Origin of the sequence: Mucilaginibacter psychrotolerans, assembly GCF_004519315.1 — a bacterium.
GTDB lineage: Bacteria > Bacteroidota > Bacteroidia > Sphingobacteriales > Sphingobacteriaceae > Mucilaginibacter > Mucilaginibacter psychrotolerans.
Genome location: NZ_SOZE01000040.1, coordinates 1 through 49247 on the forward strand (window position 1 = coordinate 1; position 49247 = coordinate 49247).

General features: G+C 44.4%; 48 protein-coding genes. 8 read left to right on the forward strand and 40 right to left on the reverse strand.

Annotated features, from left to right (window positions below; translation table 11 throughout):
* Positions 1 to 260: 260 nt before the first annotated feature.
* Positions 261 to 1547: a T9SS type A sorting domain-containing protein gene (locus E2R66_RS24595; protein ID WP_133236025.1), complete on the forward strand. Its 1287-nt coding sequence runs from the start codon at positions 261 to 263 to the stop codon at positions 1545 to 1547.
* A 239-nt stretch (positions 1548 to 1786) separates the two neighbouring features.
* Here the strand turns inward: E2R66_RS24595 and E2R66_RS24600 are convergent, their stop codons facing one another.
* The 31 genes from E2R66_RS24600 to E2R66_RS24755 all read right to left on the reverse strand — a co-directional run bounded on the left by E2R66_RS24600 (position 1787) and on the right by E2R66_RS24755 (position 32499).
* Positions 1787 to 3184, reverse strand: coding sequence for a RagB/SusD family nutrient uptake outer membrane protein (locus tag E2R66_RS24600; protein ID WP_133236023.1), 1398 nt, complete (start codon positions 3182 to 3184; stop codon positions 1787 to 1789).
* 14 nt (positions 3185 to 3198) lie between these two features.
* Positions 3199 to 6252: a SusC/RagA family TonB-linked outer membrane protein gene (locus E2R66_RS24605; RefSeq protein ID WP_133236021.1), complete on the reverse strand. Its 3054-nt coding sequence runs from the start codon at positions 6250 to 6252 to the stop codon at positions 3199 to 3201.
* Positions 6253 to 6382: 130 nt separating this feature from the next.
* On the reverse strand, positions 6383 to 6880 hold the full coding sequence (locus tag E2R66_RS24610) for an acetyl-CoA carboxylase biotin carboxyl carrier protein subunit (protein ID WP_133236019.1): 498 nt from the start codon (positions 6878 to 6880) through the stop codon (positions 6383 to 6385).
* 63 nt (positions 6881 to 6943) lie between these two features.
* Positions 6944 to 7606 carry a DUF4159 domain-containing protein gene (locus E2R66_RS24615; RefSeq protein ID WP_133236017.1) on the reverse strand — a complete coding sequence of 221 codons (663 nt, stop codon included), beginning with the start codon at positions 7604 to 7606 and terminating at the stop codon, positions 6944 to 6946.
* The gene (locus tag E2R66_RS24620) at positions 7603 to 8313 is read right to left on the reverse strand and encodes a 16S rRNA (uracil(1498)-N(3))-methyltransferase (RefSeq protein ID WP_133236015.1); all 711 of its coding nucleotides are present in this window, start codon (positions 8311 to 8313) and stop codon (positions 7603 to 7605) included. Before E2R66_RS24620 ends, E2R66_RS24615 begins: the two co-directional genes overlap by 4 nt.
* A 78-nt stretch (positions 8314 to 8391) precedes the next feature.
* Positions 8392 to 9732 (reverse strand): hemolysin family protein, encoded by a 1341-nt coding sequence (locus E2R66_RS24625; RefSeq protein WP_133236013.1) that lies wholly within the window; start codon positions 9730 to 9732, stop codon positions 8392 to 8394.
* A 7-nt stretch (positions 9733 to 9739) separates the two neighbouring features.
* Positions 9740 to 10285 (reverse strand): inorganic diphosphatase, encoded by a 546-nt coding sequence (locus tag E2R66_RS24630; RefSeq protein WP_133236011.1) that lies wholly within the window; start codon positions 10283 to 10285, stop codon positions 9740 to 9742.
* 15 nt (positions 10286 to 10300) lie between these two features.
* A complete protein-coding gene (locus tag E2R66_RS24635) occupies positions 10301 to 10948 on the reverse strand; it encodes a DedA family protein (protein ID WP_133236009.1) in 648 nt (215 codons plus the stop codon).
* A gap of 53 nt (positions 10949 to 11001) precedes the next feature.
* On the reverse strand, positions 11002 to 12381 hold the full coding sequence (locus E2R66_RS24640; protein WP_133236007.1) for an NADH-quinone oxidoreductase subunit N: 1380 nt from the start codon (positions 12379 to 12381) through the stop codon (positions 11002 to 11004).
* Positions 12382 to 12401: 20 nt separating this feature from the next.
* On the reverse strand, positions 12402 to 13868 hold the full coding sequence (locus E2R66_RS24645) for a complex I subunit 4 family protein (protein WP_133236005.1): 1467 nt from the start codon (positions 13866 to 13868) through the stop codon (positions 12402 to 12404).
* 24 nt (positions 13869 to 13892) lie between these two features.
* The gene (nuoL, locus tag E2R66_RS24650) at positions 13893 to 15797 is read right to left on the reverse strand and encodes an NADH-quinone oxidoreductase subunit L (RefSeq protein ID WP_133236003.1); all 1905 of its coding nucleotides are present in this window, start codon (positions 15795 to 15797) and stop codon (positions 13893 to 13895) included.
* Between the two features lie 65 nt (positions 15798 to 15862).
* Positions 15863 to 16192 carry an NADH-quinone oxidoreductase subunit NuoK gene (nuoK, locus tag E2R66_RS24655; protein WP_133236001.1) on the reverse strand — a complete coding sequence of 110 codons (330 nt, stop codon included), beginning with the start codon at positions 16190 to 16192 and terminating at the stop codon, positions 15863 to 15865.
* Positions 16192 to 16704, reverse strand: a complete 513-nt coding sequence (locus tag E2R66_RS24660) for an NADH-quinone oxidoreductase subunit J family protein (RefSeq protein WP_133235999.1) — start codon at positions 16702 to 16704, stop codon at positions 16192 to 16194. The genes nuoK and E2R66_RS24660 overlap by 1 nt, the downstream gene beginning before the upstream one ends.
* A 62-nt stretch (positions 16705 to 16766) precedes the next feature.
* Positions 16767 to 17264: a NuoI/complex I 23 kDa subunit family protein gene (locus E2R66_RS24665; RefSeq protein ID WP_133235997.1), complete on the reverse strand. Its 498-nt coding sequence runs from the start codon at positions 17262 to 17264 to the stop codon at positions 16767 to 16769.
* A gap of 17 nt (positions 17265 to 17281) precedes the next feature.
* Positions 17282 to 18310, reverse strand: coding sequence for an NADH-quinone oxidoreductase subunit NuoH (gene nuoH, locus E2R66_RS24670; RefSeq protein ID WP_133235995.1), 1029 nt, complete (start codon positions 18308 to 18310; stop codon positions 17282 to 17284).
* Complete coding sequence (locus E2R66_RS24675; protein ID WP_133235993.1) at positions 18310 to 19308, reverse strand: 2Fe-2S iron-sulfur cluster-binding protein; 999 nt, start codon at positions 19306 to 19308, stop codon at positions 18310 to 18312. Before E2R66_RS24675 ends, nuoH begins: the two co-directional genes overlap by 1 nt.
* Before the next feature lie 34 nt (positions 19309 to 19342).
* A complete protein-coding gene (locus E2R66_RS24680; RefSeq protein WP_133235991.1) occupies positions 19343 to 19948 on the reverse strand; it encodes a Uma2 family endonuclease in 606 nt (201 codons plus the stop codon).
* A 46-nt stretch (positions 19949 to 19994) separates the two neighbouring features.
* Positions 19995 to 21350, reverse strand: coding sequence for an NADH-quinone oxidoreductase subunit NuoF (gene nuoF, locus E2R66_RS24685; protein WP_133235989.1), 1356 nt, complete (start codon positions 21348 to 21350; stop codon positions 19995 to 19997).
* A gap of 187 nt (positions 21351 to 21537) precedes the next feature.
* Positions 21538 to 22062, reverse strand: coding sequence for an NADH-quinone oxidoreductase subunit NuoE family protein (locus E2R66_RS24690; RefSeq protein ID WP_133235987.1), 525 nt, complete (start codon positions 22060 to 22062; stop codon positions 21538 to 21540).
* Positions 22055 to 23266, reverse strand: coding sequence for an NADH-quinone oxidoreductase subunit D (locus E2R66_RS24695; protein ID WP_192902009.1), 1212 nt, complete (start codon positions 23264 to 23266; stop codon positions 22055 to 22057). The genes E2R66_RS24690 and E2R66_RS24695 overlap by 8 nt, the downstream gene beginning before the upstream one ends.
* Positions 23266 to 23769 carry an NADH-quinone oxidoreductase subunit C gene (locus E2R66_RS24700; RefSeq protein WP_133235983.1) on the reverse strand — a complete coding sequence of 168 codons (504 nt, stop codon included), beginning with the start codon at positions 23767 to 23769 and terminating at the stop codon, positions 23266 to 23268. The genes E2R66_RS24695 and E2R66_RS24700 overlap by 1 nt, the downstream gene beginning before the upstream one ends.
* The gene (locus E2R66_RS24705) at positions 23769 to 24311 is read right to left on the reverse strand and encodes an NADH-quinone oxidoreductase subunit B (protein WP_133235981.1); all 543 of its coding nucleotides are present in this window, start codon (positions 24309 to 24311) and stop codon (positions 23769 to 23771) included. Before E2R66_RS24705 ends, E2R66_RS24700 begins: the two co-directional genes overlap by 1 nt.
* Positions 24312 to 24425: 114 nt before the next feature.
* Entirely contained in the window at positions 24426 to 24797 is a 372-nt protein-coding gene (locus E2R66_RS24710; protein ID WP_133235979.1) for an NADH-quinone oxidoreductase subunit A, read from the reverse strand.
* 77 nt (positions 24798 to 24874) lie between these two features.
* Positions 24875 to 26584, reverse strand: coding sequence for a tetratricopeptide repeat protein (locus E2R66_RS24715; RefSeq protein WP_133235977.1), 1710 nt, complete (start codon positions 26582 to 26584; stop codon positions 24875 to 24877).
* Positions 26585 to 26615: 31 nt separating this feature from the next.
* A complete protein-coding gene (locus tag E2R66_RS24720; protein ID WP_133235975.1) occupies positions 26616 to 27536 on the reverse strand; it encodes a PstS family phosphate ABC transporter substrate-binding protein in 921 nt (306 codons plus the stop codon).
* Between the two features lie 227 nt (positions 27537 to 27763).
* Entirely contained in the window at positions 27764 to 28591 is an 828-nt protein-coding gene (locus E2R66_RS24730; RefSeq protein ID WP_133235971.1) for an energy transducer TonB, read from the reverse strand.
* Positions 28592 to 28614: 23 nt separating this feature from the next.
* Positions 28615 to 29148 (reverse strand): ExbD/TolR family protein, encoded by a 534-nt coding sequence (locus E2R66_RS24735; RefSeq protein ID WP_133235969.1) that lies wholly within the window; start codon positions 29146 to 29148, stop codon positions 28615 to 28617.
* 4 nt (positions 29149 to 29152) lie between these two features.
* Entirely contained in the window at positions 29153 to 29770 is a 618-nt protein-coding gene (locus E2R66_RS24740; RefSeq protein ID WP_133235967.1) for an ExbD/TolR family protein, read from the reverse strand.
* 88 nt (positions 29771 to 29858) lie between these two features.
* Positions 29859 to 30701: a MotA/TolQ/ExbB proton channel family protein gene (locus tag E2R66_RS24745; RefSeq protein WP_133235965.1), complete on the reverse strand. Its 843-nt coding sequence runs from the start codon at positions 30699 to 30701 to the stop codon at positions 29859 to 29861.
* Between the two features lie 567 nt (positions 30702 to 31268).
* Positions 31269 to 31604, reverse strand: coding sequence for a translation initiation factor (locus E2R66_RS24750; protein ID WP_133235963.1), 336 nt, complete (start codon positions 31602 to 31604; stop codon positions 31269 to 31271).
* A 4-nt stretch (positions 31605 to 31608) separates the two neighbouring features.
* A complete protein-coding gene (locus E2R66_RS24755; RefSeq protein ID WP_133235961.1) occupies positions 31609 to 32499 on the reverse strand; it encodes a diacylglycerol/lipid kinase family protein in 891 nt (296 codons plus the stop codon).
* Between the two features lie 211 nt (positions 32500 to 32710).
* Here E2R66_RS24755 and metK point away from each other — a divergent pair, with 211 nt between their 5' ends.
* From metK to E2R66_RS24775, 4 genes are all read left to right on the forward strand, one after another.
* Positions 32711 to 33961, forward strand: coding sequence for a methionine adenosyltransferase (gene metK, locus E2R66_RS24760; protein ID WP_133235959.1), 1251 nt, complete (start codon positions 32711 to 32713; stop codon positions 33959 to 33961).
* A 118-nt stretch (positions 33962 to 34079) separates the two neighbouring features.
* Complete coding sequence (locus E2R66_RS24765) at positions 34080 to 35015, forward strand: EamA family transporter (protein ID WP_133235957.1); 936 nt, start codon at positions 34080 to 34082, stop codon at positions 35013 to 35015.
* 41 nt (positions 35016 to 35056) lie between these two features.
* Positions 35057 to 35617, forward strand: a complete 561-nt coding sequence (locus E2R66_RS24770; protein WP_133235955.1) for an NUDIX domain-containing protein — start codon at positions 35057 to 35059, stop codon at positions 35615 to 35617.
* Between the two features lie 47 nt (positions 35618 to 35664).
* Complete coding sequence (locus E2R66_RS24775) at positions 35665 to 36396, forward strand: lysophospholipid acyltransferase family protein (protein ID WP_133235953.1); 732 nt, start codon at positions 35665 to 35667, stop codon at positions 36394 to 36396.
* A gap of 233 nt (positions 36397 to 36629) precedes the next feature.
* Here E2R66_RS24775 and infB read toward each other — a convergent pair whose 3' ends face one another.
* The 7 genes from infB to E2R66_RS24810 all read right to left on the reverse strand — a co-directional run bounded on the left by infB (position 36630) and on the right by E2R66_RS24810 (position 42987).
* Complete coding sequence (gene infB, locus E2R66_RS24780; RefSeq protein WP_133235952.1) at positions 36630 to 39671, reverse strand: translation initiation factor IF-2; 3042 nt, start codon at positions 39669 to 39671, stop codon at positions 36630 to 36632.
* Positions 39672 to 39732: 61 nt separating this feature from the next.
* A complete protein-coding gene (gene nusA, locus E2R66_RS24785) occupies positions 39733 to 40968 on the reverse strand; it encodes a transcription termination factor NusA (RefSeq protein ID WP_133235950.1) in 1236 nt (411 codons plus the stop codon).
* Positions 40969 to 40972: 4 nt separating this feature from the next.
* The gene (gene rimP, locus E2R66_RS24790; protein ID WP_133235948.1) at positions 40973 to 41437 is read right to left on the reverse strand and encodes a ribosome assembly cofactor RimP; all 465 of its coding nucleotides are present in this window, start codon (positions 41435 to 41437) and stop codon (positions 40973 to 40975) included.
* 116 nt (positions 41438 to 41553) lie between these two features.
* A complete protein-coding gene (locus E2R66_RS24795; RefSeq protein ID WP_133235946.1) occupies positions 41554 to 41973 on the reverse strand; it encodes a hypothetical protein in 420 nt (139 codons plus the stop codon).
* Positions 41970 to 42365, reverse strand: coding sequence for a type II toxin-antitoxin system VapC family toxin (locus E2R66_RS24800; RefSeq protein WP_158288502.1), 396 nt, complete (start codon positions 42363 to 42365; stop codon positions 41970 to 41972). The genes E2R66_RS24795 and E2R66_RS24800 overlap by 4 nt, the downstream gene beginning before the upstream one ends.
* Positions 42352 to 42576, reverse strand: coding sequence for a hypothetical protein (locus tag E2R66_RS24805; protein ID WP_133235942.1), 225 nt, complete (start codon positions 42574 to 42576; stop codon positions 42352 to 42354). Before E2R66_RS24805 ends, E2R66_RS24800 begins: the two co-directional genes overlap by 14 nt.
* Positions 42577 to 42795: 219 nt before the next feature.
* The gene (locus E2R66_RS24810) at positions 42796 to 42987 is read right to left on the reverse strand and encodes a hypothetical protein (RefSeq protein ID WP_133235940.1); all 192 of its coding nucleotides are present in this window, start codon (positions 42985 to 42987) and stop codon (positions 42796 to 42798) included.
* Positions 42988 to 43419: 432 nt separating this feature from the next.
* Here E2R66_RS24810 and E2R66_RS24815 point away from each other — a divergent pair, with 432 nt between their 5' ends.
* The 3 genes from E2R66_RS24815 to E2R66_RS24825 all read left to right on the forward strand — a co-directional run bounded on the left by E2R66_RS24815 (position 43420) and on the right by E2R66_RS24825 (position 47101).
* On the forward strand, positions 43420 to 44364 hold the full coding sequence (locus E2R66_RS24815) for a hypothetical protein (protein WP_133235938.1): 945 nt from the start codon (positions 43420 to 43422) through the stop codon (positions 44362 to 44364).
* Positions 44365 to 44448: 84 nt separating this feature from the next.
* Positions 44449 to 46278, forward strand: coding sequence for an ABC transporter ATP-binding protein (locus E2R66_RS24820; protein WP_133235936.1), 1830 nt, complete (start codon positions 44449 to 44451; stop codon positions 46276 to 46278).
* 13 nt (positions 46279 to 46291) lie between these two features.
* A complete protein-coding gene (locus E2R66_RS24825; protein WP_133235934.1) occupies positions 46292 to 47101 on the forward strand; it encodes a DUF5672 family protein in 810 nt (269 codons plus the stop codon).
* Between the two features lie 53 nt (positions 47102 to 47154).
* Here the strand turns inward: E2R66_RS24825 and E2R66_RS24830 are convergent, their stop codons facing one another.
* Together E2R66_RS24830 and E2R66_RS24835 are read right to left on the reverse strand one after the other, a co-directional pair.
* Positions 47155 to 48048, reverse strand: a complete 894-nt coding sequence (locus E2R66_RS24830; RefSeq protein ID WP_133235932.1) for a glycosyltransferase — start codon at positions 48046 to 48048, stop codon at positions 47155 to 47157.
* 144 nt (positions 48049 to 48192) lie between these two features.
* Positions 48193 to 48885, reverse strand: coding sequence for a porin family protein (locus E2R66_RS24835; RefSeq protein WP_133235930.1), 693 nt, complete (start codon positions 48883 to 48885; stop codon positions 48193 to 48195).
* Between the last annotated feature and the right edge of the window lie 362 nt (positions 48886 to 49247).

The window sequence follows — 49247 nt, forward strand, 5'->3', positions numbered from 1 at the left end:
TCCGTTTTAACAGAAGGGGGCATATGAACTCAATTTTTGATAAACTTATAACCAGAATGACCGAGGCTAAACCCGTAAATTACAAAATGATTAAATGCGAACTAAATACATAATCCTAAAATTATAATTATAGCGGCGGCAGCACCCCCATTGATGGATACGAGTGGACTATACCAACCGGCTGGAAGTACCCGGATGGTACAATCAGCAACGGAACAACTGTTAAAAACATTCCCGGTTTATATAATGGCTTAGTACTAATGCCTGATGGCTGCCACGCCGGTGCTGTTAAAGTACGCGGTTATACGTACACCGGTTCGGCTTATGTAAGTTACAGCAACCCTCAGCAAACCACCGTTGTACTTAACAACAATCTTTCTGTTTCGGGGCCTACTACTGTTGTATGCGGCAGCAGTGCACCCTTAGTATACACTTTGGTCAACGGCAGCTGCGCATCCGCCATAAGCTGGACATTGCCCCCTGGCTGGACAGGGACAAGCACCACCACCAGTATTACGGTTACGCCTACTGCAACCAACATAGGCCCAAAAACCGTAACAGCAAACGTTACGCTGTGCGGCGGTACCGTATTACACCCGGCTACAACCGTAACTCCACAATTGTTTGCACCGGGCTTAAAGCCCGCCATTTCCGGTGCGACTACCATCTGTACGGGAATAAATCAAACCTATAGCATCAGCAACCCGGCTTCCGGTACTATATTATGGACGGTGACCGGCAGCGGTGCAACTATCGTTGGCCCCAATAACGGGTCGAGTGTTACCCTGCAGTATGCCACAAACGGTGGCGCTACTTTAGGCGCAACCATCACCTCGCCCTGCCAGGATAACACCGGCAACAGCACCATAGTACTCGATAACTTTACTATATGTACCGGTGTGCCTTATCCCAACCCGTCAACAACTGCCGATGTAACCATTTGTACGCAAGGTTTAGCGGGCCATCTTGTGGTTATCCAAAATTCCTGTGCAACAAGTTATACGTGTTACTCAAACGATACCGATATAGAACCCTATCATGCCAACCCTGATTATAACTCTTCTATCCCGGTTTCTTCTGGTGATCACCGGGCTTATCAATACATAGTTGGCGGAGCCGGCGCAAGCAAGGTATTAACATCCGGCACCGGGCCGGGCACTTATCATTTGGCTTTATACGCTATCAATGCCTGTGGCTATAGCAGCCCAAGTAACGTTATAGTAGTTGTAAAAACATGCGGAGGAAAAGGAGGCCGCGCAAGCTTTGCTGTTTTCCCAAACCCTTCGTCGTCGCAACTTAATATTGCTTACACACCCGAAGAAACAGACACCGTACAGGCAAAGCAAACATCTTCCAAAACGGCATCAACTACGTTTAAAGGTTATTTTGTAGAGCTCTTGAACGGCTTAGGCAAAGTGGTAGCAAAAGGATATACCAATGCCGGGGGCAAACTGTCGTTGGATGTGAGCAAGCTGCCAAAAAACACCTATTATGTACATATACATCACGGCGATGAACTAATCAGGAAACAATTCATTGTAAATTAAGTGGATATAATTAAATACTAAGCCAGACAGGTTTCCGGTTTAGCATAAATGGTCAAACTGACCACAATGCATTTTTGAGCCAGCTCCTCTATAGGTTATTCAATACAAATTCTCGCTAAGGGTGCAACAGGGAATGGTGGAATAAGTGTCAAACAAAGCCTAGTTATCGGAATTGGCTACAAACAGAAAACCCCGAAGCTGATTGGCTCCGGGGTTTTCTGTTTGTATAGGATGGGTTACTACTGATACCCTTCGTTTTGTGTTAGTTGCGGGTTGGCATCACGCTCGCGTTTCGGTATCGGGAATATCAATTTTGGCGAGTTCCATGGGAAGGCATCAAGATGATTTCCATCGCCGTCTACCGAGTAAGTTGTGCCTTTGTAGCGCTTCAGGTCGAATAGTTGAAAGCCTTCAAAGGTAAGCTCGGCATGGCGTTCGTACTTTACGGCATCAAGCAATTCGGCTGCTGTGGCTGCGGTGGTATTATCAAGCAATGCCCTTTTGCGAACAACGTTGATGTCGGCCGCGGCACCTGCTAAATCAGGAGATGATTTAAATATCCTTGCCTCAGCCCTTATCAGATATATCTCTGCAAGGCGAATTACCACCACGTTGCCAAAGGCGTTGTTAAATTTAGATGTGAAAGAATCATCGGTAACTTCATTCACCCGGTCATCGCCCGCTTCAAAGCGATCAAAAAACTGGCCGAATAAGTAAGTTTCTTCGCGACCGGCGAAGGCCGAAGACGCGTAAACCTCATTAAGCGCATTGTAGCCCGATTGGTTGGAAATCTGTATAGCGAAGATATCCTCCGAAGTATTAAAAACGCGGGTAGCCTGTTCTTTCACCTGAAACTCATCACTAAAATGTTCTACAAGGCTATAAGTGCCGCTGCCAATTATCTTAGTTGCTTCAGCTTCTGCCAAATCGTATTTCTCTTGTGTAAGATATATCCTGGCCAATATGGCCGAAGCCGCTCCTGAACTTGCGTAAGTAGATTTATCCGTGGTAAGGTTAGTCTCGGCAACCTGTAAATCTGCAATAGCCTGTGCATAAACTTCTGCTACGGTATTGCGTTTCACGTTTTGAATATCGGCAATCGCCGTAGTTGGCGTAAGCACTATAGGTACGGCAAGGTTTGAAGCCGGTGCGCCATCGTTCCAGGCCTTTCCAAACACCCTGGCTAAATCGAAGTAAATCATACCACGCAGGAACTTAGCTTCGCCTTCAACCCTGGCTTTTTTAACCGGGTCTACCAGGTTTAAGTTTGCCAATACCGTATTACATACGCCAATAGCGTTATAGCCGGTGTTCCATACACCTTCAACAAAGCCGTTATTTATGGTTATCGCTTTGTTATTTAGTTCGGTATAATCAGAAAAGGTACCGAAGTAAGCAAAATCACCATCATCTGCTAAAAAATCGGTGGTGGATTGAAAACGCCCGCCGTAAAGGCCCCTTAGTGCTGCGGCAGTGTAAGCCCCAATAAGCACACCTTCCACATCTTTAGACGTTTTTAAGGCTACAGAAGATTCTACAGCGTTTTGTGGCTTTATATCCAGTTGTTTTTGGCATCCGGAGTTGTATAGCAAAGCAAATGTGCTTAATGCTAATATTAAATATTTTGTCTTTTTCATTTCCTTCAGCTTAATTAAAATCCAACGTTTATACCAAAAGTAATTGTCTTAGCCTGCGGAGCTGCGTAAAAGTCGTAGTTCTGGGTTATGTTACCAGAGAACGCATCCGAGTTAAGTTCCGGGTCCCAACCTGAGTATTTTGTCCAGGTAATCAAGTTGGTAGCCTGCGCGTACACCCTCAGGCTGCGCAGCTTAAGTTTGCTAAGCAATCCTTTAGAAAAGTTGTAACCTAAAATAATATTCTTTAAGCGCACGTATGAGCCACTTTCCAAATACCTTGAACTCGGGTTTACGCCATTACCGCCAAACAAGCGTGCCTGGGGGACATTCGTAATATCACCCGGGTTTTTCCAGGCTTTCAACTGATCGATGGTTTGGTTATCCGCACCGTTATTGAAACCTACAGACATGTACTGGCCGGCGCCGTTATAAATGTCGTCGCCATGTACCTGCTGTAGCAAAAAGCTAAAGTCGAAACCAGCGTAAGTAACAGTGTTATTTAAACCTGCTATAAAATCAGGATTGGGGTTGCCAACTACTACTGGTGTAGCCTGGTTGTAATCGTTGGTTGTGGTACGGTCGCGCTGGCCGTTGCCTAAATCAGTATTTTTGTAATATAAGGCATCCCCGTTGGCAGGGTCGGCACCGGCAAATTCCACAGTGTAGAATACGCCCAATGGCTGGCCTTCAACGGCACGGTTAACAGCATCGCCGCTACCGGTTATTACCTGGCCTTTCAGGTCGGTAATTTTGTTGCGGTTAACAGAGAAGTTTACGCTGGTGCTCCAGGTAACTTTACCCACCAGGTTTTTCGAATCGACCTGTATCTCCAAACCTTTGTTCTGTAGTTTGCCTAAGTTTTGGGTAATAGTTGTAAAGCCCGATGTGGCCGGAACCTGGACATTCAATAACAGATCTTTGGTTTTCTTGAGGTAAACATCAAACTGACCAGATAAGCGGCCACCGAAGAATCCGATATCTAAACCGATATCGCTGGTTGCCGAGGTTTCCCATTTAAGGTTGGGGTTAGGCAATTGCGTAGGCCTTGAACCGGCAACGCCCGCGTAGCCAAAAGCTGAGAACAAGCCACGCGAAGGGAAGTTACCTATCTCCGAGTTACCCGTGATACCGTAGCTGGCCCGCAGTTTCAATTCTGATATTAAGGTTTGGTTTTTCATGAAGTTTTCCTGGGAAACCACCCATCCCACAGAACCAGCAGGGAAGAAACCATAGCGGTTATTGGTACCAAAACGCGATGAACCATCTACACGGCCGCTTACTGATAACAAGTATTTATCGTCGAAAGCATAGTTGGCCCTCGCGAAATACGATAACAACGAGTAAGCGGTAGAAGTAGATGAAGCACCGGTAATATCAGCCGAGCTGATGAGTTTTTTATAAGCATCGCTTGGGAACTGATCGCCACTAATAGAGTTAAGATCGTTTTGCTGGCGCTGATAGCTCATACCACCCACAGCATTAATACTACTTTTGCCAAAATTTTGAATGTACTGCAAAAAGTTGTTGGTATTGAAGTTGGTTGCAGTTACCGAAGAATTGAAGCCAACACCGTTGCTTGTGCCCGAGTTACGCGCAGTTGCACTGCCTGCGTAGCTATCCTCGCTGGAATTCAATATATCTACCCCAACTTCTGAGCGGAAGCTTAATGAGTTAGAGAATTTAACCTGTGCAAATGCATTACCCAGGTTACGGAAATCAATGGTATTGTAATAAGCGTTCTGTGAGTTGATCAACGGGTTATAATAAACCGGGAAATTAGTATTGGGGTTGCCGGTTGAGGCATCTAACACACCACTTAATAAACCGGTGCGTGGATCTATTACGGGCGTAATAGGTGATAAGGCCACAATTTGCTCCGGCGTAGAGAACTGGTCATCATTAGATAAACGGAAGTTCTTTGTACGCGATACGCTGAGGTTGGCACCAATCTCCAGCCATTTATTAGCCTGGTTGCTAATATTGGTACGCAGGCTGTATTGGTTTAAGGCGTTACCAATAAGGTAGCCCTTTTGATCGTTATAGGTACCTGAGATGTAAAACTTGGTTTTATCAGTACCGCCCGATAGCACTAAATTATAGTTTTGTACCGGGGCATGCTGCGTTATCTCATTCTGCCAATCGGTATTTACATCATAGGTTTTATAATTATCACTACCCGCTGCATATCTTTTTAACCTTGCTTCAATTGAATTTGTAGAATAACCGCCTGCGGCTCCTGCTTCGCGGAGCAAAGTAACATACTGCTCAGAATTTAAGAACTTACGCTCGCCTGTAGGTTTGCTAAAACCGTAGTACTGGTTATAAGTTATCTTGGTGTCGCCGGCTTTACCTTTTTTAGTAGTTACCAAAACTACGCCATTAGAAGCCCTTGAACCATATATAGCAGCAGCCGACGCATCTTTCAATATGTCGATAGATTCGATATCGTTCTGGTTCAAATCTACCAATGGGTTGGTAGATGCTCCGTTGCTCGAAAAATCATCTACCGTAATGGGTAAACCATCTACAACGTACAAGGGCTGATTACCCGCCGATACCGACGAAGCACCACGGATACGTACTTGTATCCCCTGCCCTAGTTTACCGTTTTGCGCCTGAATGTAAACACCCGGGGAACGGCCCTGTATGGCCGACTCCAAACTTGGTACAGGGATATTTTCTATATCGCTACCTTTTATTTTAGATACCGAACCGGTAAGCGCACGTCTGCTTTGCGTACCGTAACCTACTACCACTACTTCGTTTAGCACTTTGGCATCTGTTTCCAATACCGCATTCAAAACGCTGCCTGTTACGGTTTGTTCCAGATCTTTGTAGCCGATGTATTTAAATACAAGCACTTTGCCTGTGGGTACAGACAAAGTGTACTTACCGTTAATATCGGTTTGTGTACCGATGGAGGGAGAACCTTTAACGGACACGGTTACTCCCGGTAACGCTGAGCCGTCCTTCTGATCTGTTACTTTACCTGTAACGGCAACATTTTGGCTAAATGCCAGCGTTACGCAGGTAAAAAACAGCAGGAATGAGAGTAGAAATTTCTTCATGCGAGATTAGTTAAGTGAATTGAAGAAGTAAGTTCACAAAAAAAAAGCATAAAAGCAACAAAAGGCACAAGTATTGGTGCCTTTTGTTAATATTTTATTAAAACAATGGAAGGTTTCGGGAAACTAAACGTTAAAATATCATTAATATCTGCCCTTTTTCTACTTTATCGCCGGGTTTGATTTTAATTGCTTTAACTACAACATCCGCGGGTGATTTTATGATGTTCTCCATCTTCATCGCTTCCAGTACAAAAAGATTATCTCCCTTTTTCACCTCTGCTCCCTCTTCGGCAAAAACCTTAAGTACCAGCCCCGGCATGGGAGCCTTTATATCGCTAATCCGTAATGTTGCCGCATTATTCATACCCATTTTATCCAGCAGTATATCAAATTCATCTTTTGCAGATACGATATAGGTATTGTTATTTACTTTAATTTCGGCAGTTTTTGCCGCTCTATCAAAACTCACCACCTCTGCATTGTAAGATGCGTGGTTATTGATAATATGGTACAAGGTGGGGTTCAGCGTCGCTATATCTGCATTTACCGTAACATTATTCACCAACAAGCCATCTGCTTGTTTATCTATTTCGAAATCGTGCCGGTTATTTACCTTTATCTTATACATATCGTCTGAATCAGGATTTACAGAATTTTAGCATTCACAAAATTTGAGAAGCTGTGTTACTTACTACTTCGTAAACACATACTGCACCAAATTAGCCCCCATCCGCAGGGCTTTCAGCCTTGTTTCCTGGCTATCGCCCGGGTAGGTTCCTAAATCTTCCCAGCCATTGCCCAAATCGCATTGGTAGGTGTAATAGCATACCAATCGTCCTTTGTATATCAAACCGAAACCTTGCGGGCGTTTGCCGTCGTGCTCGTGTACCTTTGGCAGGCCTGTGGGGAAGTTGTACTTTTGGTGGTAGATGGCGTAATTGACCGGCAGTTCCACAAATTCAAGTTCGGGGAATACCTTTCTCATTTGCGGACGTATAAACTGATCGAAACCGTAGTTATCGTCGATATGCAAAAAACCACCACCTGTTAAATACTTCCGCAGGTTTTTGGCTTCCTGATCGGTAAATATCACGTTGCCGTGGCCGGTCATAAACGTAAAGGGGTAGTTAAACAATTCTTCGCTGCCTACCTCAACGGTTTCCTCATCGGGCTGAAAGTTGGTCTTCAGGTTCTCATTACAGAATTTGATGAGATTAATGAGCGCGGTGCGATCACCGTACCAATCTCCTCCTCCGTTGTATTTAATTCGACCCATTTTATACGACGGCTCGCTAAAACTGCTCACGCACAGCAGCATAGCAATGGCGGCAACATAAACAAAGGGTTTCCTCATATCCGGTTCAAAAAGTTGACTTCGAAGCAAGCTTCCAGCGCGGCGGTTTCGGTACGCAGGCGGCTTTCACCTAAAGTTATGGCTTTAAATCCGTTTTGCAAAGCCATATCTATTTCGGCTGGACTAAAATCGCCCTCAGGACCTATCAATATCAAATAACGGCCTTGTTTATCCAAAGATTGTGCCAGTGCCAGTTTTTCGCCGTCGGCACAGTGTGCCATGAATTTTTGCCCCTCGAAAGGTTGCTTCAAGAATTGGCTGAACGTTACCGCCTCGTTCAATATGGGGTGATATGCTTTGATGGATTGTTTTACAGCTGATGTGATGATTTTATTGAGCCGCTCTACTTTAGCCTCTTTGCGCTCGGATCGTTGGCAGATGATGAGCGAAACTTCATCTACGCCAATCTCCGTAGCTTTTTCCAAAAACCACTCGGTGCGCTCTATATTTTTTGTAGGCGCTACAGCTATGTGCAGGTAATGGTTCCGTTTATTAAAGCCTGTAACAACAGCATTTATTTGCAGTATGGTGCGCTTGGGGTGCGCATCCTTAATTTCGGCATGGTACATACCGCCCTTGCCGTCTACCAGCGTAACGGCATCGCCATTTACTAAACGCAATACACGCACGGCGTGCTTGCTTTCTTCTTCGCTTAAAAAGTATTGGGATACGGTGGGATTGATATCGGGCGTATAAAAAAGCTGCATAGTAAAAGCTAAAAGCCTAAAGCTGAAAGCACAAAGCTATCATTAAAATATCCGTATAGATAAAATGAGTAGAAATTATCAATGCAGGTCTACAGCGTCTTCTTCGTTTATCAGTAATTCCAGCTTAACCGATTCGATGTTCTGGTCGGATTTTTTTAGTACGGTAATGTTGTAGCCGTTAGATTCCTTTTGTTCGCCCACATCCGGTATTTTACCGAATATATCGCCCAACCAGCCCGATACGGTATCAAAGTCGCCATCCTCGGGCAAATCGTGCGGCAGGTGCTCGTTCACGTCGTATATCGGCGCAAGGGCATTTACCACAAACTCGCGTTCGTTTATCTTTTCAACGATGGGTTTTTCCTCGTCAAACTCATCCTGTATCTCGCCCACCAATTCTTCTACAATATCTTCCAGGGTAACCATGCCGGCGGTGCCGCCAAACTCGTCAGACACGATAGCAATCTGTATACGCTTCTGCTGCAGCTCGGCCATCAGGTCGTTTATCTTTTTGGTCTCCGGGATAAAGTAAGGCTTGCGTATGATGTTCTTCAACACAATTTCTTCCCCCCTGGCCAGTAACGGTAACACATCTTTGGCGTGCACAATACCGATGATCTTATCTATAACGTCATCATAAACCGGCATACGCGAATAACCTTCGGTTATCAATATCTCTAAAAGCTCGTGGGTAGGCGTATCAACCTCTATACCTGATATTTTTGTACGCGGCACCATGATGTTCTTCACCACGCGTTCGTTAAAATCAAAAACGTTCTGAATTAGTTCATGCTCGGTTGAATCGAGCGCGCCGCTTTCCTTACCCTGATCTAATAGGTATTGTAATTCTTCGGAACTATGATGCGCTTCGCCACCTTCTAAAGTGGTAACACCCATCAGCTTCAGGATGAAATTAGCGAATCCGTTAAGCAACCATATAAAAGGCCTCGCAGCTACAAAAAAGAACCGCAGCGGTAATGATACTGCCAGCGTTGTACGTACAGATTTTTGTATGGCTATAGATTTTGGCGCTAACTCCCCAAAAACAATATGCAGTATAGTAATGGTTGCAAATGCCAGGCCGTGACTAAGAGAAATGAAGAAAGGGCTAAGTTGTATGCCCACACTTAGGAAGCCGCGTATAACGATGTTTGTAGCAACTTCTTCACCTACCACACCTAGCCCCAGCGAAGCAATGGTAATACCCAGCTGCGTAGCAGCCAGGTAACCATCCAAATTGTGTAATATGCCACGGGCAACCTTGGCAACGCCGCTGCCACTTTTGGCCTTGAGCTCTATTTGCGAGCCGCGTACCCTTACCATGGCAAACTCGGCGGCTACAAAAAAACCGTTGAGCAGCACCAAAAATATGGTTGCTATTATATAAAAGCCATTTATCTCGTAATGCGCGGGGTCCATCAATTATTTATTGGTAAACAGGAAAAGTAGTTTTATACAATTCCAGGGATTCGGCAATTACTTTATGGGCATAACGTAAACCAAGCAGGTGCTCAATAGTTACGTTTTTGCCTTCCAGTTTTTTATAGTCTTTAAAGAAACGCACAATTTCCGTCATGGCGTGTGGCGGCAACTCGTTCAAATCGTTAATGTAATTTACCGACATGTCGTTTTTTGCTACCGCGATGATCTTGTCATCCTGCTCGCCATTATCAACCATGTGCATCACCCCAACTACTTTTGCTTCGATAATACTCATCGGGTAAACGTCTATCGAACAAAGTACCAAAATATCCAATGGATCCTTATCATCGCAATAGGTTTGCGGTATAAAGCCGTAATTGGCAGGGTACATCACTGAAGAAAATAAAACGCGGTCTAGCTTCAACAAGCCCGAATCTTTATCAATTTCGTATTTAGCCTTAGAGCCTTTAGGTATTTCTATTATCGCATTTACTATTTCGGGAACGTTTTCTCCGGGAGAAACCTGGTGCCATGGATGTTGTGTGCTCATTTAGTATGTGTTATATTACTGTTGTTGTTCGTCATTCGCCTTCGTCAGTTTCTTTTTTACAAAAGCGATAATCAACGGAACGGTTGTTACTATTATTAATCCAAGTATGATGTATTGCAGGTAATCTTTCAGTTGCGGGAACCTCCTGCCTAAAAAATATCCGGCCAGCGTTAAAATGCTAACCCATGCCACGCTGCCGATGATGTTATATAAAGTAAACTTTTTGAAATCTACTTTTACAACACCTGCAAATATAGGCGCAAATGTCCTAACTATCGGGAAAAATCTGCCTAAAATCAAAGCCATGCCACCGTATTTGTCGTAAAACTCCTCGGCAACTGCTATGTAACGCTTCTTAAAAAATAAGGAATCGTTTTTATTGAAGAGCACGGGCCCCGTTCGGTAGCCAAACCAGTACCCCGTATAGTTGCCCAAAATACCGGCTACTATTAACGATGGTACCAGAATATAAACGGGCACCTCTATAATGCCTGCGGCGGTTAATATACCTGCCAAAAATAAAAGATAATCGCCCGGTAGGAAAAAACCAAAGAACAAACCAGTCTCGGCATAAACCACTATAAGCAACAGGTAAAAACCGCCATTGCTAATAATGGATTTCGCATCGGTCAAATTCTGCAGGTATTCCCAAAAATCTCCCATTAAGTATATCCGTAAAACTACAAATATTATATGGAAAATGCTTTAGCAATAAATTAAATAAGGCGTGATATCAATTCGGGGTAAATACCTATGGCTATCGTAACAAGTACCGAGAAGCCAAAAACGAATTTGTAATAAGCCGGTACAAGTACTTCGGTGCGCTCTGCACTACGGAAATACATGGCAATGATCACCCTGAAATAATAGAATATACTGATGATGGCATTGATTACCGCAATAATTACCATGAGGTATTTATATTGCAACAAGGCCCCCGAGAACATGAAGAACTTACCAATAAAGCCCGCCGTTAACGGGATGCCCGCCAACGAAAGCATACTGATTGTAAGCGCAAAAGCCAGGAATGGATTTTTACGGGCCAGCCCGTTAAAACCTTCGAAGTTATCGGTACCGGTTTGCTGCCTCACCAATACCAAAGCACCGAATGCAATGATAGAAGCAATGGAATATGCCGTAGCATAAACAAATATCGAATTGGCTGATGCCGCGCCCAAAGCCACGATGGCAAATAACAAATAGCCTGCATGCGATATACTGGAGAACGCCAGCATACGCTTGAAGCTTTGCTGATAAAGCGCGGTGATGTTGCCTATAAATAATGTAGCGATGGTAATAACCAATATCACCGGCGACCAAAACGAAGATACCGTGCTGAAGCTAACCGAAAACAATCTGTAAAATGCTGCGAAGCCCGCTGCCTTAACTACGGTAGACATGAAAGCCGTGATTAACGCAGGCGCGCCTTCGTAAACGTCGGGCGTCCAGAAATGGAAGGGAGCAGCACCTACTTTAAAGCAAAGGCCTACAATGATGAGCAATATACCTGTATAAAATAATGCATCATGGCTCTTCGGATGGGTCACCACCCAATCGCGGATAACATCCAGATCGAACGAGCCGGTTGAGCCATAAATAAGCGTAATACCAAATAATAGGAAACCTGTTGAGAAAGCGCCCATCAGGAAGTATTTCAAAGCAGCTTCGTTAGATGCAAAGTCGTTCTTGCGGATACCGGCCAGGATGTATAAGCTTACCGACATGATTTCGATACCTACAAACAGCATGGTTAAGTTGTGGAAACTCACCATCACAATGATACCAGCCAGCGAAAACAGGATAATGGCGTAGTACTCTGCAATATGGCTGCTTATCTTCTCAAAATATCCTTTAGAAAGCATCAGAATCAGTATAGTAGAAACGATACTGCCTACTGAAAACACCACTGAGAAGTTATCAAAAAGCATCATGCCGTTATAAATTGGCTGTGCATTAGTATTCCATTGCATAACGGCGGCAGCCAGCGCAATCAGCATGCCTACTATAGTTACCGGCAAAAGTGCTTTCTGGGCCTTATATAAACCCAGGTACAGCAGTACGATAGGCAAAACAGATATGATGATTAAAGTGGTCATTAGCTAATAATATCTGTACTTTAAAATTTCGTTGTAATAAATTTATGGCTAACCGTTTCCAGCAAATTGGTAACAGAGGCTTCGGAAATATGCAGCAAGGGTTGCGGATAAACGCCGATAACGATTATCAGCGCGCAGATAATGCCTAAGGCAAGTTTCTCAGATCCTTTGATATCCGTAAAGGTTGCGGTAAGCTCGTTCAATTCGCCTTGCATCACGTTTTTGTACATGCGCAACATATAAACTGCACCCAATATAATGGTAGTACCTGCAATTGCCGCAGTTGGGATACTCCATCCAAAAACGCCTCTCAATAACAGGAACTCTCCTACGAAACCATTTGTTAAAGGTAGTGCAACCGTGCCCAAAACGATTATCAAAAACGCAATGGCAAAGTTCGGCGCTACTTTGGCTATACCGCCAAGTTTATCAATATCTCTTGTGTTTAAACGCCTGCTGATGATGTCCCATATAAAGAACATCCCCACCACGTTGATGCCGTGGCTTACCATCTGTATCATGGCACCTTGTACACCATAAATATTCCAGGCGAAAATACCGGCGGCTATCAGGCCAACGTGCGCAATAGACGAGTAGGCAACCAAACGTTTACCATCGGTTTGCTTAAAGGCAATAATGGATGCATAAATGATACCAATTACTGATAATATAATAGCGATGTTACCCCAGGTTAAAAAGCCTACAGGTGCGTTTGGTATCAACCAGCGGATAACGCCATAAATACCCATCTTCAGCATAATACCTGATAGCATCATGGTGCCCGCAGTTGGTGCTTCGGTATAAGTATCCGGCTGCCAGGTATGGAAAGGGAATATCGGCATCTTGATAGCAAAGGCCAAAAAGAAAGCCAGGAATACCCAGGACTGCTGCTTTGCATCTAAACTTAAAGCGTAGAAGTGTTCCAGATCGTAATCTTTTGTCGGGGTTTGCAGGTATAGGTAAATAATGGCTACCAGCATAAACAAGGACCCTGCGAAAGTATAGATGAAGAATTTAATATTTACGCGAATACGGTTTTCGCCGCCCCATAAAGCACAGATGAAGTAAATAGGGATCAGTGCCGCTTCCCAGCCCACGTAAAACAAGAAACCATCGAATGCTGTAAACACCGTTAGCAAGCCTGCTTGCATAAATAAGATAAGGGCATAGAATGCTTTAGCGTTTTTGTACTGATGCTCGTAAGTTGTAAGGATAATCAACGGAACCAACACGGTGGTAAGCAATACCATCACCATACTAATACCATCGATGCCTGCCTTAAAATAAATGCCGAACTGTTTTATCCAAGGGACATCTATAGAATACTGCAGCGATGCATCTGCCACGAAGCCGTTCAGGAAATAAAGGGCAAGGGCCAGTTCGGCAATGGCAAAAAACATAGCAACATGTTTGGCCACTTCGTTCTTAAACAGCAGTACCGCAAGGGCTGCCAAAATCGGTAAAAAAAGTAAAATGCTAACCGTCATTTTATTGGGTAAAACGCTATCGTTTTATATTTTAATTAAACCGTAAACCAAAATGGCAATAATACCCACCACCATCATAAATATGTAGAAACCAACATTACCTGTTTGCAACAGGCGCAGGCCCTTACTTGTCTCCAGGGTGCCTTTACCTAAGCCATTTACCAGCCCATCTATACCAAGCTGCTCAACTACTTTGTAGAAAAATTCAGAAAGGAAATCAAGCGGCTTGCGTATGATGGTATCATACAACTCGTCGATATAAAATTTATGGTAAGAAAGGTTCGTTAGTGCCGGGCGCTCTTCTTCGTCGCCCACAGGCAAGCTGCCGCCTTTTACATGTTTGAAATAGGCATATGCCATCGCAATAAATGCAAGCAGTACCGAAATACCCATCAGCGTCTTTTCGGTGCTGTGGCTCAGCTCGTGTTCGCCTAATATTTTTGTTGACGCTTCGAACACCGGCGCCAGGTATGCGCCTAATTCGTGGTGGCCACCTAGTACAGCAGGTACACCTATAAAACCGCCAATGGCTGATAATATCGCCAATACGATGAGCGGAATGGTCATGCTCGGTGGCGACTCATGTAAGTGGTGTTCTTGCTCGTGAGTGCCGCGGAACTTACCCCAAAAGGTAAGGTACATCATCCGGAACATATAGAAAGAGGTAAGCATAGCCGTGATTACACCTACTACATAAAAAGTAGTGCTGTGCGCAAAGGCCGCTGCTAAAATTTCGTCTTTAGAGAAGAAGCCCGAGAAAGGAGGTATACCGGCAATGGCGATGGTGCCGATAAGCATCGTAATAAAGGTAATTTTGATCTTGCCTTTCAGTCCACCCATCTTACGCATATCCTGCTCGCCGCTCATGGCATGGATAACCGAGCCTGCACCCAGGAACAACAAGGCCTTAAAGAAGGCGTGTGTTAACACATGGAAGAACGAGCCGGTGTAAGCACCAACGCCCAAACCCAAAAACATATAACCTAATTGAGATACGGTAGAATATGCGAGTACCTTCTTGATGTCGGTTTGCGTTAGCGCGATCAGTGCGGCAAAACAAGCCGTAGTTAAACCTACTATGGCAATTACTTCCATGGTTTGTGGTGCCATGGTGAATAAGATGTTTGATCGGGCGATCATGTAGATACCTGCCGTAACCATGGTTGCAGCGTGTATCAATGCCGAAACCGGTGTTGGACCGGCCATCGCATCGGGCAGCCAGGTAAACAGCGGTAACTGTGCCGATTTACCAATAGCGCCAACAAAAAGCAACAGCGTAACAATGGTGAACATCGAATCGCCCCGTATCATGGTAGCAGCCTTGGGGAATATCGTAGCAAACTCAACGCTTTTGAACACAGCAGTGATAATGAATACGCCAAGTAAAAAGCCAAGGTCGCCGATGCGGTTCATGATAAAGGCCTTTTTGGCAGCATCGGCATAGCTGGCGTTGGTGTACCAAAAGCCGATAAGCAGGTATGAACAAAGGCCTACGCCCTCCCAACCAATAAACATCACGATATAGTTGCTACCCATTACCAGCAGTAGCATAAAGAAAACGAACAGGTTCAAATAAGCAAAGAACTTACCGAAACCGGCATCGTCATGCATATAACCGATAGAATATAAATGAATGAGGAAACCAACGCCTGTGATGATCAACAGCATGATGGAGCTAAGCTGATCTACCAGGAAAGCAAATGGTATTTTGATGTCGCCTACGCTAATCCAGTTGAAAAGCGTAACGTTTATTGGTACGCCGCTAGATTTTATCTGGAAAAAAGCAAGCGCGCTTATACCGAAAGCAATCAGCACCAGCAAACTGCCGATAGCGCCGATAACGCTTTTCGACAAGGTGTTGCGCCCAAGTCCGTTTATCACAAAACCGGCTAAAGGTAAGATAGGAATAAGCCAGATATATTTATCCATTGTGTCCGTTGTACGTTGTTATCTTATTTAAATCCGAAATCGAAAATTCGAAATTCGAAATGAGCTTACCATTTCAACCTGTTCAACACGTTGATATCTATCGAATTGGTGTTACGGTATATCATTACTATGATGGCCAAACCAACGGCAACTTCTGCTGCGGCAAGTGCCATAATGAAAAACACGAAAACCTGCCCGGCTGCATCGCCGCGGTAAACCGAAAAAGCGGTAAGCAACAGGTTAACCGAGTTAAGCATCAACTCAACCGACATAAATATCACTATAGCGTTGCGGCGCAAAAGCACGCCCATAACACCTATTGAAAAAATAATAGTGCTTAATAATATATAGTGGTTAAGCGGCACCGCGTGGATGGTATTGGCTATACTGTTCATCAGATGGTTGCTTTTGGTTCTTTTTTATCTTTTGTTGCCAGTAAAACCGCGCCCACCATTGCTGATAACAGCAATACCGACGACACCTCAAACGGCAATAAAAACTCTTTAAATAATACTTTACCCAGGTTTTTCACCAAACCCAGGTTAGGGTTTTTTAGCACCAACGGATCCGATGCATGGTTGGCGATTTTTAAGGACGATACCAACGCTACCAATAAAATACCCGCCCCTACTACCGCTGCCAGTTTCACCATAAAAGGTTTTACCGGCTCGCTCTCTTTATTGAGGTTGATGAGCATAAGCGTATATAAAAACAACACCAGTATAGCCCCCATGTAAACAATAAAGTTTACGATGGCCAAAAACTGGGCGTTCATTAAAATATAGTGTACGGTAAACGTAAAAAAGGTAAGTATAAGGTACAGTATGCTGTGTACCGGGTTCTTCGCAGAAATAACCAGTATAGAGAAAAATATAGATAAAAACGCGATGAAGTAAAATGTACTCATGTTTTATATTTTACTAATACTTCTGCCCGTGTAAAAGGTTGGGCAAAGGTATAAAACTTTGGTTATTGATTTAAGGGAGCTTCTACTAATTTGTCTTTACCGTAAATAAAATCCTTGCGCAGATAATCTGATGCTACCACGTCACCATCAAGATAGATGGCTTCCTTGGGACAGGCTTCCTCGCAAAGGCCGCAAAATATACAGCGCAGCATATTAATTTCGTAAACGGCGGCGTATTTTTCTTCGCGATATAAATGCTCCTCGTCTTTTTGGCGTTCTGCAGCGGTCATCGTAATGGCTTCTGCAGGGCATGATAATGCGCAGAGGCCACAGGCGGTGCAACGTTCAGCACCGTTCTCGTCGCGTTTAAGGGAATGTTGGCCCCTGAAGTTTTCAGAAAACTCGCGTTTTTGCTCAGGATATTGTATAGTAACCGGCTTTTTAAAGAAGTGGCCCATGGTAATGCTCAAGCCTTTTGCAATAGCAGGCAGGTAAGCACGTTCCCAAAAATTGAGGGGCTTTACTTCTAAAACTTTCTTTTTATTACTTAATGATTCCATTTTAAACTAATCCTCAATTATAAAAAAGTAATAACACAAGCCGTAATCACAATATTGGCAATTGCCAAAGGTATCAAAACCTTCCAACCTAAGTCCATCAATTGATCGTAGCGGAAACGAGGGATAGTCCAGCGTACCCACATAAAAAAGAAGATGAACAGTAATACTTTAAAGAACATCACCGCGAAACCCAACAGCGGTCCCCACGTTGGCCCCAGCAAGCCGTTCATGTAGTCCATACCCGGGTAATTGTAGCTGCCCCAGTATAAAGTTACCATTACTGCAGATGAGATAAACATGTTGATGTATTCTGCAAACAGGTAAAAACCTAATTTCATCGAAGAATACTCGGTATGATATCCACCTACAAGTTCGGTCTCGCACTCGGGCAAATCGAAAGGGGTACGGTTAGTCTCTGCAAAAGCACATATCAGGAACAGGATAAAACCCACGGGTTGATAAATCACGTTCCAATGCCAACCATGTTGCTGTTGCGCAATCTCGCCAAGGCTTAAGGTGTGCGTAACTAATAACAAGGCGATAATAGAAAGCCCCATTGAAATTTCGTAGCTGATGTTTTGCGATGCTGCACGGATAGCGCCCAATAACGAGTATTTATTGTTGGAAGCCCAGCCGCCTATCATTACGCCATAAACGCCTAATGATACTACACCGAAAATATACAGTATACCCACATTGATATCTGTAACCTGCAAGGGTATAGTTTTGCCGGCGATAACGATATTTTGCCCCCACGGGATAACCGCCGAGCCTATACAAGCGGTTAAAATAGCCAGCGATGGGCCAACTATAAACAAGAAAGGTGTAGCATTAGTTGGGATGATTTCTTCTTTCAAAAACATTTTGCCGCCATCTGCCAGGGGTTGTAAAATTCCCCAAGGACCAGCGCGGTTAGGGCCTACCCTATCCTGAAAAAAGGCCGCTACCTTACGCTCAGCATAAGTAGAATACATCGCTACCACCAGGCTTATCAGGAATATGACAATGATAAGCCCAAACTTAATCAGTATATCTGCTATTTCCATTATAAGCGTGTCTCCCTTTCAAATTGTTCTTTATTGGCTTGCTGCAATAACGGGTTGGTTTTTACAACCGGTAATGGCTTTAGCGTATCGTAGTGGTTTGAACTGATAACCGATTTGTTAGACACCTTTCGCGGTCCTTCAATCACCCAATCAGCTGTTTTCTTTTTATCGAAACGGCAGGTATTGCATATAAATTCTTCTACCTCTCCATATTCGTCTTTACGTGCTGTTACTCGGATAACATCTTCGCCTTTGTACCAAAGGGTCACTTTGCCATTGCACTTTTCGTGGTCGCAATCGCGATGTGCTTCTACCGGTTTGGTAAACCATACACGGTTTTTAAAGCGGAAAGTTTTATCTGTTAATGCACCTACCGGACAAACATCTATTACGTTGCCGCTAAAATCGTTGTCTACTGCTGCGGTGATATAAGTAGAAATTTCAGAATGGTCGCCACGGTTAAGGATACCGTGGATACGATGGTCGGTAATCTGATCGGCAACGAACACGCAACGGTAGCATAGTATGCAGCGTGTCATGTGCAATTGTATCTTATCGCCAATATCTATCCTCTCGAACGTACGGCGGTCAAACTCGTAACGGGTTTTGGCAGCACCATGCTCATAACCCAAATCCTGCAGGTGGCATTCGCCGGCCTGGTCGCACACGGGGCAATCAAGCGGGTGATTTATCAAAAGCATTTCAACAACACCTTTACGCGCCTCAATTACCTCTGGCGAGGAGATGTTCTGTACCTCCATGCCATCCATCACTGTAGTGCGACAGCTGGCTACAAGTTTCGGCATAGGGCGCGGGTCTTTTTCAGAACCCTTGCTCACCTTAACCAAACAGGTACGGCATTTACCGCCACTACCTTCCAGCTTAGAATAATAGCACATAGCAGGCGGAACAATATCACCACCTATCATCCTTGCGGCGTTCAGGATGGTGGTTCCCGGCTCTACTTCAATGGATATACTATCTATTGTTACCTTCATTTATCTATATCCTTATTCAGGTATTTTAATTCCCTTATTGTTGTTCAAGTAAATTAGCAAACACATCGTCTATGGCCAATTCAAACTCAGGTAAAACCGGCGTTACTATTTTATCGCCAACAGTTAAGGCCCTGCCTTCTGTTACAAATTTGCCTTCGTTATTCAGTATATATCTTATCAGCGATTGCTCGTTAGGGTAAACTACCCAATACTCCTTTACGCCAAATTCTTCGTACAGATCGTATTTAATTTTTATCTCCTTCTTATTGTTGCCAGGCGATAAAACCTCTACAACAATGTCCGGCGCTCCCAAACAGCTTCGCGTATCAGCCATTTTTGCCGGGTCGCATATCACGCAAACGTCTGGCTGTACTACAGTTTTAACTTTCTTATCGCTTTTCTCGTTTCTTACAAGCCTAACGTCAAAAGGAGCTATAAAAACCCTGCAGCTTTTATTCTTCAAGAAGTTATGTAACTCAACAAAAATATTCCCGGCTACAACCTGATGATTCCCATTCGGAGCAGGGCTCATCCTGAAAATCTTACCCTTTATTAATTCCAGTCGTTCTTCAAAACGCCAGGAGTAATAATCTGCGTAGGTATAAGTCTTCGAGAAATCTAAATCATCAATACTTTGCATATCCAAAGATACTTCAAATTAGCCCGGGTACCTCAACTTTTATTCGTTACGCAACAACCGCATTCAACGGGTCGGCATAATTTGCTATCCCGTAATTGCGTGTGGTAGCTTCGTGGGCGTTTGTTACGTGCCACTCAAATTCATCCCTAAAGTGGCGTATTGCACTGGCTACCGGCCAGGCTGCTGCATCGCCAAGCGGACAGATCGTGTTACCTTCTATCTTTTTAGATACATCTACCAACAGATCAATATCGCTCAGTTTGCCATGACCATATTCCAGCCGGTGCAAAACTTTCTCCATCCAGCCTGTACCTTCGCGGCATGGCGAGCATTGCCCGCAACTTTCGTGGTGATAGAACCTGGAGAAATTCCAGGTATTGCGCACGATGCACTGGTCCTCATCATAAGCAATAAAACCGCCAGAGCCCAACATAGTACCACTCACAAAACCACCATCAGATAACGATTCATAGCTCATGAGGCGCGCCTCGTTATTAACCGTCTTCAAAAACAAATTAGCGGGAAGGATTGGTACCGATGAACCGCCTGCCACAACTGCCTTAAGGCGTTTGCCGTTGGCTATGCCCCGGCAATAATCGTCGCCGTAAACAAATTCTTCGGCTGATAAGCCAAGTTCTATCTCGTATACACCCGGCCTTTTCAGGTTACCACCAGCTGATATGAGTTTGGTACCAGTGCTGCGGCCAATACCTATTTTGGCATACTCTTCGCCACCATCGTTAATGATGGGGACTACAGCTGCGATAGATTCTACGTTGTTCACTACTGTTGGGCAACCATACAAACCCGCAATAGCCGGGAATGGTGGCTTTATCCTGGGGTTGCCACGTTTACCTTCCAGCGATTCCAGCAGTGCGGTTTCTTCGCCACAAATGTAAGCGCCACCACCGGGCTGTACGTAAAGCTCCAGGTCGTAACCCGTGCCCAATATATTCTTGCCTAAAAAGCCTTTCGCTTTTGCTTCGGCTATGGCTTTCTCCAGGATGCGTATCTGCGGCATCATTTCGCCGCGCAGATATATGTACGATGTATTTGCACCCAGCGCAAAGCTGGATACGATCATCCCCTCAATTAACAAGTGAGGGATGTGCGTCATCAGGAAACGGTCTTTAAAAGTACCGGGTTCAGATTCGTCGCCGTTGCAAACCAGGTAACGGGAAACGCCCTCTGGCTTGGCCAAAAAGCTCCACTTCATCCCGGTAGGGAAACCGGCACCGCCACGGCCACGCAAGCCCGATTTTTTTACCTCTTCCACAATTTCTTCTGGCGTGAGGGTTTTCAGGGCTTTCTCCACCGCTGCATAGCCGCCTTTTGAGCGGTACACATCAAAAGTGTTGATGCCGGGTACGTTAATATGTTCAAGTAAAAGTTTACGAGCCATTACTATTAATATATTTTACCGTTTAGTTTATAAGCGGTTATATGATTTCTTAAACAATTAGACAGAATGAGCGCAGTTACCAAACCGATGATCAGATTGTACTGCGCAGGTACCTGCAAAAAAACAAACAGTAATATGCCTGTTAGCAGTGCGGCATCCCAACTCATCAATCTGCTTCTTCCGCTCATTAGTTATTGGCTTTGGCTTTTAAATCACCAATCAGTTTATCAACCGAATCGGTGGTCAGGTTTTCGTAAAAGGTATATTCGGGGCCAATTTGCAATACCGGGCCATAACCGCATGCTGCAAGGCATTCTACGCCTCTCCAGCTAAACAGGCCATCGGCTGTAACATCCCCCTCTTTTACGCCAAGCGTTTTTTCTATGTGCTCCATTATAGGCGTTGCGCCTACAATTTCGCATGGGCCGGTGCGGCAAACTTCCAGCATGTACTTGCCTTGAGGCTTTAAAAAGTACATGGTGTAAAACGATGCCACCTCATAAACTTCTATCGATTGAATAGAAAGATATTCGGCAACGCTATCCATTGCAGGTGCGCTTACCCAGCCGTATTCTGCCTGCACCAAATGCAGTATAGGCAGCAAGGCCGATTTTTGCTTGCCCGCAGGGTAGCGGCTAACTACATCCGCAAACTTCGCTTTAAGCTCCGGCGAAAATGTAACCGGCGTATTGGTATCTTGTACGCTAAGCATCTAACTCTCCTGCTATTACATTTAAACTACTCATGTTAATAATGGCATCAGATAACAGCATGCCGCGGCTCATTGGCGCATACATCTGGTAATTGATGAAACTTGGCCTGCGGAAATGCAAACGGTATGGCGAGCGGCCTCCATCGTTCACCAGGTAAAAACCAAGTTCTCCGTTAGCACCCTCTACTGCGTGGTAAACCTCGGCGGTAGGGGTTTCCACTTCGCCCATCACTATTTTAAAGTGATAGATGAGCGCTTCCATGTTATTGTAAACTTCTTCCTTTGGCGGCAGGTAAAAAGCCGGAACATCCGCGTGGAAGATATCTGATGGTTCTTTCTCTATTTTGACAAGGGCCTGCTCTATTAAGCGCATACTCTGCCACATTTCTTCGTTTCGTACCAAAAAGCGGGCGTAAACGTCGCCATTATCACCTACGGGTACCTCGAAATCGAAATCTTCGTATGATGAATACGGCTCCATGGCCCTTACATCATAATCAACACCTGTTGCACGCAATATAGGGCCGCTCCAGCTGTAGCTCAGCGCATCCTCTGCCGTAACGGCAGCAACACCACGTGTACGATCCACAAAAATACGGTTACGGTTAAAAAGGCTTTCAAACTCTTTAAGGCCGTAATTAAAATCTGTCAGCACTTTCCTTATCTTACGGAAAGCAATATCATTGAAGTTGCGTTCGAAACCGCCTATACGGCCAATGTTGGTGGTAAGGCGCGAGCCGCAAATTTCCTCGTAAACCTCATATATCGCTTCGCGATACTGCATCATGTAGGTGAAGCCCGTTAATGCGCCGGTATCCACACCTAATATCGAGTTGCACACGATATGGTCTGCAATACGGGCAAGCTCCATAATGATGATACGCATATAATCAACACGCTTAGGCGTGGTGATACCCAGTAGCTTCTCTACCGTCATGTGCCATCCCATGTTGTTAATGGGCGACGAGCAGTAATTAAGCCTATCGGTAAGCGGGGTTATCTGGTAAAAAGGGCGATGCTCGGCAATCTTTTCGAAAGCGCGGTGTATGTAGCCTATCGTTGATACGCCGCTAACTATTCTCTCGCCATCCATCTCCAGTACATTCTGGAATACACCATGCGTAGCGGGGTGGGTTGGGCCGAGGTTGAGCGTTGAATGCTCGGTTTGCGGGTCGTTATCGGTATATACTGGATGGTTCTGCATTATCTTCCAAAAAAGTAATCTTTTTTATCAATACGGTTTGGATCTTCCAGCGGGAACTCTTTTCTCATTGGGAACACCGTCATGTCGTCCACGTTCAGTATCCTCCTCAGGTCGGGATGCCCGTCAAATATCACCCCAAAAAAATCATATGTTTCTCTTTCCATCCAGTTGGCGCCTTCCCATAGCGTGGTAGCCGTTGGGATGTGAACATCGTCGGCAGAAAGGAAAACCTTTACCCGAATACGTGTATTGGTTGTTAAGCTATGCAAGTGGTAAATAACACCTACTGCCTTCTCCAACTCAGGATAATGGATAGCTGTTATATCTGTAAGGAAAATAAACTTTAATTCCGGATCGTTCTTGAGATAAGCAAGCACATCGCTTATTTGCTCCCTACCTGTTTCTACCGTTAAAAGCCCGTAGTCCTGGTTAAGTTCGGTAATCTGGCCAGGGAATTTCTCGCCCAATGCCTGCAACAATACTTCGTTAGCTATTTTACCCATTATTGTATTCCGTATTTAGCCAATAATTCCTGGTATTTAGGTTCCTGGCGACGGCGGCCGGTTTCAGTTTTTACCAATTCCTGTATTGCCATAAAACCATCTATTATTGCTTCGGGGCGTGGAGGGCAGCCGGGCACGTAAACGTCTACCGGTATCACTTCGTCAATACCCTGCAAAACCGAATAGGTATCGAAGATACCACCGCTTGATGCGCATGCGCCAACGGCCATTACCCAACGAGGTTCGGCCATTTGCAAATACACCTGGCGTAAAACCGGACCCATTTTTTTTGATATGGTACCCATCACCATCAACAGATCTGCCTGGCGGGGCGAAAAGCTCAAACGCTCGGCACCGAAACGGCTAAGATCGTATGTAGAAGCCATGGTGGCCATAAATTCGATACCGCAGCAAGAGGTAGCGAACGGCAAGGGCCATAACGAGTTTGCGCGGGCAACACCAATCGCTTTATCAAGCGATGTGGCAAAAAAGCCCGAACCTTCTACCCCTGCGGGGGCCTCAACTATTTGAATATCACTCATGAATTTTTATCAAATAAAATAACCCAACAGTTTAACTGATGTGCAAATTTAATAAAATACGCTGTAACGAGTACACGAAGAAAGGGGAGCCAATATATTTAGAATCAGTCTAAACTAATCCCAGTCCAAAGCACCTTTTTTAATAATGTAGATAAACCCAGCCAGTAATGTTGCCATAAAAATAAACATCTCTATCAGCCCATCTTTACCTAAGTCGCGGAAATTTACTGCCCAGGGATACATAAAAATCACCTCCACATCAAACAACACAAATAGTATAGCGACCAGAAAGTATTTGATAGAAACGGCGCTGCGGGCGTTGCCCACAACCTCTATACCCGATTCGAAGGGGGTAAGCTTATCTTTAGTAACACGTTTGGGGCCTATTTTGTGCGTAACAAACATAGTTGTAACCACAAAACCCAGCGCAACCAGCATCTGGAATATAATCGGAAGAAAATCGCCGGGTGAACTTTGTAATTCCATGCTGCAAATATACAAATGAGCCGATAATAAAAAAGCCCCTTTTGCAAGGGGCCCTCATTATTTTTAACGGGAAGGTGTTATTTACCTTTTGCTCCCTGGGCTTTTCTTTGGAAGTAGTTTGCCGCTGCCTTATTAGCGGGGTCATACTCCTTGGCCTTGGTGAAGTTTTCGGCGGCCTTGGCATCGTCTTTCTCCTTAAATTCATAGTAGTAACCTAAGTAAGCGTAAGATTCCGCCATAAAAGATTTATCTCCCTCTTGTACCCCTTTGGCAGTAACCAATTGTATGTACTGCTCATAGTAAGGCTTAGCGTAACCTTTGTACAAGGTCCTGTCGGTAGGTTCTTTAAAATCGTTCGCACGCGCCTGGTACAAGGCAACTATGGCCAAAGGCGACGCAGCTTTATGCTGTATGTAACTGAACGCAGTATCGGCCTTGATAAGCAGGGTCGAATCTGCTACCGGTTTCGGCTTGGCTGTACTGAAGAACTGATCGGTATAGGCTTTATAATAGCTTAAGCCTTCAGACAAGTAATCGTTCAGCGTGGTTTTACGCGATTTTGCGATATAAGTTTTGTAAGCTTCAGCAGCTTCCAGGAATTTCTTTTTGCCATATAACGATTTGCCTATTTCCTGGTAAACATCAGCCTGGGTAGTATCTAAAGTGGCTGCGGTACGCAATGACGAAACACCCAAAGAGTCTAAGCCGGAAGCGATCTGTGCACGGCCCTGATAAACGTAATCGCGGGGGATAATACGTTTTGCGTCGGCCTTCTGCAGCCAGGTGTTACCGGCGGCCAATGCAGCAGGATAATCTTTGTTCTCTACCGATGAATACAACAAGTAGCGCTGAACTTTTAAATTAGTAGATACTTTAGCCAATTCAGCTGCTTCTGTCTGTAAGGTCTTCCAATCCCCTGAGTAAACCAGGAAGTCGGCATAACGTAAGCGCGACTCTACCGAAAGATCTGTTAATGACAGGTATTTGCGGTACTGCTCAGTAGCTTCCTTAACTTTTACAGAGGCCACTTTAGGGTCTGTTAAAGCCCAACGAACATCGGTTTCTGCCCACTCACGATAAGCCGGACCGTAGTTAGGGTCGATAGCTAACGCGGCCTGAAACTCAGTTTCTGATGACTCAAAGTTATTAGCAAATTTCCAGATAACGCCGGTAGCTACTTTTGCAGCGGCCAGCTTTGGATCTATCTCCAAAGCAGCCTGGTAGTTGCCCAATGCTTCGGTGTTTTTAGATTGCGTACGATATGCATCGCCCAGAGCTAACAACACGTCTACGTCTTTAGCGTTTAATGCTTTTCCTTTATTCAGGATAGCAATAGCCGCATCAGCATCAGCAGGAGATACCCTGTCATTCACAGGCGACATCAAATAACCTTTACCTATATAAGCGTATGGCTTGCTGGCTTTGCCTGCCAAAGCAATAGCCTGGTTAAAGTTGGTTGTTGCTGTAGCTCTGTCTTTGTCAACAAATGCAGCAACGCCTAAACCTGTATAGTTAAGGGCCGATTTAGGGTTAACCGCTATACCTTTGTTGAATACGGTCCTGGCAGAATCGGTGTAATCCTGCAAAATATAAACCCAACCCAGGTAAAAGAAGTTCTCGTCTTTTGTAGACTGGGTAACGGTTAAATTCTTAAGCATGCCTTTAGCTTTCTGATATTGCTCCGCATCGATGGCCTTCTTCGCATCCTCTAAACTCTGCGCAAAAACCGAAGAGCCCACAAATGCCAGCGCTAAAACTAGTTTACTTATTTTACTGATCATTTTCATCTTATCTTAGTTTCTTAATTAGTATTCAGTATTAGTGTTTTATATTTATTTCCCTTGAAGGGATTGACTCGGGTAGTAAGCCCGATTTCAATATTATCCTTTGTCCGCGTTCGCTGGCCAAAAACGATGCAAAGCCCGCTCCCAATCCCTTTCTACCTGTGCAATCAACTATGTACAGCGATCTGCTCAATGGATACGTATGTTGGACGAGCGTTGTCTGCGATGGTTTAAAGTACTGTTTCGGCGCAGTTTTACTGCTTTCGTCCCTGACACCTACTATCTTCACTTTACTTACATCCTCGGCATAGTCTTTGTCAGGATCATTTAACCAAGCAAAGCCAGTAATGCCAATAGCATTGGGGTGGGTACTTACATACTTTATAACCTCTTTATTAGATTTAAGCGCGTATATATTCTTATTCGTAAAATCCTTGTTTCCCGATATTTGCTTCAAATACCTTACCAAACTTGAGTTAGGGTTATCAAAAACTATATTTTTATCGGTTTTAGCCTTGCCGTTAAGCATTCCTATCACCTCTTTAACCGATGTTAAAGTGTCATTAGATGCCTGGTTAACAATCAATGCAACGGCATCAACGGCAAATTTATTTACATCCGGGGGTAATGCCCGCCTGCGCAAAATACCAACTTCTGTTGTGTCCAGTTCGCGCGAAATAATGGCCACCCGAACCTTGTCGTTTATCAAAGCGTTGATCGTTTCGCTTTCGGGAGCGTACTTGATTTCCGGTTTCGCCTCCGGGTACAAGGCCCTGAAAACATACTCTTCTTCGCCTACAATCGGCGAAAAAGACTCGTCGGCCGCAAAGGCGAGCGTACCCGACGTAAAGCCGTCTAATATAACTTCTTTTTTGTCCTTTTTATTTTCCGTACAGCCCTGGAATACTAAAATAAGCAGTGCACCTATCAACAAAAGGAAATACTTACTCTTCATTATCGGGCCCTCTTTTTAAATAGCGCGAGAAACGCAACACTGCATACACTAACACAAACCCACCAAACAATTTCTTTTTCGTAGCATCTAATCCTGGCGGGAAATTATCTAAAAATATCAACAACAATCCCAGCACGCAAAGTGCCGTGAATGCAGTAACTCCTAAAATAAGCAAAAACCGCCTTTTGGGCGATTTTTGCTCTTTGTTATTGTCAGGTAACATTAAATTACTCTTCTGAAGAAAGCGAGAAAGCTACTGGTACACTGAATTGTACACGAACCGGACGACCGTTCTGAATACCTGGTTTCCATTTAGGAGAACCTTTCAAAGCGCGTACTGCTTCTTCGTCACAACCGCTTCCGATACCTCTCAGCACCTTAATATCCGTTAACGAACCGTCTTTTTCAACCACGAAGGTTAAAATTACACGACCTTGTACGTTATTCTCTCTGGCAACAGCAGGGTAATGTATAGCTTTACCTAAGTATTTACCAAAACCGCCATCGCCGCCCGGGAAAGCAGGTTGCTGCTCTACCGCCTGGAAGATCTGGTTAGGGTTATCCTCAACTACTTGCTTTACGTCTGCATTACCTACTGGTTCTTCAATCCTGATATCAGCATTGGGGTCACCTTTCTGATCTTTCTGACCAGGATCGGCAACTTCCAACTCTTTCTGAGTAGGTGGTTCCTTTTCCTGAACCTCGTTATCGGGTTTTACAACCGGAGGAGGGAAACGCACCTGGTCTACCTTCGGTTTTGGTGGTTCCGGTGGCGGCGGAGGTGGTTTCTTGGTTTCGTCTACCGGTGGCGGCGGAAGCACAACCTCGGTGATTTTCACCTTTTCATCAGCCTTTGGGATAAAGCCCTCTAATTTATTGAGGATTGTTTTAAAGGATATCGCAAAAACAAATATCGCAACGCCGATTAAAAGAGCCTTGTTGGTATTACGAGGGTTCGTTCTCCTTAAATCGTATGCTCCATAATCTTTGTTACGGCCTTTAAAAACAACGTCTATCCACTGCTGGTTTAGTATGTCTAATTTTGATCCTAGCATTGTCTTATTACGTTAGTTTACCATTAATAATTATTATCCCTTTTCAACAGCTCGAGCTCTGCAGGGAGAATATCAACAATAGCATAAGATTGTACGCCGGTAATGTTCATCTCGTCAAGCACGTCTACTAAATTCTTGTAAGTAGACTTATCGCTTGGCTTGATAAGTACTACCATGTACTTACCTGTGGTTTGTTGAATTTCTTTTCCTTTCTCCAAAAGGGTTTTACGTAAGCCATCTTTTCCGAAACCTTCGGTAGTTGGCTGGGACTTGCCAGGCTCGCCAATAAACCACTCTACTTTGTCGTTAGAACCCAACAATAAAGTCATAGAGCGGGAAGCGGCTACAGGCAATTGATCCTTTGTTTTCTCGTCCTTATCAGGCATGGCTAAATCCATCGCCTTTGGTTTTGATAGCGTTGTGGTAAGCATAAAGAAGGTGATGAGCAGGAAAGCCAAATCCACCATCGCGGTTAAATCCACGCGTGTAGAGGCTTTTTTACTGCGAACCTTCCCGCCTTTATGTTTACCTCCGCCGGAGGTATCTAATTCTGCCATCGTCTTATTTTTTTGTTTCGGCTTTAACCGTTGTGATCAGCGCGAACTTGTTTATTTCTTGTTTCTGAAGAACGCCGATCAATTTCTTGATGGTTGGGTATTCTTCTTTGTTATCTCCTTTGATAGAAATGCGCAATGCTTTGTTGTACAAACTTACGTCTACACGGCGGGCTTCGCGAATCCAGTCAGACAGCTCATTACTGTCTGTTGTGTCGTGAGGGATACCGCTCTGCTGGAAAGCTTTCCTTCCTTCTGCATCCAGGTCCAGGAAACCGCCCAATTGCTTTAGCGGTACGCCAAATATCGGCAATCCTGCAAATTTTTCCTGTTGCTCCGGTGTGAACTTAATGCCATATTTATCGCCCATTTGTATAAGCGTTTGTTTACGGATATCGTTACCATCTACAGAGAAGAACACTTTGCCCTGGCCCACAGTCAACATCAGCATGTTATCATCCGGGATAGGTATCTCGGTGGTAGCAGCCGGTATATCAACGGGCACAGGATCCTCGGTCCGTGGTTTTGCTGTTAATATAAAGAAGGTAAGCAACAGGAAAGCTACGTCGCACATGGCGGTCATATCTATCGAAGTGCTCTTTCTTTGGACTTTTACTCTTGGCATGGTGTAAAGTTAAATATTAAGTGTTACAATTTCAAATAAATTCCAAATTATATTTTGTTATAACATGGAAACAAGCACTAATATTTTATTACCTGCTGTTTTTATGCGATGCAGCGAATGTTTGAACAATGCTGAAGCCTGTTTCGTCGATAGCGTAAGTAAGTTTATCTATCTTAGAAGTAAACAAGTTGTACATTACAATTGAGATAGCAGAAGTACCGATACCTAACGCAGTGTTGATAAGTGCTTCAGAGATTGAGTTAGAAAGCGCTGATTGGTTTGGAGCACCAGAAGCTGCTAACGCACCGAAGGCCTTGATCATACCGATTACTGTACCCAACAAACCGGTTAATGTACCGATAGATACCAGAGTAGCAATGATGGTAAGGTTTTGCTCTAACATTGGCATTTCTAAAGCAGTTGCTTCTTCGATGTCTTTTTGGATGGCAAGCGTTTTCTGGTCAACGTCCAGGTTTGGCTCTTCTTCCATTTCTTTGTATTTCTTTAAGCCCGATTTGATAACGTTTGCTACCGAACCTTTTTGAGCATCGCAGGCAGCGCTTGCAGCTTTGATGTCGCCGGCGTTTAATAAAGATGTGATTTTTTTAACGAATACATCTACGTTGCCGGTGCCAGAAGCTTTACCGATAACGATTGCCCTCTCGATAGAGAATACGATAACCATTAACAGGTAAGACATAATGATAGGCACGATAACACCACCTTTGTGGATGATACCGAAATAATCGCCAGGGTTCACTTCGTTTTCGGAGTTGCCACCTTTATAATGACTTCCATCGCCCAAAATGAAGATGAAGATACATACGGCCACAGCGATGCAAATTGGAATGGTTAAAGTTGCAAATGCGCCTGATGCACTTGAGCTTTCTTTCTTAACAGGGGTAGTTGGTTTTGTTGGTGCAGTTGCCATTACTTTTGATTTTAGTTTTCGTTTTGTTTGTAATATAAGTTAATAAAAATGTGTGCGTGTTAAGCGGTTAACAAAAATAGAATTTAAATGAATTAAAAAAACTTTTTATGTAATTCTTTATGATAATTTAACACAGGTTGCGAAGCGGTTTTGCAAAATGGTAATACATAACGCTATTACACGGTAAAATTGTGTTTTTGTCAAATAATATTTTGCAATAAAACCCATTTTTTTTGTGAATAGCAAGCTTTAGGCCATAAAAAGTGTGTAACTAAGCTGATATAGTAACGTCTAAGCAATGGTTACAGCTATGTTCTTGCCGTTCTGTGTGTCTTTTTTACGCATTGGAGAACAATGAATGCTTCGCCTTCTGCACTTCAGAATATAGCTATAAGGATAGTTGCTTTACAAATGCCCTGTATTACAATTACCTATGCTACTAAAATAATAAATATTGTGGTCCTGAGCATGGTTGCCATTGTACAAGGTGAAACAAATTGCGTATCAAATGAACTTAGCTGCCCACTGGGATGCATCTACCATAAATAATTAGTTTGGTTTTTACGATTATCCCCCGGCTTTTTTGGCTTTGTAGCCCTCTGCCTGCAATAAGGTGAGCACCTTATCCCTAAAATCGCCCTGCAATAGCACTTCACCATCTTTGGTAGAGCCTCCAACGCCGCATTTGGTTTTCAACTTTTTGCCTATGGCTTCCAAATCGGCATAGGTACCTACAAAGCCGCTTACACGGGTTACCAGCTTATTGCCTTTTATACGATCGAGGAATATTTTGAGATTTTGTTGCTGAGGCGGCAGGGTTTCCTGCGTGTGGCTACCCTCCTCCAGGTATTTAAAATCAGGATCTGTAGAGTACATGATGCCGGTGTAGTTTTTCTTTGCCATTGTATCAGCCTTTATAGTTATCGCCAACAATAATTTGCAATGTGCCGGGCATCACGTTGATAGCTATATCTATGCCAGCTTCCCTCGGCTCACCATCCAAATGGATAGGGCCGGGCTGTGACCGGGTTATGCTGATATTCTTACCTTTGATAATCTCTACATATTTGGAGCTTTCGGATGCCTTGAACAGCATGCGGAAGCCCATTTCGGGAAAACGGTATAAGGGGAAAGGTTTGATAATACAAACATCAAGCAGGCCATCCTGTACCGAAGCTGTAGGAGATATGTGCGCATTGTTACCGTATTGCGACGAGTTGGCTATACTTAGCATAAAAGCTTCGCGCTGATACTTTACCCCATCTATATCTATACGGTATTGCTGTGCTTTATAGCTCGAAATTTCGCGAATGGACGATTTAAGGTAGCCGATAAATCCCCGTTTAGTGCTACCGTTGGCAAAAACCTGGCTAATGTGGGCATCAAACCCCATACCGGCCATATTGAAAAACCACCTATCATTCATTTTACCGGCATCTATGTTAATTACGCGGCCTGCGTTAATGCCCTTTATGGCCCCTTCGGCATCCATGGGTACGCTTAAAAAGCGCGATAGCCCATTACCCGAGCCATAAGGAATAACACCGAGTACCGTATTGGTGCCGGCAATTGCCGAGGCTACTTCGTTAACCGTGCCATCGCCACCTACGGCAACTATAATATCGTAATATTTTGCCTGCTCGCGTGCAACGTCACGCGCATGCTTTACGCCGGTACTAAATATTGTTTTATACTCAAATAGTGAATGGTCGAGGTACTTTTTGATCAGCTCCGGCACCCCATCTTTCCTCTTCCCTCCCGATACCGGGTTTATGATAAATAACGCTTTCCTTTTCAACTATATAGCTTTACAAGCGGCAAAAGTAAATGTATTTTCGGCTTTGTGAAAAATTGTTTTATTTTTGCCCCGCGTAAGTGGACTGATTTGATGGTGCGGGCCTGCCCCACACATGTTGCAACCACGTAAAAAAGTGCTAATTCCTGCTTCTCTTTTTACAAGTTTCAAATAAATCCATACTTTCGGCTTTAACGTTATTTCAAATAAAAACATGCCATATTTATTCACTTCAGAATCTGTATCAGAAGGGCACCCGGACAAAGTTGCCGATCAAATATCCGACGCTTTAATCGATAATTTCTTAGCGTTCGACCCACAATCGAAGGTTGCCTGCGAAACACTGGTAACCACCGGGCAGGTAATTTTGGCCGGCGAGGTAAAATCTAAGGCTTATTTAGACGTACAAAAGATAGCCCGCGAGGTAATCAACAAAATTGGTTACACCAAAGGCGAATACATGTTCGATGGCAGTTCTTGCGGTGTGCTTTCGGCCATACACGAGCAATCACCTGATATTAACCAGGGTGTTGAGCGCAAAGCCCCGGAAGAGCAAGGCGCAGGCGATCAGGGAATGATGTTTGGCTATGCAACTGCCGAAACAGATAATTACATGCCGCTGGCATTGGATATCGCGCACGCTTTATTAATTGAGCTTGCCGCCATTCGCCGCGAAAACAGTGAAATCAAATATCTCCGCCCGGATGCAAAATCGCAGGTTACTTTAGAGTATGCCGACGATAACACTCCGCAACGTATAGATGCCATCGTAATATCTACCCAGCACGACGATTTTGACGAAGAGGCCACCATGCTGAAAAAGATAAGCGACGATATCATCAGCATTTTGATACCACGCGTAAAAGCAAAATACCCTAAATACGCCCACTTCTTCAACAGCGATATCAAATACCATATCAACCCTACCGGTAAATTCGTTATCGGCGGCCCACATGGCGATACCGGCTTAACCGGCCGTAAAATTATCGTTGATACTTACGGCGGTAAAGGCGCACACGGTGGTGGCGCATTCAGCGGTAAAGACCCATCTAAGGTTGACCGCTCTGCAGCTTACGCCACCCGCCATATTGCTAAAAACCTGGTTGCGGCCGGCGTTTGCACCGAGGTATTGGTACAGGTATCATACGCTATTGGCGTGGCTCAGCCAATGGGTATTTACGTAAACACTTACAATACTGCCAAAGTTGGTTTAAACGATGGCGAGATTGCTAAAAAAGTAGAATCAGTTTTCGATATGACGCCTTACGCTATCGAAACCCGCTTTAAACTACGCAACCCTATCTATAGCGAAACTGCAGCTTATGGCCACTTTGGCAAGCCAAGCATCACCGTTACCAAAACATTCAACGCACATGATGGCAGCAAGCTGGAGCGCGAAGTGGAACTGTTTACCTGGGAAAAGCTGGATTACGTAGACAAGGTAAAAGCCGAATTTGGATTATAATTCCCCTAATAAATTAAAATCAACAAAAGCGGCCGAAATTTTCAGCCGCTTTTTTTTTGGCCTTTTATTTGGTATTACATGCTTTTAAAAAGGACATATACCGAATGCGTTAACCGATATGAAAACTAAAAAAGCTATATCGCCGCTGTTAGTGGCCTTCGCCTTCTTTAACATCTATGTGGTGTGGGGTTCTACCTATCTTGCAGTGATATACGGCTTGCAGAGTTTCCCGCCGTTTATTTTAATTAGCCTGCGATACCTTACTGCGGGGTTACTGTTGCTTGTATGGTGCAAAATAAAAGGAGAAAACTTACCCGAAAGAAGAGCGCTACTGCGCCATGCTTTGGCCGGTACGCTGATGCTGGTAGGCGGTACCGGCGTTATAGCCTGGGCCGAGCAATACATCAGTTCGGGACAGGCGGCTATATTGGTGGCCACCGAGCCTTTGATGCTTTTGGTGATTGACCGTAAACGCTGGACGGAATACTTCTCTAACAAATTCATCGTTAGCGGGCTTATCATCGGCTTTATAGGCATCTTTTTGTTTATGAAACTGGGCGTTGCTCAAATACACCCCTCACCAATGGCCATTGTAGCATCGGTGGCCATATTATTTGGTGCTTTGTTATGGATAATCGGCTCGCTCATTGTAAAGGGTAGTGAGGGAAAAAGCTCTACCGTAATGAATGCCAGTGTGCAATTATTGGCGGCGGGCGTTGCAGCTGCGGTAGTAGCGTTTTGCAAAAGCGAGCAAATTGGATTTTCGTTCAATAAAGTGAAGGGCGAAGCCTGGGGAGGTTTACTATTCCTTATCGTAATGGGTTCGCTCATCGCCTATCAATCTTTTGTGTGGCTACTCAGCATCAAGCCACCCGCAATAATAAGCACGCATACTTATGTAAACCCGGTGGTGGCCGTGTTTTTAGGCTGGCTGTTTATTCACGAAGAGGTGAACACCGCCCAGCTTTTAAGCCTGTTTATTATATTAGCTGGGATACTACTGGTGAATGTGCCGGGGTATTTAAAGCGGAATAAGACGCAGGAAGTTTTATAATACTTAATTTAGGCGCCATTAACACCCATAATACCGATACTATGCAATACCCCACCGAAAACCCCTGGAAGATTACCGGAGAACAAAACGTTTATGATAACCCCTGGATAAACGTTACCGAATATCAGGTACTCAACCCATCGGGCAATCCGGGCATTTATGGTAAGGTGCATTTCAAGAACGTTGCTATAGGCGTTATCCCGCTGGATGCAGATATGAACACCTACCTGGTAGGGCAATACCGTTTTGTACTGAACCAGTATTGCTGGGAAATACCCGAGGGCGGCGGCCCTGAGGGCACAGACCCATTAGAATCGGCCAAGCGAGAATTGCTGGAAGAAACCGGCCTCAAAGCCAGCGAGTGGACCGAGATACTGCAGATGCACCTCTCCAATTCGGTAAGCGATGAGCTGAGCATTATTTACCTGGCCCGCGGGCTGGAGCAGCACGAGGCTGAACCCGAAGACACCGAACAATTACTGGTAAACAAAGTGCCTTTTGATGAGGTTTACCGCATGGTAAACGTCGGCGAAATAACCGATTCTGTAACCGTGGGCGCTGTGCTTAAAATAAAGCTGATGCAATTAGAGAACAGATTATAAGCCAAAGCTTTATCATTTTCTCAAAAAAATATACCTTTGAGGCGTTAATGAAAAAGTTTTTAGGCTATTTCTTGTCCCCGCTTGCTACTATTGCATTTTTGCTGATGCTGGTTATCTTCCAGCCCATACAATGGATGTGTTATAACTGGGGCGGCTACAAAGTACACAAGCGCTCAGTTGATATCCTCAACTTCTTTTTGGTTGGCACCTACTATATTTTGTTCAACCCGGTTAAATTTACCAATAAGCAAAACCTGCCGCTTAGTCGTTCTATCATTTTTATAGCCAACCACCAAAGCGATTTTGATATTCCGCCGATGATTTACTTCCTGCGGAAGTACCATGCCAAGTTTATATCCAAAGTGGAGTTAACCAAAGGCATCCCCTCTATATCCTACAACCTTAAAGTTGGCGGCGGTGCCAATATCGACAGGAAAGACGCACGCCAATCCATTACTGAGCTGGTAAAATTCGGTATCCGGATGAAGGAGAACAAGTGGAGCGCGATGATATTCCCGGAAGGTACGCGCTCTAAGGATGGCAAGGTGAAAACCTTCCAGTCGGCAGGTGTGGCTGCGCTGTTGAAGAAGTGCCCCGATGCCTTACTGGTACCTGTTGCCATCAAAGATTCGTGGAAGATGCGCCGCTACGGCCTGTACCCGCTTAACACCTTCACCCCTATGAGCTGGACGGTACTGGAACCCATAGAACCCGGTAAAACGCCAGTAGACGAACTGGTAAAACAAATAGAAGAGAGAATAAGAGCGGTGGTTGATTAGTAGGTTTGGAGCAGCGGCTGCTTTGTCAAAATACCTGGTTTTCGGCCCAAGAAAAACGGCTTCTTCCAAAAAATCGCTCCGGTTTCCGCTATAAATTTCCAGGAAAATCCAATTTTCAAATGCAGTTTTTTCACTGCTCTACTACCGTTCAGTAATCTGGAATACGATGGATTTTTACAATCAAAAAAGGGATAGCTTTTGGCCATCCCTTTCAGTTATCTAAACAAAATCGTTTAAGCCAGTTTGCGCTTCACTTCTACGTTTTCGTATGCTTCTACTATATCGCCTACTTCGATGTTGTTGTAGTTGTTGATGTTCAAACCACACTCGTAGCCGGTTAAAACTTCCTTCACATCGTCTTTGAAACGTTTCAACGAAGCCAGTTCGCCGGTGTGTACTACCACTCCATCACGGATGATACGGATCTTGCTGTTACGGGTGATCTTACCATCCAACACCATACAACCCGCAATGGTACCAACCTTGCTGATCTTGAACACATCGCGGATCTCCACGTTCGCAACAATCTTCTCTTCGAAGGTTGGCGCAAGCATGCCTTCCATAGCTGCCTTAATCTCGTTGATAGCATCGTAGATGATGGAGTACAAGCGGATATCGATCTGCTCTGCCTCGGCCAGTTTACGCGCACTTCCCGAAGGACGTACCTGGAAACCGATGATGATTGCATCTGATGCAGATGCCAGCAATACGTCGCTTTCTGATATCTGCCCAACTGCCTTAGAGATGATGTTCACCTGTATCTGCTCGGTAGATAGTTTCAGTAACGAATCTGACAGTGCCTCGATAGAACCATCCACATCGCCCTTAACAATAATGTTAAGTTCTTTAAAGTTACCAACTGCCAAACGGCGGCCAATTTCATCAAGGGTGATGTGTTTCTGCGTACGTAAGCCCTGTTCGCGTTGTAATTGTAAACGCTTGTTGGCAATTTCGCGTGCTTCCACTTCACTTTCCAGCGAGTTGAACCTGTCGCCCGCGGTTGGTGCGCCCTGCATACCCAATACCTGTACCGGGGTAGAAGGACCTGCCGAAGTTACACGTTGGCCACGCTCGTTGGTTAATGCTTTTACACGTCCGCTGTAGCAACCGGCCAGTATCGGGTCGCCCACTTTTAGGCGACCGGCCTGTACCAATACAGTAGTAACAATACCACGGCCTTTATCCAGGGCCGATTCTATTACAGTACCCACGGCACGTTTGTTAGGGTTGGCTTTAAGCTCAAGCAATTCTGCTTCAAGCAACACTTTCTCTAACAAGAGCTCAATATTTAAGCCTGTTTTGGCAGATATTTCCTGGGTTTGGTATTTACCGCCCCATTCTTCTACCAGTATATTCATGGCCGATAACTGCTCACGGATTTTGTCTGAGTTGGCACCCGGCCTGTCGATCTTATTGAACGCGAAGATGATTGGTGCACCTGCAGCCTGCGCGTGGTTTATAGCCTCGCGCGTTTGCGGCATCACACTATCGTCTGCCGCTATCACAATGATAACGATATCCGTTACCTGCGCACCCCTGGCACGCATGGCGGTAAACGCCTCGTGGCCCGGTGTATCCAGGAAGGTGATCTTTTTATCATCGGGCAAGGTTACCTCGTAAGCACCAATGTGCTGGGTTATACCACCCGCTTCACCACCGATTACATTTGTTTTGCGGATAAAATCGAGCAATGATGTTTTACCGTGGTCAACGTGGCCCATGATGGTTACAATAGGCGCACGTGGCACCAACTGATCCGGCTCGTCTGGCGTATCTAAGTTCGCTTCTTCGTCCTGTGGTTTTACAAACTCTACCTGGAAACCAAACTCATCAGCAACTATGCTTAAAGTTTCGGCATCCAAACGCTGGTTGATGGATACAAACATCCCCAAACTCATACAAGTAGAGATAATTTGTGTAACGGATACATCCATCATGATAGCTAACTCATTTGCCGTAACAAACTCAGTAACTCTCAATACTTTAGATTGTGCATCCTGCTCCATTGCCAGTTCTTCGGCACTTGCAGCAACATCATCGCGTTTTTGGCGGCGGAATTTGGCGCGCTGCGCGAATTTACCCGATTTACCGGCCCCGCTCAAACGAGCAAGTGTAGCCTTGATCTGGTCTTGTATATCTTTTTCTGTTGGTTCTTCCTTAGGCCCGGTGCTTGGTGGCGCATTGCGGTTACCCCCACCCCTAAAATCGGGACGGTTGCCTGGCCCGCCTCCCGGAGGAGCTGTTGGCCGGTTACGGAAATCGGGGCGATTAGGGTTAATAGGCCCGCTTGGCGGTGCCTGTTGCCCTGTATTGTTGCCACCGCCGCCTTGTGCATCTTTACGTTTACGTTTGCGTTTGTGATCTGCTGCGTTACCCGCCGCGTTTGATGACGAAGCCACCGGCCCGCCACGCTTAGGCGTGTTGTTTACAGGCAGTTGTATTTTGCCAATAATTTTTGGCCCGCTAAGGCGCTCGGCGCTTGCGCGGATAACATCATCGCCTTCTTCTGCGGGTGCTGCTGCTGTTGGTTCAGGCTCTGCAACTACAGGAGCCGGCGCAGGTGCAACCGGTGCTACTGGCTTAGGTGCCTCTGCAACTGGTTCAGGTGCTTTTGGTGCCTCAACTACCGGTTTTGGTGCCTCAACAACTACGGCTGCCGGCTTAGGTGCCTCTGCAACTGGTTCGGGTGCTTTTGGCGCCTCAACTACAGGTTTTGGTACCTCAACAACAGGCTTTGGTACCTCAACAACAACTGCCGGCTTAGGTGCCTCTGCAACAGGTTCGGGTGCTTTCGGCGGCTCGGGCGCTTTTGGCGCTTCTACTACCGGCTTGGCACCCAGGTTGTTCAGGTCAATTTTGCCCACTACCGTAACCCCAGGCAAGCCTGTGGTGCTGCGGTCTTCGGGCTTTGGCTGTACCGGTTCGGCAGGTTTTGGCTTCTCGGCCTGCGGCGAAGAAAAATGCCCGGTATTTTTGATCAGTATCTCCTCGTTGTCGAAATCTCTCGAACGACGGCTTTCCACAGGTCTTTCGGGAGCCGCAGTTGGCTCTTCTTTCCTGATTTTGCCGATGCTGATCTGCTTGGCCTCTTCCTTAATAATTTTGTCGACTGCAAATTCCTTCAACAAGGTAGTGTACATGTCGTTATCCAGCTTGGCCATAGGGTGCTTATCCACCTTGTAGCCTTTAGTAGCTAAGAAATCGACAAGGGTACCCATACCGATGTTCAGTTCTTTTACTGCCTTTATTAATTTTATTGATTTGTCTTCTGACATTTATTATTATTTCTCTGCTCTAATTATCGCAAAAATACGATTTTAATTTTGCTTATTATGTTTATTCAAACTCTGCCTGCAGAATTGATAACACATCTTTTACGGTTTCTTCCTCTAAATCGGTACGTTTTACCAATTCGCCTACAGAAAGTGCCAGTACCGATTTTGCCGTATCTAAGCCTATGCGCTTAAATTCGTCCAGTATCCAACTATCAATCTCATCCGAGAATTCTTCAATATCCACATCCTCGTCGTGTTCATCAGCCTCGCGGTAAACGTCTATTTCGTATCCTGTCAATTTACCTGCCAATTTTATGTTATGGCCACCACGACCTATCGCTAACGATACCTGATCGGGCTTTAAGTACACCGCTGCGGTTTTCTTTTCATCATCTAATTTAATAGAAGTGATTTTAGCCGGCGATAAAGCACGCTGTATGTACAACTGCAGGTTGTTGGTATAGTTGATCACGTCGATATTCTCGTTCTTCAGTTCGCGTACGATACCGTGAATACGTGATCCTTTCATACCTACGCAGGCACCAACCGGATCGATACGATCATCGTAACTTTCTACGGCAACTTTTGCACGCTCGCCCGGCTCACGCACGATTTTCTTGATGGTGATCAAACCGTCGAATATCTCCGGTACTTCCATCTCAAACAAACGCTGTAAAAACTCAGGTGCGGTACGCGATATGATGATCTTGGGGTTGCTGTTCAGCATATCCACCTTGCTGATGATAGCACGTACGCTATCACCTTTTTTGAAGTAATCGGCAGGTATCTGTTCGGTTTTAGGTAATAAAAGCTCGTTGCCTTCATCATCCAACACCAAAGTCTCTTTTTTCCAAACCTGATAAACCTCGCCGGTTACAATTTCGCCAACGCGGTCTTTATATTTCTTGAAGATCTCGTCTTTCTCTAATTCTAAAATCTTAGATACCAATGTTTGGCGTGCGGCTAAAATAGCGCGGCGGCCAAAGCTTTCTAAAGTAATCTGCTCAATTTGCTCATCGCCAACTTCTAAATCGGCATCAAATGCTTTAGCTTCCAGCAATTCAACCTCCAGGTCGTCATCTTCGCTAAAACCATCTTCAACCACAACACGCGTGCGCCATATCTCCAAGTCACCATTATCGGTGTTTACAATTACGTCGCAGTTTTCGTCGGTACCGTATTTTTTTCTGATCATGCTCCTGAAAACGTCTTCCAGTACGCTCATCATGGTAGGGCGATCGATGTTCTTGAAATCTTTAAATTCCTGAAAAGAATCAATTAAATTAATATTGCTCATTTTCTTACTTGAATGATATTAAAACTTTTGTTTCTGTTATATTATCTGTAGGGATGGTGCTTTCAACAGTCACAGCCTTTTTCCCTTTTTCTTTTATTATTTCTTCTATCGTGATATCGCCCTCGCCAACGCTCAGTAATTTACCTTCGCGCTTGGTACCACCGGCCATTTTAATCTCCAGCGTGCGTCCAATATTTTTGGTGTACTGCCTTGGCAAGGTAAGCGGCGTATCAATACCCGGCGAAGATACTTCTAAATTGTAGGCCTCTTCTATCACGTTCTCTTCCTCCAGGTGGAAACCCACGTGCCTGCTGATGGCTGCGCAATCGGCAATGCCTATGCCGTTATCCCCATCTACCAACACAATCAGCTTTCCATTGGAGTGCATCTTTACCTCTACCAAAAACAAATTCGGCATATCGGCAATCTTCTCTTCAACCAGCTCTGTTACTCTCTTTTCAATATTCATTATCGGATAGTTATATCTTGATGATAAATTTGATCGATAAAATAAAAGAGGGGACTAAAGCCCCCTCTTTTTTTAATTCGGATACAAATGTACGAATTTTTTTCTATTCCAAATGCTTATTGCTTAAAAATCAAATCGGTAAACTGGGTTTGCCCGGGGCGAAGCTGTCCGCGCAGGTAATCAGTAGCCTTTTTCCCTTTATCGAAATGGTACCAACGCACAAAATACGCCTGCTCTTTTACAAAAGGAGTATCTGGCGTAAAAATCACCACGCTATCGGCCAGCTGGTATTTGCCGGGTTGTATAGGTTGGTAGCTCATCATATCGGTATCGGCAGGCATGCGGTAAACAGGCACCAGCGTTTGCCAGCCGTTGCCTAGGGTGTCGCGGCTTATCTCGCCGGCTACGGCAGGGTCGAGACCTTTTAATAGAAGAGATTGTTTGTTGGGCGTTAATGATATGCTGATGGTATTATGCTGCGGTTTTGGGCTGCAGGAGAAGAGGAAAAGGAGGAGGGCTAGAAGAAATCTTTTCATTGGCTGAATGGAATTAACTCTAATTCCAACAATTCAAAATGCTTATCGGTAGTAAACAATGGGAGGTTGTACGCGAGGCTTGACGCAGCTATCCAAATGTCATTTTCAGGGATTGGCTTACCCCTGCGTTTTAAATCAGTTTTGAGCCTTCCATAAATCGTCGCGGTATAAGTATCGACACCAATAACAAAACAACTACTTAAAAACAATTGGACTTGGTTGATGTGCTTTTGTGGATCCAAAGATGAATATGCCCCATGATACAACTCGCCGATTGCAATATCATTAACATATAGCTCGTCGAATGTTTCTAATCTGTCGCGTACCTGCTTGTTATTCTTAAAAGAATGAATAATAACGCTCGTGTCTAAAAGGCACTTACTTCCAGTCATCTTCATTTATTTGCTCGCATCCTTCTTCAATATTCCTTTCAAATGCATCGAGCTCTTCGGAGCTTAAAACATTAACAAAATTGCCGATGGTGTTTTTGGGGCCATGATTAGAAGCGGCGAGTATTTTTTCAATCTCCCTTAAAACAATTTCATTGTTCTCCTTTATTAAAGATTCAATTAGATGTAATTTTTTAACCTCTGTAGATATCATAACAATGAGTTCTTATACAAAGATATTATATAATTCCTTAAGTAGTATCTGACGCTAGTCAAGCTTGACAAATCCGTTAATCCCCCCCTCACAACCATACGGTAAACGCACATTCCCTCCATATATTTTACCTAAAAATTTATAGTTCTCTTTCAAATAAAAAACAAAAAGCTGCTTATATATTTCGTCATAAGCTCAGCACTAAACCAACCGCCCCCCTTACTTCGGCAACCTCTCTTTCAGCAACCTAAACCTGTACCGAAGCCATATCTTCAACCCGAAGTTTTTTAGGATGAGGCCTGACTTATCCCGCTCGAATGCGGCGACGATAGCATGCGATGATAGACCGTCATGGCTGTGGTCGGCAATGATGTAATCCCATTCCCCGGTGATATGCCACAATGCCCGCATCCAGGCACTTTAATTGAAAGGATTGGTTATTGGGCGTTATGGATATGCTGATGGTATTGTGCTGCGGTTTTGGGCTGCAGGAGAAGAGGAAAAGGAGGAGGAGGAGAACTACAAGAAATCTTTTCATAATTGGCGTACTTGTCTTTATGCAAAATTAAACAGAAATTCGACAGCGAAATCAAGCAGGTAACCTTATAGCTACCAAGCTAAACTAAATGAAGGACGTTAAGCTTAAACCGGAACATATTTTAAGGCTTATACTCCGATAGGCGGTTGCATAGCACCTGCCTATAATTACAGTTGACGGCATGCCCGTAATTTGATGCATTGTGAACAAACAATCAACGAGTTAGAAGCGGCTGGTAATTTTTTCCGGAACATAAAGCGATGATTATTAACGACCCTTTAAACAATGAATAATACAGATTTTTTATGGCGAAGAAAAATATAATAAGTAAACTCTACTTAAAATATAGCGATAAAAAAGCCTACAAGCTGTATAAACAAGAACTGGTAAACTTAAAACACGCCCGGTTTGAAGCCGAATTAAAAAGCAGCACATCCTTAATTGGTCCACAAAAAATAAAAGCATTTGCACTGGTAAATAAATGCATCGATTTTAATCACAGCGGCAATGCGGGCGACATTATTTACGCCTTAGCTACGTTGAAACGCATACACCAGATAGCAGGCATCCCTTTAAACCTTTATCTTAAATTAAACAGGCCATCAACCATATCACCCGATCTGGTGCATCCGTTGGGCAATGTGATGCTGAATGCCAGGATGGTTCAAATGCTTATTCCATTAATACAATCGCAGCCTTACATCAATATTTGCGATGTAAACAACAATGTTAAAGTAGACATTGATCTGGATTTTTTCAGGGCCAGTATTATACCGCAGGATAGAGGAAATATTGCGCATTGGTGTGGTTACACCACCGGGATTACTCCCAGGCTTTGGCAAAGCTGGCTAACCGTAGATGCGAATAAAAATTATGGCGATGATATAGTAGTTGCCCGTAGCGAACGGTATAGGAATAGTATGATAGATTATTCTTTTTTAAGCAGGTACGATAAAATTAAGTTCATCGGGGTTGAATCGGAGTTTAAAGATATTCAAAAAGCTATCCCGCATATCCAATGGGTACAAGTAAATGATTTTTTGCAAATGGCGCAAATAATTGCCGGGTGTAAATTTTTCATTGGTAACCAGTCGTTCCCGTATTCACTTGCCGAAGCGCTAAAGGTAAAACGTATTTTGGAGGTTTGTGTAGAAGTTATAAATGTTGTGCCCGAAGGAGACGTTGGTTACGATTTTATTTTCCAGGAACACTTTGAAGCACTGGTTCAGGAGTTGGATGCCGGTTCATGAGGCTGCTTGTATCAATTAACGTTAAAACCGCGTTCTATAACCTTATCTATAATTAAGCTAACTTTGTAGCCTATCCTATTTTTAATGAAGACCTATTTTCGTCTGCTTTCTTTTGCCAAACCAATCGGGAAATTTGCTGTACCGTATATTATTTGCACCATCCTATACGTAGTTTTCAGCACGTCGGTAATTGTACTGATAGGGCCGTTGCTAAATACATTGTTCCATATCGGAACCGATGCCGCCGCATTAAAACCTACAGGCAAACCATCCCTGTTCGATTTCTCCGGCTATTTCAACTACTACCTCGACTACTTTTTGCACACTTACGATAAGTGGACCGCCCTTAAATTTGTGTGCGTGGTGTTGGTTGTTTCGGTGTTTTTAGGTAATTTCTTCCGTTATCTTGCGCAACGTATTATGGAAAACCTGCGGGTTTATACGCTGCATAACCTGCGCAAAGCTGTGTTTGAAAATGTGATGAACATGCACATGGCTTATTTTAATAACGAGCGCAAAGGCGATATCATTACCAAAGTAGCATCAGATGTGCAGGTGGTACAATTTTCGGTAACGGCTACATTGCAGGTGGTTTTTAAAGAACCGATGCAGCTCATCGGGTTTTTATATGTTTTGTTTCGATACTCCGTAAACCTTACGCTTATCTCGTTAATCGTGCTGCCGCTTTCGGGCTTTATTATATCGCGTATTGTAAAGCGTTTAAAAGCACAAGCTATATCCGGGCAGGAGACTTATAGCACTATGATTAGTTATTTGGACGAGGCCCTATCCGGTATTAAAATTGTAAAGGCCTTTAACGCTACCGATTTTGTTAAAGAGCGTTTCGAGAACGAGAACACCACCTATTCGAGGATTACTAAATCGATAGCCAAGCGCCAGCAGATGGCCTCGCCCGTATCGGAGGCACTGTCTATCACCATGGTGGCTTTTATATTGCTTTATGGGGGCTATCGGGTATTCAATAATACGTCAGAACTTTCTCCGGGCGATTTCGTGGCCTATATAGCCGTTTTCTCGCAACTGATGCGTCCCGCCAAGGCTATTACAGATTCGTTCAGTAATATCCACTCGGGCATAGCAGCCGGCGAGCGTGTATTGGATTTAATAGATGAGAAGCCTGAAATTACCGATGCTAAAAACGCCGTCGCATTAACTGGTTTTGAAGATGCTATCCGTTTCGAAAATGTAACTTTCGCCTACCAGGAGAGACAAGTTTTATCTAACGTAAATATTACCATCCCCAAAGGGAAATCGGTGGCACTGGTTGGCCCATCGGGCGGCGGAAAATCCACCATGATGGATCTGATACCCCGCTTTATGGACCCACAAGAAGGCTGTATTACGGTAGATGGCGAAGATATCAAACACGTAACTGCCTATTCTTTACGCGCCCTAATGGGCGTGGTAAACCAGGAATCGCTACTGTTTAACGATACCATTTATAACAATATCGCCTTCGGTAAAAAAGATGTAAAGCCCGAAGAGGTAGAGGCCGCTGCCCGCATTGCCAACGCCCATAACTTTATTTTGGAAACCGATAAGGGCTACGATACCAATGTAGGCGACAGAGGCGCTAAACTCTCGGGCGGGCAACGGCAGCGTATTTGCATAGCCCGCGCCGTGTTGAGCAACCCACCAATAATGCTGTTAGACGAGGCTACATCTGCTCTGGATACCGAATCGGAAAAGCTGGTACAGGATGCCTTGAATAACCTGATGAAAAATCGCACATCGCTTATTATTGCCCATCGTTTAAGTACTATCCAAAATGCCGATATGATAATTGTACTGGAAAGCGGAAAGGTTGTAGAACAAGGCAATCACCAGGAATTGATGGCCAATAACGGCTTATACCGCAAGTTGATTGATATGCAAACCTTTAACGAAAATTAGGACGATAACGGTTATGACACAGGGAACCCAAAAAGTAGCCGTTGTTATTCCATTTTATCGCGATACCATTTCGGCATTTGAACAAATAGCCCTGGAGCAATGCTATAATGTACTTGCTGCATATCCCATAGTCGCGATAAAACCAAAAAGCCTTTTACTACCGGCGGCTTTGCAGGGCTTTAACTTTACAAACACCATAAATTTTGAGGATAAATACTTTGATGGGATAAAAGGATACAATACCCTGATGCTCTCCGCTGATTTTTATGAGACCTTCCTCGGTTATGAGTACATCCTTGTATACCAGTTGGATGCCTTTGTATTTAAAGATGAACTGGCCGACTGGTGCAGCCGCAATTACGACTACATTGGCGCACCCTGGTTAAAACGAAAAACCTACGGCCCGCTAAAGGATAAATTTTACGCATTTAAATATTACCTGCACACCCGCTTTGATTTAAAAAAAGATGGGATACCTACTACCGAGCAGTTTTATAACCGGGTTGGCAATGGTGGTTTCTCTTTAAGACGCGTAAAAAAGTTTCATGATTTAAGTGTGCTTTTGCGCGACGAAGCTTTGCATTACCTCCGCCAGAACAACCATCGCTTTAACGAGGATGCTTTTTGGAGCATTGCCGTAAACCGCCGGCAAAAGAGTCTGCATATACCCCACTATAAGGTTGCTGCGGGATTTTCGGTAGAGTTTGAACCCGACCGGGCATGGCAAATAAACAAAGGTAATTTACCCTTTGGATGCCATGCCTGGGATTTATACCTGGATTACTGGCGACCTGTTTTTAAGCAATATGGCTACGATATTTGAGTAGCAACGCGCATGGCGCCAAATCAAGACAGCTATGGCGTGGGATAATAACTTTAGGCCATATTTCGCCTACGCTTTAAAACGTACTTTATAAATATGTAGTAATTGAGCTTGAAGAAGAGTTTACCGTAGCTATTAAAAAATTGGTTATTCCGCCACAATACGTTGTATGCAACCTGCATAGGGAAGCCAAATTGTATTAGCTGTTCAATAAAATGTTTGAAGGTCGACTTTTCGCCGCTCATCAATAATTCAGGTGCATGCTCCCCAACAGATAGTGGTAGTTTAGAATGCCATTTTTCAGAAAATTTTAGGTTATCTGCCATCCATGCCTGATCGTATCTACCTTCTGATAAATGCTTAATTAAAATTTCAAAGGTAACAGCCACAGTATAACTTTGAGCAACAGACATGGAGAAATCTACATCGTAAACGTGAAAGCCCTTAAAAGTGTCCTGATCGAATTTAATAGCCGATGCTATTGTTTTAGTAGTGGTTAACCAAACGCCGTCTACACAGGCAACCTTAGCCAGCTTCTCTTTTTTGGGATTCAAGTAATGAAGGGCATCGTCTGCTTTTTTAAATTTATGGGCTTGAATAATGTTCTGATATACCGTTTTGGGGCCTATGCCTGCCCAGGCAGATGGTGTTAAGGGGCGGTAATTGCTTCCTGCCACCCCCACTAAACCTAACTTGGGGTCTTTAAAAAGGCGCACCAATGTTTTGCCCCAATCTTGCGTACTGATAACAATATCCTCATGAACAAAGCATAAAAGTTCGTACCGGGCGTATGCTACGCTGTCATTGTAAACTTCACAGATGCCTTTTGTACTATTCCTGTTATCGGTAGCGATTATTTCAAAAGGTATGCCAATAGTAGCGCTGATGTTTTCTTTTACAGCTGCTAAAAGCACGGGATCGATAGAGCATATTATTATTGAAATCATAAATAAACAGAGCTTTACTTTAGGAAAAAGCAACCAAATACCCGCGTTTAAGCAAATATAGCAATATATCCTTAAGGTTTTACCTATACGCAAAAAGCTGTAGGATCGCTACAGCTTTTTACGTGTAATATTGTTTCTCAACTTTTACTGAAACTTAAACCCTAAGCCAATCTGGAAAACCTGGTTGCGGTAATCGGGGATGGCCGAGTTATTGTCGCCACGGTTTTGGTTAAAATCGAGCGCATAGCGGAAACGAAGTTCGGCATTGCGGTTAAGGTCGAAACCTACGCCGATAAGGCCCGATAGGTAACTTTTATCGCGCAGGCCATCGTAATTGTCGCGGTAGATGGTGCTGAAGCCATCATCATAAGTGTTGCGTGTTGAGGTCTGAAACGTCAACTGCGGACCAACCACAATGTTGAAGCCGCGCGTTACGCGCAGTTTGGCCAATAGCGGGATATCGATAAAATTGGTGCGCTGGCGAAAGGTGCCATCGGGTGTTTCGGCCTTATAGCCTTTTTGCGAAAACAAAATCTCCGGCGCGAAAGAAAGCGGGTAAGCAATAGGCACCTCAAAGGTTAAGCCCACGTGCGCACCGGCCACGCTGCTGGTGCTGAAATCGGCGTTGTAGGCATCAACCGTGTTGCTGATGTTGAGGCCGCCCGCAATACCTATTTTGGGTTTGTACCAATCATCCTGCTGGCGGTAGTGCTGGGGCTGCTGCTGCCTGGGCAAATGCCTTACTACGCGGCGCGGGTAACGGCGGGGGCCATCCTGCGCATTGGCCGAAGCTGCTATGGTAAGCAGTCCGATAGCTAAAAAGAGTAATTTTTTCATAGTTGAATTGCTTTGATTGCCCAAGATCCGGGGGCATTATCCCCGGCTTCGGCATATATTGATGATTTTTTATATCCTATAGAGGGATTATTTTCGTCAAGGTTTATTTTGTGTTGCGAGAAAATAACGGCATATCGGTTTTGTGCCGTTTTGTTTACAAGAGAGGGGTAAACGGGTTTCAAAACCTGGAGCGTTTGAAACATGGCGGTCATGTCCGCGTCACGAGTCGACTCACCCCCAGCCCCTTATATGTTTGTTTTTTTGAAAGATTTATCAATTTTGATGCTAAGGAGGGATCCCCCCTGGCACTAAGATGCCGACAGAGAGTTTCTCCTCCATCAAGTTGAGTTCGGGGTATAACT

What these genes read in the sequence shown, in the direction of transcription:
- E2R66_RS24675 (WP_133235993.1), bottom strand. Translation starts at nt 19,308, where the DNA reads ATGAAGGTAACAATAGATAGTATATCCATTGAAGTAGAGCCGGGAACC.
- E2R66_RS24595 (WP_133236025.1), top strand. Translation starts at nt 261, where the DNA reads ATGCCTGATGGCTGCCACGCCGGTGCTGTTAAAGTACGCGGTTATACG.
- E2R66_RS24765 (WP_133235957.1), top strand. Translation starts at nt 34,080, where the DNA reads ATGAAAACTAAAAAAGCTATATCGCCGCTGTTAGTGGCCTTCGCCTTC.
- E2R66_RS24800 (WP_158288502.1), bottom strand. Translation starts at nt 42,365, where the DNA reads ATGACTGGAAGTAAGTGCCTTTTAGACACGAGCGTTATTATTCATTCT.
- E2R66_RS24680 (WP_133235991.1), bottom strand. Translation starts at nt 19,948, where the DNA reads ATGCAAAGTATTGATGATTTAGATTTCTCGAAGACTTATACCTACGCA.
- nuoF (WP_133235989.1), bottom strand. Translation starts at nt 21,350, where the DNA reads ATGGCTCGTAAACTTTTACTTGAACATATTAACGTACCCGGCATCAAC.
- E2R66_RS24795 (WP_133235946.1), bottom strand. Translation starts at nt 41,973, where the DNA reads ATGAAAAGATTTCTTCTAGCCCTCCTCCTTTTCCTCTTCTCCTGCAGC.
- E2R66_RS24700 (WP_133235983.1), bottom strand. Translation starts at nt 23,769, where the DNA reads ATGGGTAAAATAGCTAACGAAGTATTGTTGCAGGCATTGGGCGAGAAA.
- E2R66_RS24695 (WP_192902009.1), bottom strand. Translation starts at nt 23,266, where the DNA reads ATGCAGAACCATCCAGTATATACCGATAACGACCCGCAAACCGAGCAT.
- E2R66_RS24775 (WP_133235953.1), top strand. Translation starts at nt 35,665, where the DNA reads ATGAAAAAGTTTTTAGGCTATTTCTTGTCCCCGCTTGCTACTATTGCA.
- E2R66_RS24665 (WP_133235997.1), bottom strand. Translation starts at nt 17,264, where the DNA reads ATGGAATCATTAAGTAATAAAAAGAAAGTTTTAGAAGTAAAGCCCCTC.
- E2R66_RS24730 (WP_133235971.1), bottom strand. Translation starts at nt 28,591, where the DNA reads ATGCTAGGATCAAAATTAGACATACTAAACCAGCAGTGGATAGACGTT.
- E2R66_RS24830 (WP_133235932.1), bottom strand. Translation starts at nt 48,048, where the DNA reads ATGATTTCAATAATAATATGCTCTATCGATCCCGTGCTTTTAGCAGCT.
- nusA (WP_133235950.1), bottom strand. Translation starts at nt 40,968, where the DNA reads ATGAGCAATATTAATTTAATTGATTCTTTTCAGGAATTTAAAGATTTC.
- E2R66_RS24770 (WP_133235955.1), top strand. Translation starts at nt 35,057, where the DNA reads ATGCAATACCCCACCGAAAACCCCTGGAAGATTACCGGAGAACAAAAC.
- E2R66_RS24735 (WP_133235969.1), bottom strand. Translation starts at nt 29,148, where the DNA reads ATGGCAGAATTAGATACCTCCGGCGGAGGTAAACATAAAGGCGGGAAG.
- E2R66_RS24815 (WP_133235938.1), top strand. Translation starts at nt 43,420, where the DNA reads ATGGCGAAGAAAAATATAATAAGTAAACTCTACTTAAAATATAGCGAT.
- metK (WP_133235959.1), top strand. Translation starts at nt 32,711, where the DNA reads ATGCCATATTTATTCACTTCAGAATCTGTATCAGAAGGGCACCCGGAC.
- nuoK (WP_133236001.1), bottom strand. Translation starts at nt 16,192, where the DNA reads ATGAACAGTATAGCCAATACCATCCACGCGGTGCCGCTTAACCACTAT.
- E2R66_RS24635 (WP_133236009.1), bottom strand. Translation starts at nt 10,948, where the DNA reads ATGGGAGATTTTTGGGAATACCTGCAGAATTTGACCGATGCGAAATCC.
- E2R66_RS24825 (WP_133235934.1), top strand. Translation starts at nt 46,292, where the DNA reads ATGACACAGGGAACCCAAAAAGTAGCCGTTGTTATTCCATTTTATCGC.
- E2R66_RS24615 (WP_133236017.1), bottom strand. Translation starts at nt 7,606, where the DNA reads ATGAGGAAACCCTTTGTTTATGTTGCCGCCATTGCTATGCTGCTGTGC.
- E2R66_RS24630 (WP_133236011.1), bottom strand. Translation starts at nt 10,285, where the DNA reads ATGAGCACACAACATCCATGGCACCAGGTTTCTCCCGGAGAAAACGTT.
- E2R66_RS24805 (WP_133235942.1), bottom strand. Translation starts at nt 42,576, where the DNA reads ATGATATCTACAGAGGTTAAAAAATTACATCTAATTGAATCTTTAATA.
- nuoH (WP_133235995.1), bottom strand. Translation starts at nt 18,310, where the DNA reads ATGGAAATAGCAGATATACTGATTAAGTTTGGGCTTATCATTGTCATA.
- E2R66_RS24625 (WP_133236013.1), bottom strand. Translation starts at nt 9,732, where the DNA reads ATGGACCCCGCGCATTACGAGATAAATGGCTTTTATATAATAGCAACC.
- E2R66_RS24600 (WP_133236023.1), bottom strand. Translation starts at nt 3,184, where the DNA reads ATGAAAAAGACAAAATATTTAATATTAGCATTAAGCACATTTGCTTTG.
- E2R66_RS24720 (WP_133235975.1), bottom strand. Translation starts at nt 27,536, where the DNA reads ATGAAGAGTAAGTATTTCCTTTTGTTGATAGGTGCACTGCTTATTTTA.
- E2R66_RS24605 (WP_133236021.1), bottom strand. Translation starts at nt 6,252, where the DNA reads ATGAAGAAATTTCTACTCTCATTCCTGCTGTTTTTTACCTGCGTAACG.
- E2R66_RS24610 (WP_133236019.1), bottom strand. Translation starts at nt 6,880, where the DNA reads ATGTATAAGATAAAGGTAAATAACCGGCACGATTTCGAAATAGATAAA.
- E2R66_RS24660 (WP_133235999.1), bottom strand. Translation starts at nt 16,704, where the DNA reads ATGAGTACATTTTACTTCATCGCGTTTTTATCTATATTTTTCTCTATA.
- nuoL (WP_133236003.1), bottom strand. Translation starts at nt 15,797, where the DNA reads ATGGATAAATATATCTGGCTTATTCCTATCTTACCTTTAGCCGGTTTT.
- E2R66_RS24640 (WP_133236007.1), bottom strand. Translation starts at nt 12,381, where the DNA reads ATGACCACTTTAATCATCATATCTGTTTTGCCTATCGTACTGCTGTAC.
- E2R66_RS24810 (WP_133235940.1), bottom strand. Translation starts at nt 42,987, where the DNA reads ATGCGGGCATTGTGGCATATCACCGGGGAATGGGATTACATCATTGCC.
- E2R66_RS24645 (WP_133236005.1), bottom strand. Translation starts at nt 13,868, where the DNA reads ATGACGGTTAGCATTTTACTTTTTTTACCGATTTTGGCAGCCCTTGCG.
- rimP (WP_133235948.1), bottom strand. Translation starts at nt 41,437, where the DNA reads ATGAATATTGAAAAGAGAGTAACAGAGCTGGTTGAAGAGAAGATTGCC.
- E2R66_RS24710 (WP_133235979.1), bottom strand. Translation starts at nt 24,797, where the DNA reads ATGGAATTACAAAGTTCACCCGGCGATTTTCTTCCGATTATATTCCAG.
- E2R66_RS24750 (WP_133235963.1), bottom strand. Translation starts at nt 31,604, where the DNA reads ATGGCAAAGAAAAACTACACCGGCATCATGTACTCTACAGATCCTGAT.
- E2R66_RS24835 (WP_133235930.1), bottom strand. Translation starts at nt 48,885, where the DNA reads ATGAAAAAATTACTCTTTTTAGCTATCGGACTGCTTACCATAGCAGCT.
- E2R66_RS24820 (WP_133235936.1), top strand. Translation starts at nt 44,449, where the DNA reads ATGAAGACCTATTTTCGTCTGCTTTCTTTTGCCAAACCAATCGGGAAA.
- E2R66_RS24745 (WP_133235965.1), bottom strand. Translation starts at nt 30,701, where the DNA reads ATGGCAACTGCACCAACAAAACCAACTACCCCTGTTAAGAAAGAAAGC.
- E2R66_RS24620 (WP_133236015.1), bottom strand. Translation starts at nt 8,313, where the DNA reads ATGCAGCTTTTTTATACGCCCGATATCAATCCCACCGTATCCCAATAC.
- E2R66_RS24690 (WP_133235987.1), bottom strand. Translation starts at nt 22,062, where the DNA reads ATGCTTAGCGTACAAGATACCAATACGCCGGTTACATTTTCGCCGGAG.
- E2R66_RS24705 (WP_133235981.1), bottom strand. Translation starts at nt 24,311, where the DNA reads ATGAGTGATATTCAAATAGTTGAGGCCCCCGCAGGGGTAGAAGGTTCG.
- E2R66_RS24740 (WP_133235967.1), bottom strand. Translation starts at nt 29,770, where the DNA reads ATGCCAAGAGTAAAAGTCCAAAGAAAGAGCACTTCGATAGATATGACC.
- E2R66_RS24715 (WP_133235977.1), bottom strand. Translation starts at nt 26,584, where the DNA reads ATGAAAATGATCAGTAAAATAAGTAAACTAGTTTTAGCGCTGGCATTT.
- infB (WP_133235952.1), bottom strand. Translation starts at nt 39,671, where the DNA reads ATGTCAGAAGACAAATCAATAAAATTAATAAAGGCAGTAAAAGAACTG.